This window comes from Solimonas sp. SE-A11 (genome assembly GCF_030345715.1).
In the GTDB taxonomy this organism is placed as follows: Bacteria; Pseudomonadota; Gammaproteobacteria; order Nevskiales; family Nevskiaceae; genus Solimonas_A.
Genome location: NZ_JAUASX010000011.1, coordinates 105,723 through 160,673 on the forward strand (window position 1 = coordinate 105,723; position 54,951 = coordinate 160,673).

General features: G+C 67.4%; 52 protein-coding genes and 1 pseudogene (2 of these 53 running past the window's edge). 28 read left to right on the forward strand and 25 right to left on the reverse strand.

Translation table 11 applies throughout. The features are described 5' to 3' along the window. Positions 1 to 149, forward strand: partial view of an excalibur calcium-binding domain-containing protein gene (locus QT386_RS13895; protein ID WP_289274378.1) — the final stretch only. It extends 172 nt beyond the left edge of the window; only the last 149 of its 321 coding nucleotides appear in the window; its start codon lies beyond the left edge, outside the window; it ends in the stop codon at positions 147 to 149. On the opposite strand, the gene QT386_RS13900 is transcribed toward QT386_RS13895, so the two are convergent. From QT386_RS13900 to QT386_RS13915, 4 genes are all read right to left on the reverse strand, one after another. Continuing rightward, entirely contained in the window at positions 146 to 1,375 is a 1,230-nt protein-coding gene (locus tag QT386_RS13900) for an MFS transporter (RefSeq protein ID WP_289274379.1), read from the reverse strand. The genes QT386_RS13895 and QT386_RS13900 overlap by 4 nt on opposite strands. Before the next feature lie 62 nt (positions 1,376 to 1,437). Next, entirely contained in the window at positions 1,438 to 1,665 is a 228-nt protein-coding gene (locus QT386_RS13905; RefSeq protein ID WP_289274380.1) for a hypothetical protein, read from the reverse strand. 57 nt (positions 1,666 to 1,722) lie between these two features. Then, complete coding sequence (locus QT386_RS23450) at positions 1,723 to 2,679, reverse strand: zinc-binding alcohol dehydrogenase family protein (protein ID WP_289274381.1); 957 nt, start codon at positions 2,677 to 2,679, stop codon at positions 1,723 to 1,725. A 53-nt stretch (positions 2,680 to 2,732) separates the two neighbouring features. Further along, on the reverse strand, positions 2,733 to 3,728 hold the full coding sequence (locus tag QT386_RS13915) for an alpha/beta hydrolase family protein (RefSeq protein ID WP_289274382.1): 996 nt from the start codon (positions 3,726 to 3,728) through the stop codon (positions 2,733 to 2,735). 179 nt (positions 3,729 to 3,907) lie between these two features. Between QT386_RS13915 and QT386_RS13920 the strand changes: the two genes are divergently transcribed. Continuing rightward, entirely contained in the window at positions 3,908 to 4,420 is a 513-nt protein-coding gene (locus QT386_RS13920) for a hypothetical protein (protein ID WP_289274383.1), read from the forward strand. 6 nt (positions 4,421 to 4,426) lie between these two features. Here QT386_RS13920 and QT386_RS13925 read toward each other — a convergent pair whose 3' ends face one another. After that, entirely contained in the window at positions 4,427 to 4,783 is a 357-nt protein-coding gene (locus QT386_RS13925) for a YciI family protein (RefSeq protein WP_289274384.1), read from the reverse strand. 134 nt (positions 4,784 to 4,917) lie between these two features. Between QT386_RS13925 and QT386_RS13930 the strand changes: the two genes are divergently transcribed. Beyond that, complete coding sequence (locus tag QT386_RS13930; RefSeq protein WP_289274385.1) at positions 4,918 to 6,363, forward strand: amidase; 1,446 nt, start codon at positions 4,918 to 4,920, stop codon at positions 6,361 to 6,363. Positions 6,364 to 6,377: 14 nt separating this feature from the next. Further along, positions 6,378 to 6,755, forward strand: a complete 378-nt coding sequence (locus QT386_RS13935; RefSeq protein ID WP_289274386.1) for a YajD family HNH nuclease — start codon at positions 6,378 to 6,380, stop codon at positions 6,753 to 6,755. 172 nt (positions 6,756 to 6,927) lie between these two features. Here the strand turns inward: QT386_RS13935 and rsgA are convergent, their stop codons facing one another. From rsgA to QT386_RS13950, 3 genes are read right to left on the reverse strand one after another with little or no spacing between them, the layout of a single operon-like run. After that, a complete protein-coding gene (gene rsgA, locus QT386_RS13940; RefSeq protein ID WP_289274387.1) occupies positions 6,928 to 7,920 on the reverse strand; it encodes a ribosome small subunit-dependent GTPase A in 993 nt (330 codons plus the stop codon). 55 nt (positions 7,921 to 7,975) lie between these two features. Continuing rightward, the gene (locus tag QT386_RS13945) at positions 7,976 to 10,087 is read right to left on the reverse strand and encodes a TonB-dependent receptor (RefSeq protein WP_289274388.1); all 2,112 of its coding nucleotides are present in this window, start codon (positions 10,085 to 10,087) and stop codon (positions 7,976 to 7,978) included. Positions 10,088 to 10,137: 50 nt separating this feature from the next. Then, entirely contained in the window at positions 10,138 to 10,506 is a 369-nt protein-coding gene (locus QT386_RS13950) for a hypothetical protein (RefSeq protein ID WP_289274389.1), read from the reverse strand. Positions 10,507 to 10,667: 161 nt separating this feature from the next. Here QT386_RS13950 and QT386_RS13955 point away from each other — a divergent pair, with 161 nt between their 5' ends. The 6 genes from QT386_RS13955 to QT386_RS13980 all read left to right on the forward strand — a co-directional run bounded on the left by QT386_RS13955 (position 10,668) and on the right by QT386_RS13980 (position 15,462). Then, entirely contained in the window at positions 10,668 to 11,834 is a 1,167-nt protein-coding gene (locus QT386_RS13955; protein WP_289274390.1) for a Rieske 2Fe-2S domain-containing protein, read from the forward strand. Between the two features lie 25 nt (positions 11,835 to 11,859). Further along, complete coding sequence (locus tag QT386_RS13960) at positions 11,860 to 12,243, forward strand: carboxymuconolactone decarboxylase family protein (RefSeq protein WP_289274391.1); 384 nt, start codon at positions 11,860 to 11,862, stop codon at positions 12,241 to 12,243. Further along, a complete protein-coding gene (locus tag QT386_RS13965; RefSeq protein ID WP_289274392.1) occupies positions 12,240 to 13,124 on the forward strand; it encodes a hypothetical protein in 885 nt (294 codons plus the stop codon). The genes QT386_RS13960 and QT386_RS13965 overlap by 4 nt, the downstream gene beginning before the upstream one ends. Before the next feature lie 111 nt (positions 13,125 to 13,235). Continuing rightward, positions 13,236 to 13,997, forward strand: coding sequence for a TetR/AcrR family transcriptional regulator (locus QT386_RS13970; RefSeq protein ID WP_289274393.1), 762 nt, complete (start codon positions 13,236 to 13,238; stop codon positions 13,995 to 13,997). Between the two features lie 19 nt (positions 13,998 to 14,016). Next, a complete protein-coding gene (locus tag QT386_RS13975) occupies positions 14,017 to 15,297 on the forward strand; it encodes a cytochrome P450 (protein ID WP_289274394.1) in 1,281 nt (426 codons plus the stop codon). Then, complete coding sequence (locus QT386_RS13980) at positions 15,298 to 15,462, forward strand: rubredoxin (protein WP_289274395.1); 165 nt, start codon at positions 15,298 to 15,300, stop codon at positions 15,460 to 15,462. Positions 15,463 to 15,825: 363 nt separating this feature from the next. Here the strand turns inward: QT386_RS13980 and yjgA are convergent, their stop codons facing one another. Then, positions 15,826 to 16,374 carry a ribosome biogenesis factor YjgA gene (gene yjgA / locus QT386_RS13985; RefSeq protein WP_289274396.1) on the reverse strand — a complete coding sequence of 183 codons (549 nt, stop codon included), beginning with the start codon at positions 16,372 to 16,374 and terminating at the stop codon, positions 15,826 to 15,828. Between the two features lie 103 nt (positions 16,375 to 16,477). Between yjgA and QT386_RS13990 the strand changes: the two genes are divergently transcribed. Both QT386_RS13990 and QT386_RS13995 read left to right on the forward strand, forming a co-directional pair. Beyond that, positions 16,478 to 17,659: a S9 family peptidase gene (locus tag QT386_RS13990; protein ID WP_289274397.1), complete on the forward strand. Its 1,182-nt coding sequence runs from the start codon at positions 16,478 to 16,480 to the stop codon at positions 17,657 to 17,659. A gap of 288 nt (positions 17,660 to 17,947) precedes the next feature. Then, positions 17,948 to 20,656: an Ig-like domain-containing protein gene (locus QT386_RS13995; protein WP_289274398.1), complete on the forward strand. Its 2,709-nt coding sequence runs from the start codon at positions 17,948 to 17,950 to the stop codon at positions 20,654 to 20,656. Between the two features lie 117 nt (positions 20,657 to 20,773). Here the strand turns inward: QT386_RS13995 and QT386_RS14000 are convergent, their stop codons facing one another. Beyond that, positions 20,774 to 21,583 (reverse strand): SDR family NAD(P)-dependent oxidoreductase, encoded by an 810-nt coding sequence (locus QT386_RS14000; RefSeq protein ID WP_289274399.1) that lies wholly within the window; start codon positions 21,581 to 21,583, stop codon positions 20,774 to 20,776. A gap of 147 nt (positions 21,584 to 21,730) precedes the next feature. Between QT386_RS14000 and QT386_RS14005 the strand changes: the two genes are divergently transcribed. The 3 genes and pseudogenes from QT386_RS14005 to QT386_RS14015 form a co-directional block, all read left to right on the forward strand. After that, positions 21,731 to 22,357 (forward strand): DUF4157 domain-containing protein, encoded by a 627-nt coding sequence (locus QT386_RS14005; protein ID WP_289274400.1) that lies wholly within the window; start codon positions 21,731 to 21,733, stop codon positions 22,355 to 22,357. Further along, a complete protein-coding gene (locus tag QT386_RS14010) occupies positions 22,354 to 23,163 on the forward strand; it encodes a secretin N-terminal domain-containing protein (RefSeq protein WP_289274401.1) in 810 nt (269 codons plus the stop codon). The genes QT386_RS14005 and QT386_RS14010 overlap by 4 nt, the downstream gene beginning before the upstream one ends. Before the next feature lie 63 nt (positions 23,164 to 23,226). Beyond that, positions 23,227 to 23,985, forward strand: a pseudogene (locus tag QT386_RS14015) (HmuY family protein); the annotation flags it as partial. Positions 23,986 to 24,124: 139 nt separating this feature from the next. Here QT386_RS14015 and QT386_RS14020 read toward each other — a convergent pair. The 3 genes from QT386_RS14020 to QT386_RS14030 form a co-directional block, all read right to left on the reverse strand. Continuing rightward, positions 24,125 to 24,952, reverse strand: coding sequence for an SDR family NAD(P)-dependent oxidoreductase (locus QT386_RS14020; RefSeq protein ID WP_289274402.1), 828 nt, complete (start codon positions 24,950 to 24,952; stop codon positions 24,125 to 24,127). A gap of 3 nt (positions 24,953 to 24,955) precedes the next feature. Continuing rightward, on the reverse strand, positions 24,956 to 25,948 hold the full coding sequence (locus tag QT386_RS14025; RefSeq protein WP_289274403.1) for a flavin reductase: 993 nt from the start codon (positions 25,946 to 25,948) through the stop codon (positions 24,956 to 24,958). 138 nt (positions 25,949 to 26,086) lie between these two features. Next, positions 26,087 to 26,422 carry a VOC family protein gene (locus QT386_RS14030; protein ID WP_289274404.1) on the reverse strand — a complete coding sequence of 112 codons (336 nt, stop codon included), beginning with the start codon at positions 26,420 to 26,422 and terminating at the stop codon, positions 26,087 to 26,089. Positions 26,423 to 26,560: 138 nt separating this feature from the next. Between QT386_RS14030 and QT386_RS14035 the strand changes: the two genes are divergently transcribed. The 3 genes from QT386_RS14035 (at position 26,561) to QT386_RS14045 (ending at position 30,181) form a co-directional block, all read left to right on the forward strand. Further along, on the forward strand, positions 26,561 to 27,121 hold the full coding sequence (locus QT386_RS14035) for a VOC family protein (RefSeq protein WP_289274405.1): 561 nt from the start codon (positions 26,561 to 26,563) through the stop codon (positions 27,119 to 27,121). A 94-nt stretch (positions 27,122 to 27,215) separates the two neighbouring features. Continuing rightward, entirely contained in the window at positions 27,216 to 28,799 is a 1,584-nt protein-coding gene (locus tag QT386_RS14040) for a DUF1302 domain-containing protein (RefSeq protein WP_289274406.1), read from the forward strand. A 17-nt stretch (positions 28,800 to 28,816) separates the two neighbouring features. Continuing rightward, positions 28,817 to 30,181, forward strand: a complete 1,365-nt coding sequence (locus QT386_RS14045; RefSeq protein WP_289274407.1) for a DUF1329 domain-containing protein — start codon at positions 28,817 to 28,819, stop codon at positions 30,179 to 30,181. A 64-nt stretch (positions 30,182 to 30,245) separates the two neighbouring features. Here QT386_RS14045 and QT386_RS14050 read toward each other — a convergent pair whose 3' ends face one another. Beyond that, a complete protein-coding gene (locus tag QT386_RS14050; protein WP_289274408.1) occupies positions 30,246 to 30,692 on the reverse strand; it encodes a YiiD C-terminal domain-containing protein in 447 nt (148 codons plus the stop codon). Between the two features lie 184 nt (positions 30,693 to 30,876). Here QT386_RS14050 and QT386_RS14055 point away from each other — a divergent pair, with 184 nt between their 5' ends. The 3 genes from QT386_RS14055 (at position 30,877) to QT386_RS14065 (ending at position 33,646) form a co-directional block, all read left to right on the forward strand. Then, a complete protein-coding gene (locus tag QT386_RS14055) occupies positions 30,877 to 31,359 on the forward strand; it encodes a nuclear transport factor 2 family protein (RefSeq protein ID WP_289274409.1) in 483 nt (160 codons plus the stop codon). Next, positions 31,359 to 32,357: an NAD-dependent epimerase/dehydratase family protein gene (locus QT386_RS14060; protein WP_289274410.1), complete on the forward strand. Its 999-nt coding sequence runs from the start codon at positions 31,359 to 31,361 to the stop codon at positions 32,355 to 32,357. The genes QT386_RS14055 and QT386_RS14060 overlap by 1 nt, the downstream gene beginning before the upstream one ends. A 188-nt stretch (positions 32,358 to 32,545) precedes the next feature. Further along, entirely contained in the window at positions 32,546 to 33,646 is a 1,101-nt protein-coding gene (locus QT386_RS14065) for a Rieske 2Fe-2S domain-containing protein (RefSeq protein WP_289274411.1), read from the forward strand. Between the two features lie 151 nt (positions 33,647 to 33,797). Here QT386_RS14065 and QT386_RS14070 read toward each other — a convergent pair whose 3' ends face one another. After that, complete coding sequence (locus QT386_RS14070) at positions 33,798 to 34,991, reverse strand: helix-turn-helix transcriptional regulator (RefSeq protein ID WP_289274412.1); 1,194 nt, start codon at positions 34,989 to 34,991, stop codon at positions 33,798 to 33,800. Positions 34,992 to 35,215: 224 nt separating this feature from the next. On the opposite strand from QT386_RS14070, the gene QT386_RS14075 reads away from it, so the two are divergent. Next, on the forward strand, positions 35,216 to 36,592 hold the full coding sequence (locus tag QT386_RS14075; RefSeq protein WP_289274413.1) for a DUF1329 domain-containing protein: 1,377 nt from the start codon (positions 35,216 to 35,218) through the stop codon (positions 36,590 to 36,592). A 112-nt stretch (positions 36,593 to 36,704) separates the two neighbouring features. Then, entirely contained in the window at positions 36,705 to 38,216 is a 1,512-nt protein-coding gene (locus tag QT386_RS14080; protein WP_289274414.1) for an aldehyde dehydrogenase family protein, read from the forward strand. Positions 38,217 to 38,395: 179 nt separating this feature from the next. Here QT386_RS14080 and QT386_RS14085 read toward each other — a convergent pair whose 3' ends face one another. From QT386_RS14085 to QT386_RS14095, 3 genes are read right to left on the reverse strand one after another with little or no spacing between them, the layout of a single operon-like run. Further along, positions 38,396 to 38,689, reverse strand: coding sequence for a hypothetical protein (locus tag QT386_RS14085; protein WP_289274415.1), 294 nt, complete (start codon positions 38,687 to 38,689; stop codon positions 38,396 to 38,398). A 52-nt stretch (positions 38,690 to 38,741) separates the two neighbouring features. Continuing rightward, entirely contained in the window at positions 38,742 to 39,710 is a 969-nt protein-coding gene (locus QT386_RS14090) for a response regulator (protein WP_289274416.1), read from the reverse strand. Between the two features lie 49 nt (positions 39,711 to 39,759). Beyond that, a complete protein-coding gene (locus QT386_RS14095) occupies positions 39,760 to 41,649 on the reverse strand; it encodes a DAHL domain-containing protein (RefSeq protein ID WP_289274417.1) in 1,890 nt (629 codons plus the stop codon). A 334-nt stretch (positions 41,650 to 41,983) separates the two neighbouring features. On the opposite strand from QT386_RS14095, the gene QT386_RS14100 reads away from it, so the two are divergent. The 4 genes from QT386_RS14100 (at position 41,984) to QT386_RS14115 (ending at position 44,619) form a co-directional block, all read left to right on the forward strand. After that, positions 41,984 to 42,433: a CBS domain-containing protein gene (locus QT386_RS14100; protein ID WP_289274418.1), complete on the forward strand. Its 450-nt coding sequence runs from the start codon at positions 41,984 to 41,986 to the stop codon at positions 42,431 to 42,433. A 113-nt stretch (positions 42,434 to 42,546) separates the two neighbouring features. Then, positions 42,547 to 43,047, forward strand: a complete 501-nt coding sequence (locus QT386_RS14105; RefSeq protein WP_289274419.1) for a nuclear transport factor 2 family protein — start codon at positions 42,547 to 42,549, stop codon at positions 43,045 to 43,047. Positions 43,048 to 43,216: 169 nt separating this feature from the next. Continuing rightward, a complete protein-coding gene (locus QT386_RS14110; RefSeq protein ID WP_289274420.1) occupies positions 43,217 to 44,017 on the forward strand; it encodes an alpha/beta fold hydrolase in 801 nt (266 codons plus the stop codon). After that, the gene (locus QT386_RS14115) at positions 44,014 to 44,619 is read left to right on the forward strand and encodes a TetR/AcrR family transcriptional regulator (RefSeq protein WP_289274421.1); all 606 of its coding nucleotides are present in this window, start codon (positions 44,014 to 44,016) and stop codon (positions 44,617 to 44,619) included. The genes QT386_RS14110 and QT386_RS14115 overlap by 4 nt, the downstream gene beginning before the upstream one ends. A gap of 127 nt (positions 44,620 to 44,746) precedes the next feature. Here the strand turns inward: QT386_RS14115 and QT386_RS14120 are convergent, their stop codons facing one another. Together QT386_RS14120 and QT386_RS14125 are read right to left on the reverse strand one after the other, a co-directional pair. Next, on the reverse strand, positions 44,747 to 45,505 hold the full coding sequence (locus tag QT386_RS14120) for a 2OG-Fe dioxygenase family protein (protein ID WP_289274422.1): 759 nt from the start codon (positions 45,503 to 45,505) through the stop codon (positions 44,747 to 44,749). Positions 45,506 to 45,542: 37 nt separating this feature from the next. After that, on the reverse strand, positions 45,543 to 46,022 hold the full coding sequence (locus QT386_RS14125; protein WP_289274423.1) for a hypothetical protein: 480 nt from the start codon (positions 46,020 to 46,022) through the stop codon (positions 45,543 to 45,545). Positions 46,023 to 46,145: 123 nt separating this feature from the next. Between QT386_RS14125 and QT386_RS14130 the strand changes: the two genes are divergently transcribed. Continuing rightward, positions 46,146 to 48,326, forward strand: a complete 2,181-nt coding sequence (locus tag QT386_RS14130; protein WP_289274424.1) for a hypothetical protein — start codon at positions 46,146 to 46,148, stop codon at positions 48,324 to 48,326. Between the two features lie 217 nt (positions 48,327 to 48,543). On the opposite strand, the gene hemH is transcribed toward QT386_RS14130, so the two are convergent. From hemH to nuoL, 5 genes are all read right to left on the reverse strand, one after another. Beyond that, positions 48,544 to 49,614, reverse strand: coding sequence for a ferrochelatase (gene hemH / locus QT386_RS14135; RefSeq protein WP_289274425.1), 1,071 nt, complete (start codon positions 49,612 to 49,614; stop codon positions 48,544 to 48,546). An 18-nt stretch (positions 49,615 to 49,632) separates the two neighbouring features. Then, entirely contained in the window at positions 49,633 to 51,003 is a 1,371-nt protein-coding gene (locus QT386_RS14140) for an amino acid permease (RefSeq protein ID WP_289274426.1), read from the reverse strand. A gap of 103 nt (positions 51,004 to 51,106) precedes the next feature. Beyond that, positions 51,107 to 52,546 (reverse strand): NADH-quinone oxidoreductase subunit NuoN, encoded by a 1,440-nt coding sequence (gene nuoN, locus QT386_RS14145; protein WP_289274427.1) that lies wholly within the window; start codon positions 52,544 to 52,546, stop codon positions 51,107 to 51,109. Beyond that, positions 52,543 to 54,087, reverse strand: a complete 1,545-nt coding sequence (gene nuoM, locus QT386_RS14150) for an NADH-quinone oxidoreductase subunit M (protein WP_289274428.1) — start codon at positions 54,085 to 54,087, stop codon at positions 52,543 to 52,545. Before nuoM ends, nuoN begins: the two co-directional genes overlap by 4 nt. A gap of 23 nt (positions 54,088 to 54,110) precedes the next feature. After that, positions 54,111 to 54,951: the end of an NADH-quinone oxidoreductase subunit L gene (nuoL, locus tag QT386_RS14155; protein ID WP_289274429.1), read on the reverse strand. 1,013 nt of this gene lie beyond the right edge of the window; only the last 841 of its 1,854 coding nucleotides appear in the window; its start codon lies off the right edge, out of view; the stop codon is at positions 54,111 to 54,113.

The following is a 54,951-nucleotide window of genomic DNA, read 5'->3' on the forward strand; positions in this document are numbered from 1 at the left end:
ATTGCCAAGCAAAATCCTACTGCAAGGAAATGAAATCCTGTGCAGAAGCAAAGCGTTACCTGAAGGAGTGCGGCCTGCGCAGGCTGGACAGCGACGGTGACGGTGTGCCCTGCGAAAGCCTCTGCAAGAAGCGGCGCGGGGGCCGCTAGGCGGCCACCGCCTGTTGCCGCGGCCGCTCCTCGCGGATCGGCAGGTTCGCCGCCGCAGCCAGCAGGGCGAAGGCCATGTCGGCGTACCACATCCAGTTGTAGTCGCCGAAGCGCGTGATGGTGACGCCGCCCAGCCAGGCGCCGAAGAAGCCGCCGATCTGGTGGGACAGCAGGGTCAGGCCGAACAGGGTGGCGAGGTAGCGCGTGCCGAACAGCTTGCCCACCAGCCCGGCCGTGGGCGGCACCGTGGCCAGCCAGGTGAAGCCCAGGGCGGCGGCGAAGACGTAGAAGGTCAGTGCCGTGCGCGGCGAGACCAGGTAGATCGCGATCATCAGCGCGCGGCTGGCGTAGATGGCGGCCAGCAGCCACTTCATGCGGTAGCGCTGGCCCAACGCGCCGGCCGTCAGGCTGCCGGCAATGTTGAACAAGCCGATCAGCGCCAGCGATACCGCCGAGACGCTGGCCGGCAGGCCGCAGAGTGCCACCTCGCCCGGCAGGTGGGTGACCAGGAAGGCGATGTGCAGGCCGCAGGTGAAGAAGCCCAGGTGCAGGCACCAGTAGCTGCGGTCGGCAAAGGCCGTGCGCACCGCCTGGCCCAGACCGGGGTCGGCCTCGGCCGGTACAGGGGGCGCGTCCGCAGGGGCGGGCGGCGCACGCAGATGGCGCGCCAGCGGCAGGGTCAGCAGGGCACTGGCGGCCAGCGTGAACATGGCGGCGGCCCAGCCGGCGAAGGCGATCACCGCCTGGGTGATCGGTGCGAACAGGAACTGGCCGAAGGAGCCGCCGGCATTGATGAAGCCCGCCGCGAAGGGCCGCCGCTCCGGCGGCAGCAGGCGCGAGGTGGCGCCGATCAGGATCGAGAAGCTGCCGGCGCCCGCACCGGCCGCCGACAGCAGGCCCAGCGTGAACAGCAGGCCCCACTGGCTGGGCAGGAAGGGCGCCAGCGCCAGGCCGCCGGCCAGCATCACGCCGCCGAGCCGCACCACGCCGACGGAACCGTGCCGGTCGGCATACATGCCGAACAGGGGCTGGGCCACGCCCCACATCAGCTGGCCCACCGCGAGCGCAAAGCTGATCGAGACGATCGACAGGCCGCTGCTGTCGTGGATCGGCATCACGAACAACCCCAGCGACTGCCGCACGCCCATGGTCAGCGTCAGGATCGTGGCGGCGACGATCATCAGCAGCCAGGCGGCGCGGCTTTCGCGGGCGGCGGTTTCGTTCATGGGGGCTATAGGTTAGGCGGGAAACGCTTGCCGGACGAAATCCGGCAGCGCTTGCGGTGGCTTCACTCCGCCGGCGGATCGCGCCACTCGCGCCCGGCCTCGGTGGCCGACCAGGCGGCCACGCCTTCGCGCTGGACCAGGCCGGCTTTCTCCAGCACCGCCATGGTTTCGGCGGTGCAGACCGGCTTGCCGTTGACCTCCACGCGGTTGCCGTAGGCGACGTAGGCCTTCCAGCCGCGGCTGAGCCAGATCATGACGGCGCGCTGGGGTTTGCTGAGCTTCTTGGCCATGGGGTCTCGGGTTGATTCAGGGTTTGGCCGGGGGCGGAATGCCGCCTGGCCGGACGGTCAGCAGGTGAACACGATGCGGTCGGCGGCTGCGCTGTTCCAGGCGCCCTCCACGTCGGCCAGCGGCACCGGCGTGGCGTCGATGCGCAAGCCCGCCGGCCCGGCTGCGCGCAGCAGCTTGCCGACGATCTGCACCAGGCCCTCGTTGGACACGCTGCCCAGGCCGCTGCCGCTCATCTCCAGGCCGGAGCTGCGCAGCACGCCGGCATTGATCGGCAGCGAGGCGCCTGCCATGGAGCCGATGTTGACGAAGCGCACGCGCCGCGCGGCTTCGCCGCTGCCGTGCCCGGCGTTGGCGTCGATGATCGCTGCCGCGGGCGGTCCCCAGAGATAGTCCAGTACCACGTCCACGCCCAGGCGGATCTGTTCGCGGAAGGCGGCGGTCAGTGATTCCTGCGTTTGCTCCAGGCAGACGAAGTCGGTGGCGCCCAGACTGCGCAGCTCCGCCTCGGTCTCCGGCTTGCGCGCGGTGGCGACGATGCGCGAGGCGCCCAGGTACTTGGCAATCTGGATCGCCAGCCGGCCCGAGGTGCCGGCGGCGCCATTGACCAGCACGGCCTCGCCGCGCTGGAAATGCGCGCGGGCTTCCAGTGCCGCCCAGGACGACATGCCGGGGTTGGCCATGGCGGCGGCGGTCACGTCGTCGATGTCGTCCGGCAGTGCCACGCACTGGCTGGCCTTGACCGCCACCTGTTGCGCCATCGCGCCGATCGGCGCGCGCGGAAAGGCGAAGTACACACGCTGGCCGTCCGGCAGCCGGCCCACGCCGTCGGCGCCCGGCACCAGCGGCAGGGTCTTGCCGGCGCTGTAGTGCTTGCCCGAGGCATGCGCGCGCACCAGCTGGCTCAGGGCGGCGGCGCGGGTGGAGACCAGCACCTCGCCGGCCTGCGGAACGGGCGCCGCGATGTCGCCATAGCGGGGTACGCGGTCGAAGGCATCGACGATGGCGGCTTTCACGGCGCGTCTCCAGGGGTGGGATGCACCATGGTAAGGCATCGTTCGCCGTCGCTTCAGCGGGCCGGCGCGATGACCTCCATCATCTGCGGCAGCGCCCATTCGAAGCCGTCGAGGAAGCAGGGCCAGTCGTGGTAGCCCGGGCCGTAGAACAGCGTGCGCGTATCCACGCCGGCGGCTTGCGTGGTCTGCGCCAGCGCCATGCTTTGCAGCAGCACCAGCGGCTCGATCACGTAGAACGGCGGCGAGGCCAGGCCGTTCGGGCCGCCCGGCAGGCCGTTGCCGCTGCTGATCAGGACACGCATGCCGGCCATGCCGGCGACGTTGGTGCCGGGGTCCTGCTCCTGCCAGCGGGCCCAGTTCGTCACCGGGTTACCCCAGATCGGGCCATTGGGCGTGCCGGCGATGGGATTGCCGAGGAAGCTGTAGAGCGCGCTGATGCGGTCCAGGTGCAGGAAGTCCACCGGCGAGGAGAAGGACGCCGCCGCCTTGAACATCCCCGGATACTTCGCCGAGTAGATCATGGAGCCGTAGCCGCCCATGGACGGGCCGGCGACCGCGCGATGCCCGTCGCCCAGCCCGCGCACACGCTGTTCGACGAAGGGCATCATCACGTCGAGATGATAGGTCTCCCATTGGAAGGAGCCGTCCTCCCAGTCGGAATACCAGCCGGCATGTCCGCCGCCGCCGTCGGGCATGACCCCGATCACCTCCAGGTCCCTGAGGTATTCCATGGCCTTGCCCAGGCGCGTCCAGGACGTGTAGTCGCCCGGCGCATCGTGCAGCAGGTAGAGCAGGGGATAGCGCTTGCCGGAGGTCGCGTAACCCTCGGGCAGGATCACGCGGACACGGTTGTCGGTGATGTTGACGCCCGCCGGCAGCGGCACCGCGAACTCGAAGCAGCGCGGCGCCGGGCAGGCGGTGTCGTCCACCGCATAGGCATCCCGCGGCAGGCCGCTCTCGTCCAAGGAAGTGCCGACGCCGTCACTGCTGCTGCAGGCCGCCAGCAACGCGGCAGCCACCAGGCCTGAGGCCCTGATTATGGTTTTCATGTGATCCCCTCTTGGCGGGGATCATAGGACCACGTGTGCTCCAGGAGACTGGTAAATTCAGACGCCCCCCATTGGTGGGGCCGGTAGAAATACCCGCATCCCCTTCCTGCTTCTCCAATTGAGCCGGATTTGGCTTGCTGCAGGGCACGCAGCCTCTAGAATTAGGAGATCGAAGGGAGATGACGGTGAAACCACTGGCAGTGATGTTGCTCGCGTTGGCGTTGGGGGCTTGCACCCACAATCCTGTTCCGAAGGACTACATCGGACCGCTGGCTGCCGTGCGCGATTCGGCAACGGTCCACGATTCGACGAAAGTGGATTTCTTCGTTGTGTCCCATGTGAATGGGCAGAAGATAGGCGACAGCATCGGAGCTACCGTCGAGAGCAATCATGGCCGGGGCATGGTCATGCGGCCAGCGGTGATTGGGCGTGCGGTGCCTGCTCAGGCCGCGGTTTTTACCATCAAGGGGCGCACCCACTATGCCGCTCCCATTCTTTCGATAGTCCAGGAGGTCTACGAGGTCAAAGGCGATATCGAATTCGCCCCAGTGGCTAGCCGGAACTATGAAGTCAAAGGGCAACTCACGCCTGAATATTCCGCTGTCTGGATCGAAGACAGCGAGACGCGCGAAGTCGTGGCCCAAAAGGTCGAGATCAAGGGCTCGGCGAAACTGGGGTTCTTCCAGAAGTAACCGAGACTAGCTTTCCGAGCAGACCCCGGTCTCGCGCAGCTCCACCGTGGCCCATTCCGCCGCCGGGCAGGCCTGGGCGATGGCCAGCGCCTCGTCGCGGCTGCATTCCAGCAGGAAGAAGCCGCCGATCATTTCCTTGGCCTCGGCGAAAGGGCCGTCGAACTGGCGGCGCTGGCCGTCGCGGGTCTCGATACGCAGCGCCTGCCGGTGCGTGGGCAGCAGGGATTCTGCGGCCTTCAGTACGCCTCGGGCCTGCAGCTCGCCGCCGAAGTTCTCCATCAACTGCTGGTGCAGCTGCTTCTGCTCCGCGCTGCGGCCCTGGCGCCAGCCGGGCTGTTCGATGATCAGCAGGACATGGGCCATGGCGGCCTCCGGAAATGAGATGGGCGATCTTAGCTCGTCCGGATGGCTTTGCCGTGGCCTGGGGATCAGCGACAGCGGACGAATGGCGGAGCCCCGGCTATAGTGCGGCCTCCCCTTCATCCGGCCGCTGACGCATGCCCGCCAAGACCCCGACGACCCTGCACGCCTTTCGTGACGACATCCTGGCCGATCACGATGCCGTGGCCCTGTCGCGCCTGATCCGCAGCGGCGAGCTGGGCGCCCGCGAGGTCGCCACCGCCGCCATCGCCCGTGCGCAGGCCGTGGGTGCGCTCAATGCGGTGGAGTACGAGGCCTACGAGCTGGCGCTGCGGCGTATTCCGCGTGCCGGCGCCTTCTGTGGTGTACCGACCTTCGTCAAGGACAATACCGACGTCAACGGCATGCCCACGCGCCACGGCTCGGATGCCGTGCCCTCGCGGCTCGCCGCCAAGGACGGGGCTTTTGCCGCGCAGTACCTGGCCCAGGGCTTCACCGTGCTGGGCAAGAGCCGCCTGCCGGAGTTCGGCTTCAATGCCACCACCGAGTTCATTCGCCAGGAGCCGACGCTGAACCCCTGGCAGACCGAATACTCCAGCGGCGCTTCCTCCGGTGGTGCGGCGGCCCTGGTGGCGGCAGGCGTGGTGCCCATTGCCCACGCCAATGACGGCGGCGGCTCCATCCGCATTCCTGCCGCCTGCTGTGGCCTGGTGGGCCTCAAGCCCACGCGTGGTCGCTTCATCGACGGTGAGCAGGCCCGCAGCCTGCCGGTGAACATCGTCTCCGAAGGCGTGGTGACGCGCAGCGTGCGCGACACCGCGCACTTCTTCGCCGGCATGGAAGGCACCTGGCGCAACCGCAAGCTCAAGCCCGTGGGCCTGGTGGAGGGGCCGGGCAAGCGTGGCCTGCGCATCGGCCTGGTGCTGGATTCCATCAACGGCCACGCCACCGACGCCGAGACGCGCGAGGCCGTCATGGCCACCGCCCGGCTGCTGGAAAGCCTGGGGCACCGCGTGGAGGAAATGCAGTTGCCGGTGAAGCCTTCCTTCGCCGACGACTTCAGCCTCTACTGGGGCATGCTGGCCTTCTTCGTCTCCCGCTTCGGCGAAAAGACGGTGGCGCCCGGCTTCGACGCCACCCAGATCGACAACCTCAGCCGGGGCCTGGCGGACATGTACCGGCGCGGCATCTACCGCACGCCGCTGATGCTGTACCGCCTGCGCAAGTCCCAGGAGCAATACGCCAAGGGCATCCGCGGCTACGACGCCGTGCTGTCGCCAGTGCTGGCGCACGTCACGCCCAAGCTTGGCCACCTGTCGCCGAAACAGGAGTTCGGGCCGTTGTTCGACCGCCTGCTGCGCTACGTGTCCTTCACCCCGCTGAACAACGCCTGCGGCAGCCCCGGCATCTCGCTGCCCATGGGCACCAGTGCGGAAGGCTTGCCGATCGGCGTGCAGCTATCGGCGGCGCATGGCGATGAGCGCACGCTGCTGGAGTTGGCCTACGCGCTGGAAGGGGCTCAGCCCTGGCGCCGCATCCAGGACGTGGCTGCCAAGCCCAAGCGCCGTGCCCGAGCCGTTTAGCAGGGGCTGCTCATATGGTCATCAAGAGAACCACGATCAACGACGCCAGGCTCGACCAGATCGTCGCCGACGCCCAGCGCAATGCCGCGCAGCGCGACGCCGGCTATCGCGAGCGCGCGTTGAAGATGTACCCCTGGGTTTGCGGCCGCTGCGCGCGCGAGTTCACGCGCACCAACCTGCGCGAGCTGACCGTGCACCACAGGAATCACAACCACGACTACAACCCCGAGGACGGCAGCAATTGGGAGCTGCTGTGCCTGTATTGCCACGACAACGAGCACTCGCGCTACACCGACAACGATGGGCGCAAGGCTACGGGTGAGAACACCCAGACAGTGGCGACCGGCAATCCGTTTGCGGACCTTAAGGCGATGCTGGGGAAGAAGTCCTAGCTGCACGCTGCATCCGGGCTACGACGCCCTGGGGATGCCCCAGGGAAGCCCTGAAAAAGTCCGTTCGCGCTGAGCCTGTCGAAGCGCGGGCGGACTTTTCCTGCGCCGGTCAACGAGTTACCGCTCGCCCTTCGACAGGCTCAGGGCGAGCGGTAACCTCTTCAGGGTTTCTCTAGGACTTGCGCCCGAACTTGCCGGGCTTCCTCTCCGGCTTCTTCGGCACCAGGCTGTCGCGCCAGGCCGCGATGCGCTGCGGCGGCAGATCGCGCTGCACCGCGCATCCCGGCTCGCGCTGATGCTTGCAGTCGCTGAAGCGGCATTGGGCCGCCAGTTGCCGTACATCGGCAAAATCATCTTCGGCCTTGGCCTGCTTCTCCGACAGCTTGAGCTCGCGCAGCCCCGGCGTGTCGATCAGGCAGGCGCCGCCAGGCAGCCGCCGCAGGAAGCGGGCCGTGGTGGTGTGCCGGCCCAGGTCGTCCTGGTGGTCCTGGGTGGCACCGGTGCGCTGCGCATCTACCCCGAGCAGGTTGTTCATCAGCGTGGACTTGCCGACGCCGGAGGAGCCGAACAATGCCAGCGTCTGCCCCGCGGCGAGCCAGGGAGCCAGCAGCTCCGGTACCTGCGGGCTGCGCGCGTCGAGTGCGATCACAGCGGTGTCGGGCGCGAGGCTGGCGATTTCTCGGCGCTGTGCGGTGGCGTCCGGCGCGCGATCGAGCTTGGTCAGTACCAGCACCGGAGTCACGTTGCTGGCCACGGCCATCAGGCGGTAGCGCAGCAGGCGCTCGGGGCTGTAGTCGCCGTCCATGCCCATCACCAGCAGCGCGGTATCGACATTGGCCACCAGCCGCTGGCGGCGGCCGTCCTGGCGCGTGCGCTGCAGCAGGCTGCGGCGGGGCACGAGTTGGGTCAGCCAGTTACCCTCGTCCTGGTAGCGCGCCCAGTCGCCCACCGCGATGCCGTCATCTGCCTTGGTCAGCGCCTGATGCAGCGCGGGATGGGTGCGAGCGCTGAACTCGCGCTCGCCATCGCTGACACGGTACTCGCTACGATGCTGCTCGACGATCCGCACCGGCCGGCCCGGCACCGGCGGCAACTGCTCCAGTGCCGTCGTCAGCGCGGCGTTCCAGCCCAGCCTTGCCAGTTCATCGCCGAGGGTGACGGTCATGGAGCATCGCGAGAGAGGTGAGGCCGGATTCTATCCCGCCCGAGGCACTCCGGCCCTAAGGCATGAAATTCATCTCCACGCCCGCGAACCAGCTGCGGTCCGGCGCAGGTTCGAAGAAACGGCTGTTGCCCTCGTTGACGATCACCGAGCCCGCGTAGGTCTTGTCCAACAAATTGTCCACGCGCACGAAGGCGCCTAAGCTGCCGCGGCCGTAAGGGCGCAGCCAGCCCAGGCGGGCGTTGAGCACGCGGTAGGATTCGGCCTCGTCGCTGTTGAGATCGTTGACCGGTACCGCGCCGGAATGGCGCAGATCCACGGCAGCCGACCAGCCGGGCAGGGCGCGGCGCCAGGCCAGTTCCACCCAGGCGTTGTGGCGCGCGATGCCCGGGACACGGTTGCCTTTGGTTACCGTCCGGGTGACGCCGCCGGAGACATAGCTGAAGGTCTCGGCGAACTCGGCGTCGATGTAGTCCGCGGCCAGCTGCAGCGACCAGTCGCCCAGGACCCGCAGCGTCAGGCCGGCCTCCGCGCCGCGTCGCTGTGTATCTGCATTCTGGAAACTGGCCCGGCCGCCGCTGTTGACGGCGGGCACGATGTCATCCTCCGCGCTCGTGTCGAACAGCGCCAGCGTGAACAGGCCGCCACGCGGCAGGGCGCGCTTCCAGCCTAGCTCGAAGGTCTGGCTGCGCGAGGCGCGCAGGTCCAGGTTGAGACCGCCGCTGCCATCCGGCTTGTAGGACAGCTCGGTGAAGGTCGGCGTCTCGAAGGCACGGCCCCAGCTGCCGTAGACGCTGCTGGCCGCGCTCCAGGCGTAGCGCAGGGCCAGCGCCGGCGTGGTGGCGCTGTAGCGCTTGTCGCCGCTGTCGTTGGGGTTGGCGCCGACGATGTAATGGTCCTCCGACTCGAACTCCACCTCGCTGCGGCGCAGCGCGCCCAGCACGGTCCAGCGCTCCGACAGCGCCCAGTCGGCCGACAGGAACTGGTCGAAGCTGTCGACCTGGTTGTCCTCGTCGCGCCGCAGAGCGCCCAGCACGCCGGTGGTGGCGCCGATGAAGTTCTCGTAGCCCTTGCGGTTCTCCTTCAGCGACTGCAGCTGCAGGCCGGCGCTGAGCGTGCCGCGCGACAGCTTCCAGTTATAGCGGCCGTCGCTGCCGTAGCCCACGCGCTCCAGGTCAATCACGCCGCCGGAATTCCGCGGCTGTGTCTGCTGGGTGTTGACCGGGATCGACTGGAACTGTCGCACCGCGCGTGAACTGCCGTAGGTCACAAGCTCCAGGCTGTCGCCATTGGCGAGCTGCTGTTCGTAGCGCAGGCCGCCGATGCGGTCGTTGAGGCTCTTGCGCGTGTTGAAGGTGTTGGCACCGGGGTCTACCTGGCGCGGGTTTGCCTCGTACTGCGCGCGGCTCAAGCCCAGCGGGTCCTGCGCGTCGGGCTGCGACAGGCTGTTGAACACCAGGCCCAGGCGCTTGGTCTCGTCGATCTGCCAGCTGGCCGTTGCCGCCACCTGGTCGCGGCGTGCGGCACTGTGCTCGCGATAGCCGTCGGTCATGAAGCGCAGTCCCTCGACGCGATAGCCGAGCTTGCCGTCCAGCGCCTGCCCGGCGGCGGAGGCCGAAGCGCGCCAGGTGTCGTCGCTGCCCATCACCACGCGGCTGCCGAAGGTCAGCGCCGCGGGCGGCGGAGCCGAGAACGCAGCGATCACGCCGCCGGAGGCATTGCCATAGGGATAGGCCAGCGGCCCGCGCAGCACCTCGATGTGATCCAGCGAGGTCACTGACAGGCTCGAGGGCTGGCCCTGGCCGTCCGGCGCCGTCAGCGGGATGCCGTCGAGCCGCAGCTGGATGCCGCGCACACCGAAGCTGGAGCGCGCGCCGAAGCCACGGCTCTGGATCTGCAGGTCCTGCGCGTAGTTCTGGCGGTTGCGCGCGGTCAGGCCCGGCACGCGCACCAGGCTTTCGGACAGCCCGATGCCGGCCTGGGTCCAGGCCAGGTCCTCGGTATCGACACGGCCGATGGCGGCCGGCGCCTCCAGCTCGGGGCGCGGCGAGGGCATGCCGACGACGACCACCGGCGGCAGGGGCGTCGGCGCCTCTTCGGCGAGGGCGGCGGACAGGGGCAGGGGCAGCAGGCCAAGGGCCAGCAGGGGGCGCAGGGAACGGTAGTGCATGCAGAATCCTAACCCGCGCCCCCGGGGCGGGTTCTACCCTGAAGGCAGTATCAGTGTGCTGGCGCCGCCGTGCCGCAGCGCTTCTCCGGCAGTGCGCAACGGATTTCGCCTGAGCAATACCAGCGCTCGCGGCGCTCCAGCATCAGCGGCTTGCCACCCTCCGAGGACACGACGGCCTGGTCCCGCGACGCATCGTGGCTGCAGCGGATTTCCGTGATCGTGGGGTCGCCGAGGTCGCGGCAGTAGCGCCCGGCTTCCGTGCCCAGCAGTTCGCGGGCATGCGCCTCGGACTGGAAGCTGATCAGGCCGCCGGAACGGCCCTGCTTGATGGTCTCGGTGCAGTTGCCGGGTGCCGAGGCAAAGGCCGGCAGGCCGGCCAGGCAGAGCAGCAATGGCAGGGCGCGCAGGGAGATAGGCATGGGGGACTCCGGTAGCTCGGTCAGCCTCATCTTAGCCCCGCCGCCGGTCATTTCTACCGCAGTCGGGGGATGAACCGGGCAGGCCGGCAGCGCCATGCTCCAAAAAACATTGTCCAAGAAATGTTTCTGGACGATAACCGGGTTCTGGAGAGGACAAGACAATGGAAACGGACAACAGGAAGGGCGGGGACCTGAACGCCAAGGCTGAGACCCTGCGGCGCAGTTCCGCCGCCACGGCGCAGCGCAACCTCATCACTATTCCGCGGCATGCGGACGGCTCGCCGCGCTACGCGCGCGGTTGGCACATGGTGGGCTGGAGCGACGAATTTCCCCAGGGCGAGCCGGTGCCGCGCGACTACTTCGGCATGCGCCTGGCGTTCTTCCGCGGCGAGGATGGCAAGATCCGCTGCCTGGACGCCTTCTGCCCCCACTTGGGCGCCGATCTGTCCGCCGGCAAGGTCTTCGGCAACGAGCTGCAGTGCCCGTTCCACAACTGGCAGTACCACGGCGACACGGGCAAGTGCGTGAAGATCCCGTACTGCGCCAGCATCCCGGCCAAGGCCAAGACCCGCGCCTTCAAGACGCTGGAGATCAACGACACCGTGCTGATCTGGTTCGACCCCGAGGGCGGCGAGCCGGACTACGACATCCTGCCGCTGGAGGATTTCAACGCCAAGGGCTGGACCAAGGGCTGGCGCCGCTTCCAGATCACCATCAAGACGCATCCGCGCGAGGTGATCGAGAACACCGTGGACAAGGGCCACCTGCTGCCGATCCACGGCTACGACGTGGACACCTGGCTGCCGGTCTGGGACGGCCACATGACCGGCGAGCTGATGTGGGGCAAGCACACGCGCTTGGCGGCCGACGCGCAGGACGACAAGCTCTACGTGCGCTCGCTGACCTTCGGCCCGGCCTACCAGTACACCTGGCAGACGCAGGACTCCAAGATGTTCGACTCCGCGATCCTCACCGCCTGGTGCCCGATCGACGAGAGCACCATCGAGTACTGGTTCGGCGTGATCGTGAAGGCCAATGCCGACAACTTCCCGCCGGAACATCTGGAGGCCGCGGCACAGGGCTACTGCGAGGCCTCGTACCAGGCCTTCATGGAAGACGTCTACATCTGGGAGCGCAAGCTCTACCGCCCTGAGCCCACGCTCTGCGCGTCCGACGGGCCCATCGCCAAGCTGCGCCGCTGGTACTCGCAGTTCTACACCGACCGCGCACAGGTCGATACCCGCCTGTTCCACAACAGCAACAAGAAGTGGACCGTGCATGACCTGCGCGACAACATGCAGGCCGTGCTCGCCGAGCAGGAAACCTGAGCGAGCCGGGCCGGAGGAGAGAACCATGAGTCGTTACGACCGCAAGAAAGGCGTGGAGCTGTTCAACGAGGTCTATTGCGGCAAGGTGCCGCTGCCGGCCGGGGAGGGCGAGAGTCCCTTCATCGACTACATGCTGGAGACGCTGTTCGGCACGCTGTGGGCGGACGAGACCCTGTCGATCCGTGACCGGCGCCTGTTGCTGATCGGCGCCATCGCCGCGCAGGGCGAGGCCGGCACGCTGGCCATCCAGCTGCGCTCCGCCCTGCTGCGTGGCGAGCTGACGCATGCCCAGCTCGACGCCGTGGCGGTCTTCCTGACGCAGTATGTCGGCTACCCCAAGGGCTCGCAGCTGTTCCAGATCTGCAACAGCGTCAAGGCCGAAGCGCCCGCATCGCAGGGGGGCGCATGAACACCGCCACCGCATCCTCCACGGCCTCCTCGGGCCGCATCCCCGGCTACTGGTTCTCGCGCAATCCCGACAAGGCCTGGGGCGAGAAATTCTTCCTGCTGTTCCTGCCGGTGTTCATCGTCTTCAACACCGTGGTCCAGCAGATGGGCTGGCTGGATACCGGCAATTTCTGGAACATCGTCCAGAATTTCCTGATGTGGGTGCCGTACTGCCTGCTGCTGCCCTGGTGGCTGCGCCGCAACAGCGGCGTGCCGGCGGTGGAAAGCTACTGGCTCAAGTACAACGTGTACATGTCCACCTACGTGTTCTGGGCCACCTACTTCCATACCGAGTACTTCTTCCAGATCCTGGGGCTGCGCTATAACTTCCCCGAGGTGACGCTGTATTTCGACTCCTTCCTGCTGGGGCCGGACGAAGCCACCGCGCGCGAGACCTTCCAGAAGATCCCGCCGAGCATGTACCTGAACGCCATCGCGTTCTTCGTGGTGTACCACACCGCCTCGGTCGTGATCATGCGCCGCGTGCGCACGCTCACCCCCAACGTCAGCCCGCTGCTGCGCAAGCTGCTGTGGGCGCTGACGGTGGCGGTCACGGCCTTCTTCTTCGCCTGGGCCGAGACCTTCTTCTACGTCAACGAGGGCATCAAGCAGCACGTCTGGTACGTGGACATGGCGCGCATGCTCAGCATCGGCTCGGTCTGCTACATGCTGTATTTCCTGGTCAGCTTTCCCAACATCTACCGCATGGACGAGGACGACTTCGCTGGCGCCCAGGGTGAGCGCTGGAGCGCCTCGCGCGCCTTCATGGAGGCCTCGGCGGTCAGCATGATCGTGCTGTTCCTGCTAGACCTGTTCGCCTGGGTCTACGGGCCAATCATCTAAGGCCATGAATTGAGTGAATAAAAGGGCCGGGAAAGCCCGACCCTGTTGTTTTCGGTCAATTTCGAGAATATATTCGCAAAATAATTCTCGTATTGGGGTCAGGGCCGGCACATGAGCGGCGGCGCGGCGATCAAGGCAGGCAGGGGGCAGGCGGCACCGCGTGTAGGCCGGCCGCCCAGCGTCACCGTGCCGCAGATCGTCGCCGTGGCCCTGGAACTGGGCCTGGACAACCTCTCGCTCAAGCAGGTGGCCGACCAGCTCGGCATCGGCCTGGCCACGCTGTACCGCCATGTCGGCACGCGCGACGAACTGCTGCGCCTGGCCAGCTTCGAGCTGATGCTGCGCCGCCAGGCGCCGGCGGCGGCGTCCGCACACTGGTCCGAGGTGGCGCTGCAGTACGCCGAGACGCTGCTGCAGTCCTTCCTGGCGGAGCCGCAGCTCATCACCGAGCTGCAGCGCGGCCGCCTGGGCCCGCATGCCGAGGTGGACCTGCTGGAGCAGTTCCTCGGCGTGATCACGCGGCATGGCTTCAGCATCGACGAGGGCGTGAGCCTGTTTCATGCCTTGGGTACCGTGGTGGTCGGCACTGCCACCGGCATGACCGGCAACCGTGCCGCCGAGGCGGCGGGCGAGCCCTGGAAGATCGAGACGCGCCGCGTGCTCGGTGCGCGCGACGACGACGAACTGCCTTTGGTGCGCCGCGCCTATCCGCAGTTCGTCGATCCCGGCATCGCGCAGTGGCGCTTCACCGTCCGCAGCCTGCTGGCCGGCGTCGCCGCCGCGCGCGGCGAGACCCTGCCGGCAGACCTTCTTGCGACACCAGCGGCCGACAGAGCCGTGCCCATCCAGCGCAAGGGCAGCGGCAAGCCCTGAACCACCGAGGAGATTTCACATGAGCGCCAGCACCACGCCAGCACGCATCGAGATCGACGGCAAGATCTTCAACCCGTACTCCCGCGACTTCATCCGCTCGCCCTGGGCCACCTGGGACAAGCTGGTGAAGGAGTTCCCGGTCGCCTGGCACAAGGACCTGAGCATGTGGGTCGTCAGCAGCCACGAGGCGCTGATGGACATGCTCAAGGACAACCGCTTCTCCACCAACTACAAGCACTGGGAGTTCGCGCCGCCGCCCAAGCCGGTGGAGCAGCAGAACCACTTCGAGCGTGCCATCGATGCCGGCCTGTTCGCGGTGGACCCCTTGCAGCACCTGCGCCTGCGCAAGCTGACCATGCCGGCCTTCTCCAAGCCCGTGATGGCCAAGATCGACGCCAAGATCCGTGATCTCATCACGCAGTGCTTCGACGAGATTGGCACGCCCGACCAGTTCGACGCCTTCAGCATGATCGCGGAGAAGCTGCCGGTGCGCTCCATCTCACGCATGGTCGGCGTGCCCACCAACATGGAGACCTTCTTCCACGACTTCGCCGTGAGCGTGGTCAAGTCCACCCGCATCAACCTGCCGCTCAAGGAGCGCGAGAAGGCGATGCAGGACACCCTGCCGGGCTTCCAGTACTTCCTGGACCTGATCAAGGAGCGCCGCGCGCTGCCGCATCCGGGCGACGACTTCGTCGGCCAGCTGGTGGCGGCCTCCGACAACGGCGATACGCTCAACGACTACCAGATCGTCTCGGTGATCCAGGCCGTGATCGTGGCCGGCTCCGACACCGCCACCGACCTGCACACCTACGCCATCCAGGGCCTGCTCTCCAATCCGGACCAGTACCAGCTGCTGCGGCAGAAGCCGGAGCTGATGGAGAACGCCATCATCGAGCTGCTGCGCTACGGCGCCTTCGGCAAGACCCCGCAGTTCCGTTTCGTGGCCGAGGACCTGGAGTGGCGTGGGCAGCAGTTCAAGAAGGGCCAGTCGGTGCTGATCAACCTCACTGCCGCCTGGATGGACGACGCCAAGTGGCAGGAGCCGCGCAAGCTCGACATCCAGCGCCGCCTCGACGGCAACCTGGTGTTCGGCGCCGGCGCCCACTTCTGCATCGGCACCTACCTGGTGCGGGTGCAGGGCGGCCTGATGATCCAGGAACTGATGAAGCGCTTCCCCAACGCCGAGCTGGTCAACGGCAATGGAGACGTGGAATACGACTACAACCACCACAACGCGCGGCGCATCAACCGCCTGCTGGTGAAGACCAACGTCGAAGCGGCCAGGAAGGCTGCCTAGATGGAAAAGTGGATTTGTGTGATTTGCGGCTACATCTATGACCCGGCCGTCGGCATGCCCGATGCCGGCATCGCCGCCGGTACTTCCTTCGAGGACCTGCCGGACGACTGGATGTGCCCGGAATGCGGTTCGCCGAAGTCCGCCTTCGAGGTCTACGTCGGGTGAGGTTTCGCGCTTTGGCGATGACTAAATGTCATCGCCTGCGAGGCCGAACGCCCGGCCATGGATGGCCGGGCCGGGGTGCAATCGGGTAGCCCCTGCCTCGCCATGGATGGCGCCCCTGAAGTTAGGGGATAACAGTCAGCCCTTGGGGACGGCGCCTGCGGGTCGCCGTCCCTTCTTTTTTTGTGGGCCTGGATGTCTTTCACGTGGGAGCGACGCGAGTCGCGATGCTCGAATCGGCGATGCTCGCGGCCAACGTCGCGCCAACAAGCGCATCACGAACGTAGGAGCGGCCGTTGGCCGCGAACAAGGCCTGCTGCAGGAAGCTGCACTCGCAACTCGCCTCGCTCCATCAGAGAAGACGCCTCAGGCGTCCTTCTTCTGCAACACCTCACGGATCGCCTGGAACAGCTCGCGGTAATACGGCCCCTTGCTGCCGCCGCGGCCGTGTTCCTCGTCGTCCGCCAGCTCGTGACGGGCGCGCTCCACCAGCCTGCGGAAAGCCGGCGTATCGCTGACCGGGTGGATTTCGACCCAGGCCGCCAGGCCCTTCTCGTCGGCCAGCAGGCGCTGGCGCCAGCGTTCCAGCTCCTGCAGCGCCTGCACCGCACGCGTCTGGCCCTGCTTGTAGTCGGCCAGGGCCTGCTCGAAGGCCGCCGGGTCCTCGTCGCGCAGCAGCTTGCCGATGAACTGCATGTGGCGTCGGCGCGCCTCGCCGTTCTTCAGCCGCTTAAGTTCCGCAAAGGCCTCCCGCAGGCGATCGCTCATCTCCAGCGCGTCGAGGCGGTCCTGGGGCAGCTCGTTCAGTGCCGTGCCCATGTCCTGCAGGCTCAGCATGTCGCGCTTGACCTGCGACTTGCTGGGGCCGGCGAAGAACTCGTCGGGGTTGAAATCAGGGTCTTTACGGCGGCGCATGGTCAAGAATCCCGGGGTAATGGGGCATTTTAGCCGGGTGCGCGCCGCTGCCGCTTGTGGAAGGCTATGTCCAGAACGACAAAACGATATCCAGGGAGCATCCATGAAGCGGCATACCGCACTTCTGTTGGCCAGCCTGCTGCTGGCCGCCTGCGGCGCCAGCGAGTCACCGGGCGGCAGCGCGCCCAAGGCCTGGCCGGCCCATGGGCCGGGCGAAGACCCGCCCCCGGCGCCGGCCCCCATCGAGGCGGTCATCACCCAGCTCGACCGCCTGCCGGCCCTGCTGCCCGCCGCCGTGGTCACGACCCTGTTCGACCCCGTCGCCACTGGCGCGACCCTGCGCGATCTCACCGACCCGGCCCTGGTGGCCTTCACCGTGCGCGCCACGCTGGCGCAACTGCAGGACGGCTCCCGCCTGGACCAGGTCTATCACTGGTATGGCCACCCGGACTACAACCACGCCGTGGCGCTGGTGCCCGTGCGCTTCCAGAACCGTCATGGCACCACCCTGTACGGCGAGATCGTGCTGCCCAGGCGCGCCCAGGTGCCGCCCTCGGACGGTCCTTTCCCGGTGATCCTGGCGCTGGAAGGGCTCAACACCAACCTGGCGATGTACCGCTGGTGGCACCAGTTGTACGCCGACGCCGGCTACCTGGTCTTCGCCTTCGACTTCAGCGGCCAGGGCCATTCCGAGGATGAAGGGGAGGGCGACCCCGGCGACAACGTGCAGGACGCCCAGGACGCGCTGGACTACCTGTTGAAGGACTCCCCGGTGGCGGGCGTGCTGGACCGCAGCCGGATCGGCGTGGTCGGTCACAGCATGGGGGCCATCGCCACCCTGGCCCTGCAGGCCGTGGAGCCGCGCATCCGGGCGGCGGTGGCGGCGGCGCCCATCAGCGAGGCCTCCGCGCCCTTCGACGCCAACCCGGTGCCGGTGATGATCCAGACCGGCGACCACGACGGCCCGGTGGCGCCCATTCCCTTCCTCAATCCGGCGGTGGTGCGGCCGGTCTACGAGAAACTGCAGGGTGACCGGGCATTCATCGTTGCCGAGGCCTCGTCCCACGCCCAGCACACCAACTATGCGCTGCTGCCTACCGCCACCTGGGGGCTGGACCTGGCCGGGCGCTACTCCCTGGCCTGGATGGACTGGCACCTGCGGCGCGATCCGGCCGCGCTGGAGATCTTGCGCAGCCCCGATCCGCACCTGTCCTGGCTATGGGACAGCGAGGTCCGGATCGGACCTGATTCGGTCGTCATGCGCGGCGATGGGCCCCTACCGTAGCCACAATCGCGGCGAGGCACGGAATTACTACCGTGCAATTCGCGCAAACCCTTGAGAGACCGTTGATATTCCTCCTCCCGCTGTACTACTCTTCCAGCAGTATTCCAGCGCCATTTCCAGTCTCCCGATTTCGGTGGGCCGGGTCGTTCGCAGGGCTGGAATCCACCAAGAGCGAGGCCTCCCAGGAGGCCCGTCTATCAACGGGGCAAGTCGGCGGGCAAGGGATGCGGTGACATCCCCAGCACTGCCGACCAGCGGCAACCGCCGCGCAACAGGATTTGGGGAGTCATGATGGACAAGCGTGCCGCGACCGGTTTCGGCCTTCGGGCTCTCATCATCAGCATGCTGCTGGCGCTGGTCACGGCCTGCGGCGGCGGTGGCGGGGGCGGAGGCACCCCGGGCACCACAGTGACGTCGATCACGGTGGACTCCGCCACGAGCGGCGTGCTGCCCAAGGGTGCCACGCGCGAGCTGCGGGTGACGGCCCGCCTGGCCGATGGCAGCAACCAGCTGGCCACCACGGGCATCACCTGGGAGTCCCTGACCCCGGCGCTGGCCTCGGTCAACAGCAGCGGCGTGATCACCGCGCTGTCCGCCACCGGCACGGCCCGCATCCGCGCCAACATCAGCGCAGCCTCGGTGTCCGGTGAATATTCCGTGACCCTCGGCGCGGCGGTCCCGGCCAGCCTCACGGTGACCTCGGCCGTTGGCGGCAGCCTGCCCAAGGGCGCCACCCGCCAGCTCACCGCCACGCTGCTCTTCACCGACGGCGTGACCACGCAGGATGTCACCACCCAGGCGACTTGGACTTCTGGCAAGCCCGCCGCCGCCACGGTTGGCGACACCGCGCCGAACCAGGGCCTGGTCACCGCCGTCAGCGACACCGCCGACTCCGCAACGATCACCGCCAGGTTCACGCCGGCCGGCATGACCGAGAAGTCCGCCAGCCTGACGGTCGCGGTTGCCCCCGCCGGCCTGCTGCGCGTGGACATCGATCCTGCCGCTCCTTCGCTCGGCAAGGGTTCTACCCTGCAGCTCAAGGCCCTGGCCGTGCAGTCCACCGGCGGCACGCCGTCGGATGTCGCCGGCAGCGCCAACACCACCTGGCAGAGCAGCAACCCGGCGATCGCCCGCGTCTCGTCCACCGGCCTGCTGACGGCCGTTGAGCCGGGCACGGCGGATATCACCGTCCGCCACACCCCGACGGGCGCGTCCAGCCCGACCGTACGGACCGTCACGGCCACCGTCACCAACGCCACGCTGAGCTCGATCGAGATCGAGGCGCCGGTCTCCGCCCTGGCCAAGGGTGGCTTCACGACCCAGTTCACCGCCACCGGCGTGTACACCGACGGCACCAACAGGGACCTCACCAACCAGGTCCTGTGGGCTTCCTCGAACACGGGCTTTGCCACCATCAGCAATGCCGCCGGCACCCGTGGCCAGCTCAAGACGGTCGCCGCAGGCGATACCAACATCAAGGCCTCGCTGTCCGGCGTGAGCAGCGCGGATTCGCCGTTCACCGTCAACAATGCCAACCTGGCTTCGATCGCCGTCGAGCCGGCTACTGAAAGCCTGGCGCTGGGGCAGTCCAAGCAGTACAAGGCCATCGGCACCTTCACCAGTCCCGCCTCGACGGCTGAAATCACCGGCGTCGTCACCTGGAATTCCACGGTCCCGGCCGTGGCCACGGTCAGCAATGCCGCCGCCAGCAAGGGCGTGGTGGTGTCGCAGAGCGCGGGTACGTCCTTGATCACCGCGGCCTACACCTCGGACGCCGGCACGACGACTTCCCCGGCTGCCAACCTCACCGTGACCACCGCGGCCATCGACAGCATCGTGGTCACGCCGGATGACGAAGCCGTGCCCAAGGGCTTTACCCGCCAGCTCACCGCCACCGCCACGCTCACCGACGGCTCCATCGCCGACGTGACCGCCGCGGTGACCTGGTCGTCGGAGAACTCCAACGTCGCCACCGTCAGCAATGCCGCCGACACGCGCGGCGTCGCCCGCGGCGGCTCGCTGGGCAACACCAAGATCACCGCCACCGCCCCCAACGGCGTCTCCGGCAACACCACGCTGGATGTCATCGACGCCACGCTGCAGTCGATCTCCGTTGATCCGGCCAGCAGCACCATCCCCCTGGGCAAGACGCAGCAGTTCACCGCGCGCGGCCAGTTCACGGATGCCTTCCAGATGGACGTGACCACCCAGGTCACCTGGAGCTCGGCGGATACGAACGTCGCCTCGGTGAGCAACTCGCCGGCCACGGCGGGCCTGGCCACCTCCAAGGCTCAAGGCGGTCCGATCACGATCAAGGCCCTGCGCGGCGGCACCGATATCTCCGACACCGCCCAGCTGACCGTGAATGCAGCCACCGCAGTGAAGCTGCAGGTGTTCAGCGACGCCACGTCCTGCCCGGCCGCGGTGACCGAGGATGACGCCGCAGACGTCACCATTTCCCTGCCGCGTTCCTACACCGCAGGCGCTCGCGCCTGTGCCGAGTACACCGACGGCCAGGTTCGCGACGTGACCGAACTGGTGAGCTGGAGCACGGGGTCGTCGGCCGCTGCCACGGTCAGCAACGACGCGGCGACCCGCGGCATCATCACGCCGGTGTCGACGGTGCCCACCAGCACGGTGGTCATCGCCAAGCTGGGCGCGCTCGAGGACTCCAATCCGGTGCGCGTGAACAACGCTACGCTGACCGCCCTGGCGGTGACGCCGACGGGGGCTTCGCTGTACAACAACAGCGCGCCGCTGCAGTTCGTCGCCACCGGTACTTTCACCGAGGGCACCACCACCAGCACGCTGGTGGTCACCCGCCACGTGACCTGGGCGTCCGACTCCGACACGGTGACGATCAGCAACGCCACCGGTTCGCAGGGTCGCGCCACCCCGGGCCGCTCGCCGCTGGTGGAGCGCACGGTGGAGATCAGTGCCACCCGCGGCTCCATCAAGGGGACGCAGAACCTGACGCGCAGCGCCAACGCGCCCTGAGCGTCGGATAGCAGAACGAAAAACGGCCGCGCAAGCGGCCGTTTCTCGTTGAGGTGCTGATTGCGCGTGTGCGTTCGCCGGGCCCAGCCCTGGATCGATTCGCGGTGGCTTGCTGCCTCAGCCCCGGTCGCTCTCCAGCTTGCGCTTGAGCTGCTTGTCCATCTGCCGGAACAGCGGCTGGCTGAGCTTGGTCACCATCCCCGGCAGCGCCGCCATGGCCAGGCCGCCCAGCGTGCCCAGCGGGCTGCTGACGCGGGCAGGGCGCTTGGCCGCCGCCTCCACGATCCAGCCGGCCGCCTTCACCGTGTCCATCATCGGCATGTGCTTGTAGATTGCGGTCTTCGATGACATCGGCGTGCGCACCATCGGGAAGTACACCACCGTGCAGGTCACACCCTTGTGCGCCAGTTCCGCGTTCAGCGAGCGCGAGAACGACTCCAGCGCGCTCTTGCTGGCCAGGTACGCCGAGAACAGCGGGATCGGCACCTGCGACGACATGGTGGAGATGTTCACCACGTGCCCGGCTCCCTGGTCCAGGAAGCGCGGCAGCAGCCGCAGGGTCAGCCGCAGCGCGCCGAAGTAATTGATCTGCATCGTGCGCTCGTAGTCGTGCACGCGGTCCAGCGCCTCGCGGATCGGCCGGCGGATCGACCGGGCCGCGTTGTTCACCAGCACGTCGATGCGCGGATTGTCCGCCAGCAGCAGGTCGGCGCAGCGGTCGAGATCGGCGGGGTCCGACAGGTCGCAGGCGTAGTGGCGTGCCCAGCCGCCGTCGGCTTCGATCGCCCGCTGCACGCGCTGCAGCTCCTCGGCGCGGCGTGCCACCAGGCAGACACGGGCGCCGGCTCGTGCCAACTGATGGGCTGCTTGCTCGCCGATGCCGCCGGAGGATCCGGTCAGAACGATGGTCTTGCCCTGAAGATCCATGATCTCCTCCTTGTGGTGTTTTCCCGAGTATCGGCCAAGCCGCCAGGCGCGGCATTGACCGCGCGAACATTCAGGTGCGGGACAGCGGCCGGGCGCTGTAGTACCTCTGCCCCAGAACCCCGGGGTCTCGCAACGGTCTACGGGAACATGATTGCAAACAGACGCCTCTCCCTCCCCGCAGGCCTGCTCGCCGGCATGCTGGCCGCGACTCCCATGGCCCAGGCCGAGTCCTGGACTTTCGAACTCGATCCCGAGGCCCTGGGGCAGATGCGGCAGCAGGCGGAGATCTATGCAGCGCCGCTGCTGCGCGACGCCATCCTGAGGTCGCGGCAGGAGGCCCTGTCGGCGGGCACGCAGCCCTTGCCGGCGGCCATGCGCGAGCGCCTGCGCGGCTACTTCCGTGATGAGTTGCTGGATCGCGTGCGCTGGCGGGCCGGCGGCGGCAGCGAGGTATCGCTGCAGCTCAACGTCATCCAGTACGGCGACCGCGCCGCGATCACGCTGAACGAGGTAGTGGTGTTCGCGCGCGAGGCCGATGCCCTGGCCAACGCCGAGCTGTGGGCGCACGAACTCTGGCACGTGGACCAGTTCGCCCGCTGGGGCGTGGACGGCTTCGCGCAGCGCTACGTGCACGACTACCGCGTGGTGGAGGCGGAGGCGGAACAGGCCGCCACCGCCTATGTGAACTGGGCGGCGCGTCGACCGGATCACAGTCCTGCCGCGGCTCCCTCGGGCAAGATGGCCGCACCGGTTCCTCCCAAGGAGCAACGATGACGCTGCGTACCCTGCTGTTGCTGTCCGCCCTGCTGCCGGCCACGGCCTTTGCGCAATTGGCCACCGACGTGATCGAGCCGCGTCATCGCGCGGCGCTGGAACTGGTGCCGCTGGTGGAGTCGGTGGCGGGTCCCGGCAGTGCCAGCGTCTACGACAACAAGCTGATCGTGCGTGCCACGCCGGCACAGATGGCCGAGTTGCGCACGCTGCTGGACCAGTTCGACCGCGCCGCGCGGCAGATGATGATCTCGGTGCGCCAGGGCGGCCTTGCGGACCAGAGCGGCCGGAACATCGGTGTTTCCGGCACCTATCGCCGCGGTGACGGCAGCATCGTGGTGCCAGGTATGGACGGGCGCGTGCCGCGCGACGTCGAACTGCAGGTCGGCGATCGCGAGCGGCGCGAGGACAGCGGCATCAGCCAGCAGGTCCGCGCGGAGGAGGGGCGCGAGGCCCGCATCAGCCTGGGCGGTGCCATGCCTTATCAGGTGCGCGAGCGCTTGCCCAACGGCGTCGTCGTGCAGCGCAGTGAATACGTCGACAGCAGCACCGGTTTCACCGTGCTGCCGCGCCTGGTGGGTGACCGCGTGAGGCTGGAGATCCAGGCGCAGCAGCAGACCCCGCAGCGCGACGGTAGCATCAGCTCGCGCAACTCCAGCAACGTCGTCATCGTGCCCTTGGGCGAATGGGTGGAGATCGGCGGCACCATGGAACAGTCCCGGGACGCCTCCAAGGGCCTGCTCAGCCAGGGCGAGATCAGCCGCAGCAGCCAGAGCAGCACCCAGGTCCGGGTAGACCTGCTGGACTGAAGCGGAACGCCCTTGCCGGGTGGCATCTGAACCCTGATTCTCGTTGACGAGAACGATTCTCAGGTGACGCCCACCGATCCCGCCGCCAGCGACGCCTGGGACATCGCCATCAAGGCGCAGGACATCAAGCTCAACGGCGGCGTATCGGGTACCCCGCCGGGCGGCGACCCGGTGAGCGTCTATGGCGAGAAGGTGACTGAAGGCACGGCCTGGCCCTTCGATACCGTGACGCAGGCGCCGCCGCGCAACGCCGTGAACTACGTCGCGGACGATTCCGGTTTCCTGGGCAGCCCCAGGCTGGCGATGGGCTCGACACCCGCCGCCGACAGGGCGCTCGTCGATCATGGCTGGTATCGCCTCTCCGGCGGAGCGCCCACCGCCCGCGCCAAGGTCGGCTATGTCATCAGCACGGTGGAGTGCCGCTACTACAAGCTGCGCATGACCGGATACGGTGACCGCCGCCCGACCTTCGACATCCAGCGCATCACCTCCGCCGGCAGTTGCTCCGGCGGCGGTGCCGCACCGGTCGCGCCCCTGGGCCGTGCCACGTTCGCGGCCGGCAGCGGCGGCAGCACCATCGCCAAGATCGATGCCAGCGACGAGGCGGCCTGGGTCCACATCCAGTTCTCCGGCAAGCAGCAGGTGGTGCCCACGGAGCCCACCAACGACGCCACCGGCTGGGACATTGCCCTGCGCCGCTCCGACATCAAGGTCAACGGCGGCAGCTCCGGTACCGGCATCGTCGAGATCCACGGCATCCTGCGCGACGATTGGGCCACCCGCAGCAGCGTGCCACTGGCGGCGGACTTCCACACCGATACCGCGAGTGCGCTGGCCTTCACCACCTATCCGCTGGCGGAGACGCCGGCGCGGCCGGCCTGCGGCGGCATCAATGGCGACCACGGCTGGTACTACAGTTCTGACTGGGTGACGTTCAAGGATTTATCGTGGCCGCCGGATCTCAAAACGACGGTAGCACCGGGTTGCGCCGCGCCAGCACATCCGCCGCCTTCTGGCGGAACAGCTCGTCGAAGGCCTCGGGCTGCGGGATCAGCCAGAACTGGCGCTGGCTCAGGCCGTCGAACACGCGCTGCGCGAAAGCTTCCGGGGTCAGGCCGTTCTGCTGCATCATGCCGCGCATCAGCTCCACGAACTGCCGCACCGCCGGCTCCTGCTGCGCCTGCGGGCCAAAGGGATCGTCGAAGATACCGCTGATCACCGGGCCCGGTGCCAGCAGCGAGACGCCCACCGGGCTGCCCAGCATCTCCAGTTCGCCGCGCAGTGCCTCGGTCAGTGCCACCACCGCGAACTTGGTGGCGGAATAGGGTGACATCAGCGGGCTCGCCAGGAAGCCGCCGACCGAGGCGGTGTTGACGATCTGCGCCGGCCGACCCTGTTCGAGCAGGCGCGGCACGAAGGCGCGCAACGCATGCTGGATGCCATGCACGTTGACCTCGAAACTGCGGCGCCAGCGTGCCGGCTCCACCTGCCATGAGAAACCGGTGGCCATGATGCCGGCGTTGTTGAACAGCAGGTCCACGCCGCCGTAGGCCTGCCAGGCGCGCCGCGCCAGGGCCTCCACCGACTCCGGATCGCTGACATCGGTCGGCACCGCCAGGATCTCGCCCTTGAGTCCGGTAGCGAACTCCCGCAGGCGTTCGGCCTGCACGTCGGCCGCCACCACGCGCATGCCCTCGGCCAGGGCCTGGCGCACCAGGCCGCTGCCGATGCCGCTGGCGGCTCCGGTGATGACGGCGACGCCGCCCTGGAATTTCAGTGTTGCGCTCATGCTTCAGGCTCCTGCTGCGGTGGCGTGGAGGGAGGACGGGCTCCAGAGGTCGGGCAGCCCGGGATCGGTGCTCAGCACCAGTTGCTTCAGCAGGTTCTTCAGCGCCACGGCATCCCATTCGCCGAGGCCGTCCAGCACCGTGGACTCGATGTCCTTGGCGCCGGCGATCAGCTGCAGGGTGCGCCGTCGTCCCTCGTCGCTGAGGAACCACAGCAGGTCGCGCGGGCTGTCCTCGCCGCGCAGCAGGCCGCGCTGGCGCAGGCCCGCCAGCACCGGGAAACCGCAGTTGCAGCCGGCATGCGACAGTCCGGCCTCGATCTCGGCCTGCGTGCGCCCGTCGCGCACCGCCAGGGTGCTGAGGATGAAATATTCGTCGTCGCTGAGTCCGTCCGCCCGCACCTGCTCGCGGATGCGGAAGTACACCTGGAAATAGGCACGGCCCAGCAGGTAGGGCAGGTGATCCTCGCTCCAGCCGGCGTCGAGCGTCGCCGCGGGCGCCGGCGTGGTCACCTTGCGCGTGGCCACGGCGTACTTGCCGGCCTGGAACACCAGCGGCGGCAAGCCACTGCGGTCGAAGGCCACGACCTCGCCGACGAAGATCAGGTGATCGCCGCCCTCGTAGACGAAGGACGTGCGGCACTGCAGGCGTGCGCTGCAGTCCGGCAGCAGCGGCGCACCGCCGGCCGCCTCGCCGAGGTTCACGCCGCTGAACTTGTCGGCGCCGCTCTTGGCGAAGCGGTTCGACAGTTCCTCCTGTCCGGCTGACAGGATATGCACGGCGAAGTGTCCGGCCTGCTGGAAGGCCTGCAGGCTGCGCGAACTCTTCGCCAGGCTCCACAGCACCATCGGCGGGTCCAGTGATACCGAGTTGAAGCTGTTGGCGGTGACGCCCACGGGCAGGCCGTCGGCACCGCGTGCGGTGATGATGGTGACGCCGGTGGTGAAGGTGCCCAGCGTGGCGCGGAACTCGCGCGGGTCGAAAGCGGGAATAGGCATGCTTAGTCTCCGGATCGCATGGTTTCGTTCGTGCTGAGCCTGTCGAAGCATTAACGGAACGGGAGCCGAGGGGTTGGGGCGGGTCACCCTTCGATCCTTCGACAGGCTCAGGACTTCAGGGCGAATGGAGGGGAATGTTTAGCGCTTGGCGCTGACGATCAGCGGATGCCCGCCCGGCGCCTGCAGTACGGTGCGTCGCTCATGCGGTCCGTTCTCGACGGGCCTCAGCAGGGTGGCTCCCTGTTCGAGTAGCCTCGCCAGCGCCGCATCGAGATCGTCCACGCGCAGCGCCAACGCCGGCCGATCCACGATGCGCTCCTCTCCGGCCGCCAGCCCCAGAGTCAAGCCACCGGCATCCAGCGCGGCATAACGTTCGCCGTCGCGGAACTTCAAGGGCAGGCCCAGCGTGTCGCGGAAGAAGTCGATAGCCGGGTCCAGGCGATCCACCGGGTAGAGCAGCGTGTGGGCTTTCATGTCGCACCTCGTGTTGCAGATGAGGTCCAGACTAGGCCCGGCCGGATCGCGACACTTCGTCCGGGTTGATGTAGTGGCGGGGACTAGAACCGAGAAGACTCCTGCGACAGACTGAAACCCGGCAAGGAGAGGATCGTGATGAGCAAGCAAGCCATGGCACCCGGCAGTTTCGGCCCGGTGCGGCAACTGGGTTACGTGGTGGAAGACCTGGATCGTGCGGTCTCGGCCTGGAGCACGCAACTCGGTGTCGGGCCCTGGCTGTTCATCCGCAACATTCCCTTGCAGTGCGTCTATCACGGGGCTCCCAGCCAGCCGCTGATCGACATCGCCCTGTCGTACCGGGACGAGGTGCAGATCGAGCTGATCCATCAGCGCAATGACGCGGCATCGCCCTATCGCACGGCGCTCGATGTCGGCCGCAGTGGCCTGCATCACACGGCCTTCCTCTGCGAGCACGTGGAGGAGCAGCTGGCTCGCGCCGCGACCTGCGGCCTCCAGGTGGTCTGCGACATCCAGATGCCCTCGGGGCGCTACGTCTATCTGCAGTCTCCCGAGCTCGGCGACCAGGTCTACGTCGAGTTGCTGGAGGCCAATGCGCAGATGCTCGGCATGTTCGCCCAGGGCATCGAGGCGGCCAGGAGCTGGGATGGCCAGCAGGTCCCCACGGTGATCGACTTCGCGGCGATGCAGCAGGGATGAGGTCGAGTCCTAGTCCGTTTTGATGTAACCAAAGCGTGGAAGGCGGGGCCTCCTGACGGGGGTAGGGTGCGTCATCCGTCAAGGAGGAGAAAACATGAGAAGCAAGGGTAAGGACCGTCGGCTCGTTGTCCGCCGCGGGGTCATGGGTGCCGCGCTGATCGGCGTGGCGGGAGTGCAGGGGACGGCCTTCGCCGGGGCGCTGGATCTCGGCGGTGGCCTGGATGCGAAGTACAACCTGACGCTGGGCTATGCCGCGGCCATGCGTACGCAAAGCCCCGACAGTGCCCTGATCGGGCCGGCCGCGCTGAACGGCGACGATGGTGACCGCAACTTCGATTCGGGCAGCCTGATCAACAACCGCGCCAGCCTGCTCGCGGAGTTCTACCTGTCGCGCGGCGGCTACGGCGCCGTGCTGCGCGGCGACGCGTTCTACGACGACGTCTACCATCGCCGCAACGACAACGATTCGCCCGGCACCGTCAACAAGGCCGGTGACAACGACGAGTTCACCGACGACGCCCGCAAGTACAGCGGTGGCCGTGCCCGCGTACTGGACGCCTACGTCTATGGCGACTGGTCGCTGTCCGACAGCGTGCAGCTGAACCTGCGCGCTGGCCGCCAGGTGGTGGCCTGGGGTGAAAGCCTGTTCCTCTCCGGCATCGCCGGGGCCCAGGGCCCCGCCGACGCCACCAAGGCCAACGTGCCGGGTGCCGAGATCAAGAACATCCTGCTGCCAGTGGCGCAGGTCTCCGGCCAGCTCGACATCGGCACGCGCACCAGCCTGATGGCCTACTACCACCTGGAGTACAAGCCTACCGAGCTCGATCCGGTCGGCAGCTACTTCTCGATCTCCGACGTCACTGGCCCGGGCCGCGAAACGCTGCTGTTCGCCCCGGGCGTGGGTATCCCCTACGCCGGGGACAAGGAGCCCAGCGACAACGGCCAGTACGGCCTCGGCGTGAAGGTCCAGGTCAGCGGTGCCACCAACGTCGGCCTGTATCGCCTGCGCTACCACGACACCAACCCGGCGGTGCTGCTGAACCTGGCCGACGTGGGCGGCGGCGTGATCGCACCGGTGTCGTACAACGTCGGCTACTTCGATGGCATCGACATGACGGCGCTCAGCTTCTCCACGCGCCTGGGTCCCGCCAACGTCGCCGGTGAGGTGAGCTACCGCGAGGGCGTGAACATGCTGGTCAACACCGCGCTCGGCCCCGCCTCCAGCCGTGGCGACCTGAGCCAGGTGCTGCTGTCGTCGCTGTACACCGTGCCGCCCAACTTCCTGTCGCAGGAGATCGGCCTGGTGGGCGAGGCCGGCTACATCCATGTCGAGGACGTGGAGGGCGCGCTGGGCAGCACTGCGCTGACCAACGACAAGATGGCCTGGGGCTACTCGGCGATCGCCACCCTGAACTACCGCAACGTCGTCCAGGGCTGGGACCTGGCGGTGCCGATCACCTGGGCCCACCTGGCCAAGGGCAACCCGGCGATGGCCGGTTCCTTCGGCAGCCTCTACGGCCAGGGTGACCGCCGGCTCAGCGTGGCCGGCAACTTCACCTACCTGCAGAACCTGCAGGTCGGGGTCAGCTACAACGCCTACCTGGGCTCGGCCACGCTGGCCGAACGCCCCTACGCGGACCGCGACTACGTCGCGATCAACGTCAAGTACAGCTATTGATTGCGAGGAGATCCGAAATGAAACACGTCATGGCCCGAATCCTGGCGGCCGGCCTGCTCGCGGCAGTGCTGCCCGCCGCATACGCCAAGGGCACCCCCGAGGAGATCGCCGCGCTCGGCGGCAAGCTAACCTGCGTCGGCGCCGAGCGCGCCGGCAACGCCGACGGCTCCGTTGCCGCCTGGACCGGCAAGTGGAGCGACAGCTATCCCGGCTACAACGGCCCCGGCAAGTACAGCCCCGGCCCCTATGCCGACGAGAAGCCCCTGTTCACCATCACCGCGCAGAACGCCGCGCAGTACGAGGCGAAGCTCACGGCAGGTCAGAGGGAACTGCTCAAGCGCTACCCGCAGTCCTACCGCATCCCCGTGTATCCCAGTCACCGCGACTTCGCCTACTCGGCCAAGGTCTGTGAGGCGCTGAAGAAGAACGCCACCAGCGGCGAGGTGGTGAACGACGGCCTGGGCGTACAGGCGGTGAGCGGCGCGCCGGCCATCCCGTTCCCCAAGAGCGGCATCGAGGCGCACTGGAGCATGGTGACGCCGCACCGCGCCTGGACCGAGCTGGTGATCTCGGACTCCGCGGTGGTCTATCCCAACGGCAACAAGTCCTGGGGCCGTGTGGACTACAAGATCCTGTCGCTGAGCAACGATCCCAAGCAGACCCGCAGTTCGCAGGACCAGATCGACTCCTTCTTCAAGGTGCGCACCCTGCTGCCGGAGCGCCAGAACGGAGAGCTGTTCATCGGCTGGAATCCCAACGACTACCACAACGACGACCGCCAGACCTGGTTCTACAGCCCGGGCACGCGGCGCGTGCGCCAGGCCCCGGAGTTCGGTTTCGACACGCCGCAGGGCGCGGGCGGCTTCCGCACCGTGGATGACGATCGCCTGTTCAACGGCTCGCCGGCGCGCTACGACTGGAAGCTGGTGGGCAAGAAGGAGATCTACGTCCCCTACAACGCCTATCGCCAGAACGATCCCTCGGTGAGCTACGACAGCCTGCTGACCCCCAATACCCTGAACCCCGACTACCAGCGCTACGAGTTGCATCGCGTCTGGGTGCTGGAGGCCACGGTGAAGTCCGGCTACCGCCACGCCTATGGCCGCCGTACCTTCTACATCGACGAAGACAGCTGGCACGCGCTGTGGGTGGACAACTACGACGGCCGTGGCAACCTTTGGCGCGCCAGCATGGTGAACTACTTCTGGGCACCGGAGATCGGCGGCTTCCAGGCCGGCGTCGCGGTCTACCACGACCTCACCGCAGGCGCCTATTTCGCCGATCGCCTGGTCAACCAGTCGAAGCAGTGGTGGGTGCTGAACCAGGGTGGCCTGACGCCGGAGATGTTCTCGGAGTCGGCGGCCAAGCGCTCGGGCCACTGAGCGCCGCAGGGCAGAACGAGAGAAGGGGCGGCCAAGGCCGCCCCTTCTCTCGTTTGTGCCCTGTTCAGAGGCGCTGCAGCGAGCGGATCTGGTAGATGCCGTGGCTGATCGCCACCACGGTGCCGTCGGCGGTCTTGATCTCGCCGTCCAGCGTGAACTCGGCCTTGCCCTTGGCGTCGGCCTCGGCGCTGATCGCGGCGATCTGCTCCTCGCTCAGCGTGATCTCGATGGTCACGTCGCCCTTGGCGGGCTTGAGGAAGCGCAGGTTCATCTCCTTGACGATCGGCGCATAGCGCGTCATGTCGAAGGACGACAGGAACAGCGCGCCGCCCGGGATCTCGGCCACGGTGAACAGCGCGCCGGCGTACATGGTGCCGATATGGTTGCCGTTGCCGGCGAACGGCACCAGGCACTTGACGTAGCCGCGGCGCAGTTCCACGACCTTCAGGCCGCAGTTGGCGACAAACTTGATGCCGGTTTCCAGGGCCTTCTTGGCGACTTCCAGGTCCATTGAGGGATTTCCTGAGGATAAAGGGATGGCCAAGGATATCGGATCGGCCACCACGGCGGATCGTTCGGCATCCCGGTTAAGGCCGTACCTGCAGGCGCGTTCGTCCTAACGGGTGAAGCCCGGCTGGCCCGGCCGTTCCGATACTGCGATCCGAAGAATTCCAACCATCCAAGAGGAGAACCCCATGACCTTGCCGCTGGAAGACCTGGAGCTGATCAAGCGCCTGAAGTACGCCTACTGCCGCTGCATCGACACGGCCAACCTCGCCGAGCTCAAGACGCTCTTCACCGAGGATGCCAGCGTGCGCTACGAGGGCGGCACCTACCTGTTCGAAGCCCAGGGCCGCGACAAGATCCTGGAGGCCATCGGCTACGCCTTCCACGCCGAGGCCATCGCCTTGCACCACGTCAACCACCCGGAGATCGACTTCCAGTCGCCCACCGAAGCCACCGGCGTCTGGTACCTGAAGGACTGGTTCTGCGACCTGAAGAACAAGATCTACACCGACGGCTCCTCGCTGTACCGCGACAACTACGTCAAGGTGGATGGCAAGTGGCTGATCAAGCGCGCCACCTACTCGCGCATCTTCGAGATCGTCACGCCGTTCACCGAGCCGCCCAACATCACCGCCCATTACCTGGCCAAGCACGGCGTGAAGCACGCCTGATGAGGACGGCCGTCACCGGGGGAGGGGGGCGGCTGGGCTGCGCCCTGGTGCGAGCCTTGCTCGCGGCCGGGCACAGCGTGCGTGTCCTGGAGCCCCCGGGGCGCGGCATGCCGCGTTCGCTGCAGGGCCTGGAGGTGGAAATGGTCCACGGCTCGGTGCTGTCGGCCGAGGACGTGGCGCGGCTGCTGGAGGCGGTGGACTGCGTGTTCCACCTCGCCGCCAAGGTCAGCATCGAGCCTGACCGCGACGGCAGCATGCAGCGCGTCAACGTCGAGGGCACGCGTATCGTGGCCGAGGCCTGCACGGCACGCGGCATCCGGCTGGTGCACTGCTCCTCCCACTCGGCGCTGGAGCACCGACCGCTGGCGCTGCCGCTGGACGAGACCCGGGTGCTGAACATGAAGGGCCGCTCGGACTACTCCCGCACCAAGGCCGAGGCCGAGACCCTGGTCCAGCGCCTGGTGCAGGAGCGCGGGCTCGACGCCGTGGTCTGCATGCCCGGCAACATGATCGGTCCCGAGGACTACGAGCCCTCCATCTTCGGCCGCGCCCTGCTGGACCTGTACCACCGCCGCATTCCGGTGATGATGGAAGTGGTCAGCGACTACGTCGACGCGCGCGACGTGGCCGCCGGCTTCGTCGCCGCGGCTACCCGTGGCCGTCGCGGCGAGCGCTACCTGCTGACCGGCGAGGTGCTGGACATGCGCCGCTTCCTGGCCGTCTGGGAGGAGGTCAGCGGCGTGCCGATGCCGCGCACGGTGCTGCCGCTGTGGGTCGGCTGGGCCTCGCTGCCCCTGGCCCTGGCGGCCGCGCGCCTCAGCGGCCAGCCGCCCAAGTTCAATGCCGGCGTGCTGCGCCAGGCCGTCCTGAACCGCGTGGTGCTCAACGACAAGGCCAGGAGTGAACTGGGCTTTTCTCCCCGGCCACCGCGGGAATCCTTGCGCGATGCAATGGTGTTCCTGAAGGCCGAGGGCTGGCTGGAGGCCCCGTCCGCCTGAGCGGCTGGCCTGGGCGGCGGTGGCCGGCCAGGCGCCACAAATCAGGGGTTTGCGTGGTCCGCAGGGTACCGAGCGGAGCCACCAGCCAGGGCCGGCGCAGACCACACAAGTGATTCACTCAAACGGATGATGCGCCCCCCCGGTCCCCCGGGGAAACTGCGCTCCATTAGCCCCCAGGAGCAAACCCCATGGCTGCCGTTATCAAGACGCCGATGCACAAGATCGAGGCTGAAGCCCCGCCCGACCGGTATGCGCGCGGCTGGCACTGCCTGGGCCTGGCCGACCAGTACAAGGACGGCAAGCCGCACGGCATCAACATCTTCGGCACACGCCTGGTGATCTTCAAGGGCGAGAGCGGCAAGCTCAGCATCATTGACGCATGGTGCCCGCACATGGGTGCCGACCTGGCGCTGGGCTGCGTCAAGGGTGAATCGGTAGTCTGCAAGTTCCACGGCTGGGCCTGGGGCGGCGACGGCGTCTGCAACGAGATCCCCTACGCCAAGCGCATCCCGCCCAAGGCGCGCGTGAAGAGCTGGCCCACCTGCGAAGAGAACAAGATGCTCTTCGTCTGGAACGATCCCGAGGGCAACGGCCCGACGCCGGACGTCGCGATCCCGCGTATCGATCCGGTGTTCAATCCGGCCGAGTGGTCCGACTGGTCGCTGGTGGAGTGGACGATCAAGGTCAACTGCCGCGAGCTGGTCGACAACATCGCCGACATGGCCCACTTCGTGTCCGTGCACGGGTCGGACAACGTCGTCTACTTTGCCAACCTGTTCGAAGACCACAAGGCCACCCAGGTCATGGTCGGCCTCAACAGCAAGCTCGGCGGCTCCGAGGAATACCTGACGACCATCGCCAGCTACTACGGCCCGGCCTACCAGATCACCCACATGTTCGGCTCCATGGGCGGCTACCCGGTGGAATCGATCCTGCTGAACTCGCACACCCCGATCGACCAGAACAGCTTCCAGCTGCGCTTCGGCGTGCTGGTGAAGAAGTTCCCGGGCATGACCCAGGAAGCCTGCGATGCCATGGTCAAGCAGTACGTTGACCTGACCAACAAGGCCTTCGGCGAAGACGTGGAGATCTGGCACAACAAGATCCGCATCGACAACCCGCTGCTCTGTGACGGCGACGGCCCGGTCTACCAGAACCGCCAGTGGTACGAGCAGTTCTACATGGATGCCGCCACCGTGCCGGCCGAGCTGCGCAAGAAGCGCGTGGTGGAGATCGACAAGGGCCTGGAGAAGAAGCCGGAGATGAAGCACGCGTTCGATAACGTGTGAGTCGGTCTGCTGCAACAAAAAAGCCCCGCTCATGCGGGGCTTTTTTGTTCCGAAGGTTCAGTCCCTTCGTGCTGAGCCTGTCGAAGCGCGGGCGGACCGCGAGCCGCAGCGGGCGGCCGTTCACCCTTCGACAGGCTCAGGGCGATCGGCTTCACCCCAACGAGAACACACTCCTCAACAACAACCTGACCAGCATCGTCTGCCGCGTCACCCCCGTCTTGCAGAAGATCGAGCGCAGGTGCGTGCGTGCCGTGTTGCGGCGGATATTCATCATCTCGGCCGCCTCGTCCAGCGTGTAGCCCTCGGTCAGCAGCAGGGCCATGCGCGATTCCACCCGCGTCAGGCCCAGCAGGCGCCGCACCAGGTCCAGCGAGGGAGGGGCATTGTTGCAGTCCGGGTCGCGCAGGAAGATCACCGCGGCCGGACGCTTGCGCGTATCGCACCAGTCCCCCGCCGGCACCGCCTTGACCACCAGCGACAGGCGCGCGCGGCCGGAGGGCCGCGACACCGGCATGGCTTCCACCATGCCCGTGCCGGGATTGCCGCTGCCGTGGCCCAGCGCGCGCTGGACCAGGCGCTGCAGCTCACGCTTGTCGTCCGGGTTGTCGGCCTGCAGGCCGTTGGGCCCGCGCCAGATGCCGTCGCGCTCGGCCAGGATGCGCCGCGCCTCGTCGTTCATCTCCAGAATCTCGCCGCCCTGGGCCAGCGAGATCACGCCCAGCAGCATGCGGTTGACCGTGCCGGCCAGCATCTGCCGTTCGCACTCCAGGGAGTCCAGCCGTGACTGGATCTGGATCGAGCGCTTCAGGTGCGGCAGGATGAAGCGGAACAGGGCCTTGTCCTGCTCGCCGAAGGGCAGGGAGTCATGGCGCCGGGTGGCGCGCAGGCGGCACTCGATGCCGTCGGCGGTATAGACGTCGGCCCCCAGCACGTAGCGCACGTCCTGTGGCCGCAGATACTCCAGGTACATGGGGCCTTCCAGCCACTGCTTGCCGATCAGCTCCTCCGGCGTCATCACCTCGCCCTCCTTCAGGCTGACGAAGGGGTCCACCGCGAAGAACTGCTTCTCGTAGGACACGCGGGCATCGTGATCCTCGCCGACATTGATCATCACGCCGGAATTCTCCGCCGTGGGCGGGCGCAGGATCAGGGATATATGGGCCGCCTGCAGCCGCTGCTGCAGCATCTTCAGGGCCTGCTGCCAGGGCGGTTGTTCGAGGGCGCCTTCGTAGAAGGCTCCCAGCAGGTCGCCGATCTGGCGAGGTTCCGCGTCAACGGCCTCCGATGCGAGCGGGCGCCGCGGCGGCGGCAGCTTGGCACGGACACGGGATTGGGTGGCTAGCATGGCTTCCTCCTCCTGCTGCGGCTACATGGCCGCAGTCTTGTGTCAAAAAACATTTCAACTGCAATGTAACATGCCGCAAGGGGATTGCGAAGTGCAGCATCACCGGGCAAAAAATGTACTGTTTTTGGGTGAGGCGGCCGGTTTGAGCCCTCACCGACACTGGGACACCGTCAGACCCGAAAAAGGGCGCGGGGTAGGGCAACCATCAGTCGGAGGAGACAGTGATGCGTTCCAGGATTTGCACGGCATTTCTCAGTGCGGCGGTCGTATTGGCCCTCGCTCCCGCAACCGCCACGGCCAAGCTCACGCCCGCGGAAGCGGCCAAGCTCGACGGCCCTGAGCTGAACTGCATGGGGGGCACAAAGGCCGCGAACAAGGACGGCAGCATCCCCCAGTGGGGCGGTCAGTGGGTCGGCAAGTGGCCGGGCATGAAGGGCGAGCATGGCTACGAGCCGGGCCCCTATGCGGCGGAGAAGCCGCTGTTCACGATCACGGCACAGAACTACAGCAAGTACGCCGCCAAGCTCACCGCGGGGCAGAAGGAGCTGTTCAAGAAGTACCCCCAGAACTACAGCATGATCGTCTACCCGACGCATCGTGACTTCGGCAATCCGCAGTGGGCCTGCGACGTCACCAAGAAGAACGCGCTGGAGTCGGAACTGGTCAATGGCGGCAAGGGTGTCACCGGCACCGGCGGCGGCCCGACCTTCCCGATCCCCAAGAGCGGCCTCGAGGCGATCTGGTCGGTGAAGACCGCCTACCGCGCCTGGACCGAGAAGGGTGTCCTCGACATCGCCAACGTCTATGGCAACGGCACCATCGGCTGGGGTCGCAACAAGTTCTTCACCATGAACCTGATGAACGACCCCAAGACGCGCCGCTCCCTGACCGAGCGCATCAACAGCTATTTCTATACCGCCTACCTGCTGCCGGAGCGCGACAAGGGCCTGGTGGCCGTGGGCTTCCAGCCCAACGACTACAGCAAGGACGCGACCCAGGCCTGGCAGTACCTGCCCGGCACGCGTCGCGTGCGTCAGGCCCCGGAGGTCGGCTACGACTACCCGGTGCCGCCGGCCGGCCTGCACACCACCGACGAGGACTACGGCTTCAACGGCTCGCCCGAGCGCTACAACTGGAAGCTGCTGGGCAAGCAGGAGATCTACCTGCCGTTCCACAACTTCAGGATCAACGACCCCGCCCTCAAGTACAAGGAACTGATCACGCCCAATACCATCAACCCGAAGTACGTGCGCTATGAACTGCGCCGGGTATGGGTGCTGGAGGCCAACCTGATCGAGGGCCTGCGCCACCAGTACAAGACGCGCCGCATCTACGTCGACGAGGACAGTTGGCAGGTGCTGTGGGCCGACCACTACGACGGCCGCGACCAGCTCTGGCGCATCGCCGTGATCCTGTACTTCTACTCACAGGAATCCTCGGCCCACCACCGTGGCGTGCAGCTGTTCCACGACCTGACGGCCGGCGTCTACGAGGCCACCAACCTGCTCAACGAGCGCAAGCCTGAGGACTGGTGGCGCGTCAACACGCCGATGACGCCGGGCATGTTCACCCCCGAGGCCGCCGCAAGAGCCGGCCACTGAGTAGCCTCTAAGCCATCCGGACGACCACAATGACCGCGAAAGCGGTCATTGTGCGTTTTCCGGGGGCTTTTCCCTTGGCATCCCGCACCCATTTTCGAATCGAGACACCGCCATGAGTTCTGTCGTCGACATCCGCGCCGGCCAGGCCGCCCACGTCCGCCCGCTGTTCGACCGTCTCGCCGCCCAGGCGCCGGACTACAACCTGACCACCGCCGCCCAGCGCATCGAGAAGATCAAGCGCCTGATGGCCACGGTGCTCAAGTACCGCCAGGAAATCTACGAAACCGGTCGCCTCGAGCGCGGCCTGACGCCGCCGGACATGGACGGCGAGCTGGTCATGCTCAAGTTCGAGGCCGAGTTCATCGAGCGCAACCTCGCCAACTGGATGAAGCCCAAGCTGGCCGAGGGTCCGTCGCTGATGACCCTGGGCAAGAAGGCCTACATGCACTACGAAGCCAAGGGCATGGCCCTGGTGCTGCCGAGCTGGAACGCCCCCTACGTGATCGGCCTGCTACCGACCCTGGGCGCCATCGGCGCCGGCAACGCCGTCATCCTCAAGCCCTCCGAGCTGGCTCCGCATTCTTCCGCCCTGATCGCCAAGATCGTCAAGGAGGCCTTCCCGGACGGCGACGTCACCGTCATCGAGGGCGGCGTGGAAGTCTCGCAGGCCCTGCTGGCCTGCCCGTTCAACCACATCTTCTACATCGGCAACAACACCGTCGGCCGCATCGTCATGAAGGCCGCCGCCGACCATTTCGCCTCGGTCACGCTGGAGATGGGCGGCAAGAACCCGTCGATCATCGACCCCAGCGCCGACGTCGAGGACGCCGCCCTGAAGACCTCCTGGGGCCGCATGTGCAACGCCGGCCAGGCCTGCATCGCGCCGGACTACATCCTGGCCCATGAGTCCGTCATCGAGCGCTTCACCGCTGCGCTGGTGAAGGAAATCACCGCCATGTACAACCCCAAGGGCGAAGGCTTCGAAAAGAACCCGGAGTTCCCGCGCATCATCAACGCCCGCCACTTCGAGCGCATCAAGGCCCTGGTTGAAGACGCCAAGGCCAAGGGCGCGAAGATTGTCATGGGCGGTGAGTACCGCGCCGAGGATCGCTACATTGCCCCCACCGTGGTGATGAACGTGACCGAGGACATGAAGATCATGCAGGAAGAGATCTTCGGCCCCGTGATCGTGGTCAAGCCCTGGAAGAACCGCGACGAGGTGATCAAGGAGATTCGTGGCCGCGACAAGCCGCTGGCACTCTACGTCTTCGCCAAGGACCAGGCCGCCTGGGAGTTCTTCCGCAACAACACCACCTCGGGCAGCACGGTGCTGAACCACAACGTGGTCCAGTCCGGCACCAACCCCTACATCTCCTTCGGCGGCGTCAACAGCAGCGGCATCGGCCGCATGGTCGGCCAGGCCACCTTCCTGGAATGCTCCAACCAGCGCGCCGTGATGGAAGAAGGCCCGGCCCTGATGGACCCGCGCGACTTCTTCCCGCCGCTCACGGACAAGTACAAGAAGCAGCTCACCCAGATGATCGAAGGCAAGCCGCTCTCCCCGGCCATGGTCAAGCTGATCAGCGGTGTGGTGAACGTGGCAGGCAAGTTCAAGCGCGGCTAAAAGCAGCTCCCGCAAAAAGCCCCGCCTGTCGCGGGGCTTTTTTCTTTTGATTGAAGTATTAACCCAACCGTTCGCACTGAGCTTGTCGAAGCGTGAAGGCTTCCGAAAACTCATCCATGCTCCGGCCCCAACGCACTTCGATCGATGAAGATGGGCCGGCTTGAATCATGAGCAGTTGCCTACACAGCTTGCCCATGTGCTCGCATATCGGCCAAGAGGACGACCAGGCTGAAACCACCATACTTCTCGGCCCTCCGGTCTTCCTCCGGAATAAGTGCGGTGTGAAGTTCTTCGTAATTTTCAGGAATGCACGAGACGCCCGGAGCGCCTTCAGCTTGGTCGATATCGACAACGATGATCGTGCCAGCCGGGATGGTAACTTTATGGCCGCCGGTGAAGGGCGCATGCCAGTGCGTGAGTGCGCTAGCCGGTATCGGCGAGGTCAGCAGGAAGCGTGCCCCTTTCTTAAGCATTCGCACCTCCATGCGGGACCCCGCGATCCCCAGTGAGGCCGGGCGCGAGCGCTCAGCTACCCAGGCGCCGCACCCAGCTCCGCAGCGACTTCACCCGGTCCAGCAGCCCCGTGCCACCGGCCGCGACCGGGGGCGGGACGGCTGGCGCTTCCACCTCGTAGCGCTGCTGCAGTACCGGGCTGGCGGCCAGGCGCTGGTGCTGGCGCACGGCGGAGTTCACCGCGATCTTGCACTGGCTGTCGTGGATCGGCTTGGTGATGAAGCGGTAGATCTGGCCCTGATTGATCAGCTCGATGGCGCTGCCGGCGTCGGCGCGGTCGGTGAGGATCACCGAGACCAGCTCGGGGTGGTGCTGCTTGAGCGTGCCGATCAGGCTCACCACCGGGTGATCCTGCACGCGGGTGTCGGAGATCACCACGCCGATCTGGTTCTTTTCCAGCTGCTCCACGGCCTCGTTCATCGAGGTAGCGCCGTAGACCTTGAAGGTCGGGCCCAGGATGGTCTGGATCTGCGGCGGCACGCGCGGGTCGTCGTCCATCACCAGCACGCCGGCGGCGTCGGCGCCGGGCTGCACGGATGCACTGTCGGCGTTCTCGGTGCTGGCTGGTGCGGCGGCGGCCGCGGCGGCCATGCTGGCCTTGGCGGCGGCCACGGCACGGGCGACCGTGGTGCTCAGGTCATCGTTCATCCACGGCTTGTTGACGAAGCGGAAGATCTCGCCTTCGTTGATCGAGCCGATGATGGCGTTGAGGTCGGAGTATCCGGTCAGCAGGATGCGCATCGCGTTGGGGTTCAGGTCCCGCGCAGCGCGCAGCATCTCGATGCCGGTCATGCCGGGCATGCGCTGGTCGCTGACGATCACGTCCACCGGCTGGGTCTTGAGCAGGTCCAGCGCCGCCTGGCCGCTTTCCGCGAAGAACACCTCGTAGCGGCTGCGGAACAGCATCCGCATCGTGGTCAGGACGCGGGGCTCGTCGTCGACGAACAGCACGCGGGCTTTGGCGGGGGCTACATCATCCATGTGAAACTGACTCCTCGACTACGAACTGGCCAGGTATCCCTGGCTCGACTCATGCTGCGGCGAGTTCCGGTGCCGCGCTGCCGGCAGTGTCGCCGCTGTGGCGCTTCTGCTTCAATGGCAAACGGACTACAAATTCACTGCCCTTGCCGACCGTGGAGCGCACGTCGATGCGGCCGCCGTGCTCCTCGATGATGCGGAACACGATCGACAGGCCCAGGCCCGTGCCCTTGCCCACCGCCTTGGTGGTGAAGAAGGGCTCGAAGATACGGGCACGCACTTCCTCGGTCATGCCGCAGCCCGTGTCCAGGATGCGCACGACCACACCGTCGGTCTCGGCCGTGGTGTGGATGTAGATCTTGCCCTCGCCCTCGATCGCCTGGGCCGCGTTGGTGAACAGGTTCAGGAACACCTGGTTCAGCTGCGAGGGCGAGCATTCCACCTGCGGCAGTTCGCCGAACTGGCGCACCACCTCGATACGGGTCTTCAGCAGGTTATTGGCGATCTTCAGCGCCGAGTCGATGCCCGAGTTGATGTCGAACAGGTCGGTGCGCGAGCGGTCCACGCGCGAGAAGTCCTTCAGCGAGGACACCAGGTCGGCGATCTGCACCAGGCCGAAATCGGTGTCCTTGAGCAGGTTGCCCAGGTCTTCCATGGTCTCGGCGGGGTTCAGCGTGGCGCGCAGGCCCTCGGCCTCTCCCAGGGCGCCGGCCACTTCCTCGTCGGACGCGTTCTGCGAGGTCATCAGCGTCAGCGCCTTGTCCTGCGCCGTGATCAGGCCGCGCAGGTCGTCCAGCGAGTTGCGCACGATCTCGGTGTTGCTGCGGGCATAGCCCAGGGGCGTGTTGATCTCGTGGGCGACGCCGGCCACCATCGTACCCAGCGAAGCCATCTTCTCGGATTGCACCAGCTGCGCCTGCGAGGCGCGCAGGTCCTGCAGCGCGGTGCTGAGGTCCTTGGTACGGGCGGTCACCTGTTCTTCCAGGTGCTCGTTGGCATGCGACAGGTCGGCGTTGGCGCGGTCGATCTCGCGGAAGGAGCGGGCCAGCCTGAAACCGAGGAAGGCCAGCACCAGCAGCAGTGCCGCGGCGTAGGCGGCCAGGTAGGTCCGGTACTGGTTGGCGACGGCGACCTGGCTTTCGTGCCAGGCCATGTAGGCCTGTTCCAGGGCCTGCAGCTGCGCACCGGTGGGGCGGTCGAGGAAGTCGCGCAGCTTGGCCACCAGCTCGGTCTTGTCGGCGATCACTTCCTCGCTGCGGTCACGCAGGCCCTTCACGGCCTTGGTGAACGGCGGGTCTTCCGGTTCGAACTGTGGCTCGCCCTCGGCCACCGGGGCCGGCGGCGGGGTCGGCGGGGCCATGGCCTGCAGTTGCTCCAGCAGCGCGCGGATGTTGCCGGCAGCGGCGGCCGGCGGCGTCGGCGTTACGCCGAAGTTCACGATCTCGGTCTTGACCTGCATCGTCAGGTTGCGGACCTCCTCGCGCTGAGCGTCGGTTGCCGCCGTGGTCACGGCATCGGCGTAGGTCGGCACGGCGTCCATGCTGTTGATCAGGCGCTGCGTCAGCAGGGTGTTGCGCGCCTCGGAGTCGAAGGCCAGCTCGAATTTGCTCTCGATGGTGTCGAGGAAGGCGTCCAGGGCCTTGTCGATCTCGGGCGTCAGGCCACGCAGGGCGCCCACGTCCTTGTCCAGCGCGTTCAGCGCGGTGTCGAGCTGGCCGGTAGTGCCGGAGCGGTCGGTGACGGAGTCGGCCAGCGAGGACACGCGCGAGCCGGTGAACTGGCGGTTGAGCAGCACGTCGAGGTTGCCGACCACCTGGATGCGTTCCAGGCGCGAGCGGTGCAGATCGGCATCCACGCTTTGCGTCATGCGCAGCAGGAACACCAGCACACCAATGGCTGCCACGGCGAGCAGCGCAAAGAACACCTGCCTGAGCTTCTTCATCCCGTCTCCCCCACAACAGACTGGGTGCCGCGGGTCTCCGCTCTCCGGACAGGATGCCGGTTTGTAGCGGGACTGCGGCTTTGTGCTGCAGGGGCGGGACCACGGCGGCCCCGTACCCGGCAGGAACTTTGGCGAAGACGGTACGGGCTGCCAAGGTAAGGGTGCTTCCCCTGTTCGGACTAGAGTCCGCTTGCTCAGGGGAACTCTCCTTCCGCACAGGGGTTCCTATCTGCAGGGAGCTTTCCGCCGCCAGCTTGGCGGCGAAGCCGTTTCTGGACGGCATCCCGTGCCTGGGGGCAGGGACGTGCCGACCGCCAACCGGAGCGACAGAACCATGAAAGTCAGCGAATGCATGAGCCAGGACGTTTGCGTGGCCATGCCCGACATGAGCCTGCGGGACACCGCCACCCTGATGGCCGATATCGACGCCGGCGCGCTGCCCGTGCGCCAGGGTGACCGCCTGGTGGGCATGATCACCGACCGCGACATTGCAATTCGCGGCATCGCCGCAGGGCTGGGGCCGGAGGCCCGCGTCAGCCAGGTGATGAGCAGCGAGGTGAAATACTGCTACGAGGACGAGGACGCCGAGCATGTGGTGCGCAACATGGGCGACATCCAGGTGCGCCGCCTGCCGGTGCTCAACCGGGACAAGCGCCTGGTCGGCATCGTCGCCCTGGCCGACCTGGCTTGCGCCGCCTCCGACCGCAGGAACCTCGGCGCGGCGCTCAGCGACATCTCCCGCGAGAGCGGCCTGCATTCGCAGACCTTGCCGCGCATGCATTGAGCCGGGCCCCATCGCGCCAGCACCCGGCGCGATGGGGCTTCAGCCGAACGGAGGATTCGCCCGGGCCGGGACTGCGTTGAACTGCCCGGCATCCACCGCCCCAAGGAGCAGTCATGGACACCCAGGCCCTCGAACGCCGCCTGCAGAAGCTGGAAGACGCCGAAGCGATTCGCACGCTCAAGGCGCGCTACCTGTTCGCCTGCGATCGCAAGGACACCGTCGCCATGCGCGGCTGCTTCGTCGACGGCAAGCTGCACATCGACTACGGCGTGGTCGGCACTTTCGACAATGCCGACACCCTGGTGCAGTTGTTCAAGGATGTCGGCTGCCATCCGCACATGGTGGAGATGCACCACGGCGCCAACCCGCAGATCGAGGTGCTGGACGCCACCCGTGCCCGCGGTACCTGGAGCCTGCACTACTTCCTGGTCAACACGCAGGCCAAGAGCCTGACCCAGCTTGCCGGCTACTACGAGGACGAGTACCGCAAGGAAGGCGGCGGCTGGAAGATCAGCAGCACCAGGTTCATCGCCACTTCCACCCTGGCCCTGGACTACACCGACGGCGCCCTCAAGGCCCTGTTCGCCGGATCGCCGCCGCCCCTGGCGGGCTGAGATCCAGGCAAGACGGCTGTTGTGGGAGCGACGCGAGTCGCGGAAGCCGGTAGCCATGGTTGGCCGCCGCATCGCGACTCGCGTCTCTCCGGCCTGGTGAATCTTCGAGCTTGTCGTTCCACCATATTGATGATAGTAATATCACTAACATCATGACCGGGGCCCACACATGAAGCAGATCCAGACCCGGGCGGGAGCCCTGGCCTATGCCGAGCAGGGCAGCGGCAGCCCCCTGGTGCTGCTGCACTCGGCCGGGCACGACCACCACGATTTCGACGCGATCCTGCCGGAGCTCGCGGCCCGGCACCGGGTCATCGCGCTGGACTGGCCCGGCTTCGGCGAGTCGCCGGCACCGCAACCCGCCGCCTCGCTCAGCGCGACGCTGCTGGCGCAGGTCCTGGAGGACGCGGTGGCGGCCCTGGGCCTGGAGCGCGCCATCTTCCTCGGCAACAGCGTCGGCGGCATGGCGGCGGCCCGGCTGGCGGCCCGCCAGCCGCAGCGCGTGCGCGGGCTGGTGCTGGTGTCCTCGGGCGGCTTCACGCCGATGAACGCGGTGACCCGAGGCTTCTGCCGGGTGCAGGGGCGCGAGTGGGTGCGGCGGCACACCGGCCGCTGGTTCGCGCGCGCCTACCTGCGCCGCCGCAACGGCCATACCGAGGCGATCCTGCAGCGCTTCGACCGCGACCACGCGCGCCCTCAGACCCTGGCGGCCCATGCCGCGCTGTGGCGCAGCTTCGCGCAGGACGCCAGCAGTGTCATGGTCGAGGCACGCGGCATCCACTGCCCGACGCTGCTGGCCTGGGGGCGGCACGACCCGGTCTCGCGCCCCAGCGTGGAGGGGCGTCAGGCCCGCGCCGCCATTGCCGGGGCACGCTACGTCGAGTTCGACACCGGCCACATGCCCTTCGCCGAGGATCCGCCGGCCTTCCTGGCCGAGTTGCTGCCCTTTCTCGAGGAGCTGCCGGCATGAGCCCGGCCGATCCGGTGCAGCGCCCACCCCGGCCGCGGCGCGGCGCGCCGGAGGACACGCGCCGGCGCCTGGTGGCGGCGGCGGCCGAGGAGTTCAACCGGCTGGGCTACGAAGGCACGGACTCCAACCGCCTGTCGCGTGCGGCGGGCTATGCGCCCGGCACCTTCTACAAGCACTTCCGCGACAAGCGTGAAATCTTCCTGGCGGCCTACGCCGAGTGGGTGGACCGTGAATGGCAGGAGGTGAGCGCGGCACTGGAGTTGCCGGGCGACGCTTCGCAGCGCGCGGCACGCATCGTCGAGCTGACGCTGGCGCATCACCGGCGCTGGAGCGGCCTGCGGGCCAGCCTGCGCATGCTCACCGCCGCCGACCCGGTGGTGCGCGAGTTCTACCGCGGGCAGCGCCGCCGCCAGTTCGAACTGCTGGCGCGGCTGCGCGCCGCCGCGGGTGATCCGCCGCGCTCGCGCGAGCAGGACGCACTGCTGCTGTTCACGCTGGAGCGCTGCGCCGACGCGATGGCGGAAGACGAGGCCGAAGCGCTCGGGTTGGACGCGGCAGCGATACGCGCCTTGCTGGTAGCCCAGGTGACCGCCGCCCTGTAGGAGCCGGCGTGCCGGCGACCTCTGGCCGGGCTGTCGCCGGCAAGCCAGGGCGCAGCCTGGAGCTTGTGCCCCGGCTTGCCGGCGGCAAAACGGGCTACGATCCCTGATGAACTCGTGGGGGCGACCCTCAGGCCTCGCGCCGGAAGGTCAGCACCAGCACGTCACGGTGGGCCGGCTGCGCCGGGTCCAGCGGCTGCACGGCGGTCACGCCGTGGTAGACGCGGTTGTCGTCGATCAGCGTGGCGTCGCAGGGCGCCGTCAGCGTGAAGCTGCCCAGGGCGCTGCCGTCGGGGCGGTGGATGGTGGTGACGCCGCTGGCGATGTTGTGCCGGCGCACCAGCAGCACCAGCACCCAGTCGACGCCGTCGCGGTGCACGCCCTCGGGCGTCGGCTGGCCGGCCTCGTCGTTGCGTGCCTCGATGCGGAACTGGTGGGCCTCGATATGCCAGCGCGCCACTTGCGGCGAGAGCCGGCCGAACAGGTCGCGGCAGAAGCCCAGCAGGGTGTCGAGGCAGGCGCCTCCGGTCTCCGGCAGGATCGGCTCGAACCAGCGGGCGATGCCGCCGTTGAGGCGGTTGTAGTCCAGGCTCTGGTAGTGCGGCTGGTGCGGCTGGCGCTGGATGGGGCCCGTCGCCGCTGCGGCATACACCGCGTGCCGTCGCCGCCGGTAGCGGCCGCCATCGGCCATGTGGGAATCCAGCGCCAGGTCGCTCCAGCTGGCGGCGAAGCGGTCCCAGTCGGCGAGGCCGCCGGCGGCTTCCAGCAGCCCGCGCATCGTTGCGCCCTGCACGAAGACATGGCCTTCGCGGGCAAGCGGGGTCTCCAGGGCCGGCAGGCCGGGGAGAGGGGACAGCAGTGACGCAGGGTGGTCCATCGGGGCGGGCATTGTAGACCCTCTGCCGCCCCTCGGAGACCGCCCCGTGTTATTGCGGGCGCACTTCCAGCGCCGCCAGTTCCAGGTGGCGGTGGTGCAACTCCAGTTCGAAGCGGCCGCTGTGCTGTGCGCGGAAGCGCAGGCTGCCGGTCTGCCCGGCACGCAGCGGCAGGGACAGGTCGTAGCCGTGCAGGTGCAGCTCGTCGTTGCTGTCGCTGGTCACGCGCAGTTCCACCTCGTCGCCGGCCTTCAGCACCACCACGGCGGGGCCCGATTCACGCCGGCCCTGGCGCACCACCCATTCCGCGGTCATGGCCGGCTCGGCGGGCAGGGGCTCGGAGCCTGGCGGCACCGGGCCGGGTTCGCCGGGCAGGGCGCCAGGTGGCGGCGTGATCGCGGGGTCCTGCGCCACCGCGGCCACCGACGGCGCCGTGGCGTCGGGCGCGCCGGAGTCCGGACGCAGCAGCAGGAACAGGCCGGCCAGGATGGCGGCGCCGAGGGCGATGAAGACGAGGGCTGAGCGGTTCATGGCGCGCAGCATAGCGGGCATGGCCGCCGACCGGCACGGGCCATATTTACTAACGCCCGTAGCCCCCAAGGCACTCCGCTTTGGTTAGCTTCGCGCGTTGATAAAAACTAAAGGGAGAGGGACATGCTGAAGCGCATTCTCGGAGGCGTGGCGCTGGTCGCCATGCTGGGTATGTCGGGCTGCGGTTCAAGCAAGCCGGTGGACGCCGGGGCCGCCGCACCGCGCGGCGCGCCGGTGACGCGCTACGACATGGCCAACGCCTGCTACAGCCTGCAGGCCGTCGAAAGCGGGCGCCATGCCCTGCGCGACGGTGACGGCCGCTATGCCGCCAGCGCGGACGCCTCCAAGGCCACGCCCTTCTTCATGAAGCCCACCGCCCTGGGCAAGTACCTGCTGTTCTCCGACAACGAGTCGATGATGGCCGTAGCCGGCACCACGGTCGGCAGCGCGACCCGGCCGGGCGAGTCGGCGGACTGGACCATCGACACCGATGCGGCCGGCGACTTCACCCTGTACTCCTCCAGCGCCGAGCGCTTCCTGTCGGTGGACGCCGCCAGCGGTGCGCTCACGCTGGCCTCGGCCCCGGCGAAGTTCGACTTCGTCCCGGCGCGCGGCTGCAAGCCCTTCCCGGAGATCCGCACGGACGCCAGCGGCACCGCCTTTAAGGGCCAGGGCGTGGACCAGCCGGTGCTGGGCTTCGCCGAGGTGCATGCGCACGTCAGCGCCACCCACTTCCTCGGCGGCGGGCACTACGGCCGTCCCTTCCACCGCTTCGGCGTCACCGAGGCCCTGGGCAACTGCGCCACGCAGCACGGCCCCAATGGCGCGCTGGACCTGGTCGGCAACCTGATGGGCGGCGCCGGCAGCCCGCTGGCCACGCACGACACGCAGGGATGGCCCAGCTTCATCGACTGGCCGGCGCGCGACTCGCTGATGCACGAGGCGATGTACTACAAGTGGATCGAGCGCGCCTGGCTCGCCGGCATGCGCATCATGGTCAACGACCTGGTCGAGAACGAGGTGCTGTGCCGCCTGCAGTCGCTGGTCAACACCGCCAACGTACTGAACCTGGATATCGGCGACCTGGTGCAGGAAGTCAGCGAGATTCCCTCGCCGCAGTACTGCAACGAGATGGAAAGCGCGGTGAAGCAGGTGCAGTTCATGCGCGACCTGGAGGGCTACATCGACGCCCAGGAAGGCGGCCCCGGCAAGGGCTGGTTCCGCATCGTGACTTCGCCGCAGGAAGCCCGCCACGTGATCAACGAGGGCAAGCTGGCGGTGGTGCTCGGCATCGAGATCTCGCACCTGTTCAACTGCAAGGTGCTGCAGCCGGGTGGGCTGTTCGAGGTCGCCAGCTGCGACAACGAGGAGATCGACACCCAGCTCAACCGCCTGACCGACCTGGGCGTGCGCCAGATGTTCCCGCTGCACGAGTTCGACAACGGCCTCGGCGGCAACGGCATCTTCGACGGCCTGATCCTGAACTTCGGCAACTTCCTGGACACCGGCAGCTTCTGGGCGACCTACGACTGCCCCGAGGACGACTACTTCTACGGTGCCGGCGCGCACATGACCACCTCGCTGCCTGCGCCGCTGGACCCGCTGACCGGCCTGCTGCACAACCTGACGCAGGGCCTGCTGCCGCTGTACCCGTCCAAGCCGCAGTGCAATGCGCGCTCGATGACCGAGCTGGGCCACTATGCCTTCGAGCGCATGATGGACAAGAAGGTCATCATCGAGGTGGACCATCTCGAGCTGAAGATGAAGAGCGAGCTGCTGGACATGGCCGACCAGCGTTCGCCGGTCTACCCGCTGGTCTCCACTCACGGCGGCCACGGCGGCATCAGCATGACCCAGGCGCACCGCCTGCTGCAGGGCGGCGGCCTGCTGTATCCCTCCAAGGGCAACGGCCGGCAGTTCACCGAGCAGCTCAACAAGCTGCGCCCGCTGAAGGACGACCGCTACCTGTTCGCGATGGGCTACGGCGCCGACACCAACGGCCTGGCCGCGCAGTCGGGCCCGCGCGGGGCGGACGCCGAGCCGGTGCGCTATCCCTTCACGCTGTTCCGCGGCCCGGGCTGGGGTCCGCAGTTCGCGCGCGTGCAGCCGATCGTGTTCGACCAGTCCCAGGTGCCCGAAGGCAACCGCGTCTTCGACATCAATGCCGAGGGCCTGGCGCAGTACGGCATGATCGCCGACTGGGTGGAGGAGGTGCGCCTGGAGGGCGGCCAGCAGGCGGTCACGGACCTGTACAACTCCGCCGAAGCCTACCTGCAGACCTGGGAGCGCACGGTCAATCGCTAGGGAACCTCTGAAGAAGTCCGCTCGTGATGAAGTCCTGAGCCTGTCGAAGTATCGAAGCATGGGCGGACTTCCCGCCAGGTCCGTCAATGAGTTGCCGCCCACCTTCGACAAGCTCAGGGCGAACGGCAACGAATCACAGACTTCCCAGGCGGCTCCCGACGCAAAACGAGAAAGGCCGGCATTCGCCGGCCTTTCTCGTTGGCGCTCCGCAGTGCCTTCAGTCCTTGCGTCCGATCCGGTCGGCGCGTTCCACGCGCGCCTGCAGTTCCAGCTCGCCCTCCGGCGGATAGTCCCAGCCCTGCAGTTCCCGCTGCACCAGCGCCTTCAGTGCTTCGATGTGGGCTGGCTCGTCGTTGAGGGCGGGGATGTAGCGCAGCGCTTCGCCACCGGCCTTGCGGAAGCTCTCGCCGTAGCGCAGCGCGATCTCCTCCAGGGTCTCCAGGCAGTCGGCGGAGAAGCCGGGGCAGATCACGTCGAGCTTGCGCAGGCCTTTCTTGGCCAGTTGCTGCACGTGCGGCTCGGTGTAGGGCTGCAGCCAGGGCGTGCGGCCCAGGCGGCTCTGGAAGCTCACCGACCACTGGCCCTCCGCCAGGCCCAGGCGCTCCGCCAGCAGGCGGGCGGTCTTATGGCAGTGGCAGAAGTAGGGATCGCCGGCCTTGAAGTAGCTCAGCGGGATCGAGTGGAAGGACATCAGCAGGTGCTCGCCGCGGCCCTGTGCCTGCCAGTGGGTCTCGACGCTCTGCGCCAGCGCGCCGATATAGCCGGCATCGTCGTGGTACTGGTTGACGGTGCGCAGCTCCGGCAGCCAGCGCCAGGCGCGCAGCAGCTCGAACAGCTTGTCCAGCACCGTGGCCGTGGTGGTGGCCGAGTACTGCGGATACAGCGGCAGCACCACGATGCGGCGCACGTCCTGGCGGCCCAGTGCGTTGAGCGCATCGGCGATCGACGGATTGCCGTAGCGCATCGCCAGGGCCACCGGCACCTCGGGCCCCAGGGCGGCCTGCAGCGCCGCCTGCTGGCGCTTGGAGAAGGCCATCAGGGGCGAGCCCTGCGGGGTCCAGACCGACTCGTAGGCGTGCTTCAGCTTCAGCGGCCGCAGCGGCAGGATGAACAGGTGCAGCACCGGCAGCCAGAACAGGCGGCTGAACTCCACCACGCGACGGTCGCTGAGGAACTCGCGCAGGTAGCGGCGGATCGCGGGTGCCGTCGGCGCGTCGGGCGTGCCGAGGTTGACCAGCAGGACACCGCGCCGCGGCGTGCGGCTATGGATATGTTCCGGCAGGCTCATCGGTAGTGACCGGCGTCCTCAGGAGGCTCGGGCCAGGTGGCTGTGGCTGCGCGAGTACAGGAAGTAGATCGCGATGCCCACCAGCAGCCAGCTGCCGAAGCGCAGCCAGGTCACCAGCGGCAGGCTCAGCATCAGGTAAACGCAGAAGATGATGCCCAGCGCCGGGATCACCGGGCCGAAGGGAATCTTGAACGGACGCGGCAGGTTCGGCAGGCGCTTGCGCAGCACGATCACGCCGGCGCAGACCAGGGCGAAGGCGCCCAGCGTGCCGATGTTGACCAGCTCCGCCAGCTCGTTGATCGGCGTGAAGCCGGCGGTCAGCGCGATGCCGACGCCACTGATCATGATGATGCGCACCGGCGTCTGGGTCCTGGTGTTCACGGCGGAGAACACCGGCGGCAGCAGGCCGTCGCGCGACATCGCCAGGAACACGCGGGTCAGGCCGAAGTACAGCACCAGCATCACGGTGGTGAGGCCGGCGATGGCGCCGGCGGTGACCAGCTTCAGGCCCCAGCCGATGCCGTGGGCGCGCAGGGCGTCGGCCATCGGCGAGGCGGTGTTGAGGCTGGCGTAGGGCACGATGCCGGTCAGCAGGGCCGAGACGATGATGTACAGCACCGTGCAGACGGCGAGGCTACCGAGGATGCCGATGGGGATGTCGCGCTGCGGGTTGCGTGCTTCCTCGGCGGCGGTGGAGACCGCGTCGAAGCCGATGTAAGCGAAGAAGATCACGGCCGCGCCGGCCATCACCCCATTCCAGCCGAAGGGCATGAACGGGGTCCAGTTGGCGGTGTCGACCTTGCCAGCCGCCACTACGATGAACACCAGCAGCGTGAACAGCTTCAGGAACACGATGCCCGAATTGAAGCGCGCGCTTTCCTTGACGCCCACGGCCAGCAGTACCGACAGCACCAGCACGATCAGCACCGCCGGCAGGTTCACCAGGCCGCCATCGGCCGGGGCCTTCATCAGGGTCTCGGGCAGGTTGATGCCGACGATCTCCATGCCGCGGCCGAAGTAGCGCGACCAGCCTACCGCGACGGTGGCGGTGGCCAGGGCGTACTCCAGCACCAGGTCCCAGCCGATGATCCAGGCGATGAACTCGCCCAGCGAGGCATAGGCATAGCCGTAGGCGCTGCCGCAGCCGCCGTAGCTGGAGGCCAGTTCGGAGTAGGACAGGGCGGCGAAGGCGCAGGCCAGGCCCGAGACCACGAAGGACAGGATGATCGCCGGGCCGCTGGTGGTGGCGGCGGTGATGCCGGTCAGCACGAAGATGCCGGTGCCGATGATGCAGCCGATGCCCAGCAGCAGCAGGTCGGTGGCGCTGAGGCAGCGCTTCAGCTCGGTGTCGGCGGTGGGAACGATGTGCTTGGTTCTGAACAGACTCATGGAGTTTCCCAACGCAAGTTCCGGGCCGGCGGCCCGCTGAAGATCAGGGGCCTGCCGGCTCGGTAATGGCCTTGTGGCAGGAGATACGCATGAACGGACGGTACTACGGACGCGCCAGCAGGAACAACGGCTCCGGGTAGACGCCCATCGCCAGCATCAGCAGCATCGCCAGCAGCAGCATCACGCCGCCGGCCGACTGGGCCCAGCTCATGGACTCGCTGACGCGCTCGTAGCCAGGCATCGGCACGAACAGGGCACTGATGACGCGCAGGTAGTAGTAGATGCCGATGGCGCTGCCCAGCACGATGCCGCTGACCAGCAGCCAGAGCTCGGACTCGACACCCACGGCGATGGCCACGAACTTGCCGATGAAGCCGGCCGTCAGCGGGATGCCGGCCAGGGACAGCATCATGGCGGTGAAGATCGACACTACGTAGGGACGCTGCCAGAACAGGCCCTGGTACTCGGAAAGCTTCTCGCGGTCGCGCTCGCCGGCCGGGCTGGAGACCAGCGCGATCACGCCGAACACGCCCAGCGAGGTGATCAGGTAGGTCGCCATGTAGACGCCGGCGGCCTCCAGCGAGCGGTCGCCCGGCGCCACCAGCACGATCAGCAGGAAGCCGAAGTGGGCGATGGACGAGTAGGCCAGCAGGCGCTTGAGGTTGTCTTGGCGCAGGGCCAGCAGGCTGCCGACGATCATCGAGGCCAGGGCCAGGATAGTCAGGGCCTTGACCACCAGCGGCGAGGGGGCGGCACCGGCGGCGTGGAACAGGCGCAGGGCGGCAGCCAGCACGCCGGCCTTGACCACGGTGGCCAGGTAGGCCGTCACCGGGGCCGGAGCGGCCTCGTAGACGTCCGGGGTCCACTGGTGGAAGGGCACGATCGACAGCTTGAAGGCCAGGCCGGCCAGGAGCATCGCCGCGCCCGCCAGCACCAGTGGCTGGCCGACGTTGGCGTTGACCAGGATCGTGGCCAGCGACTTCAGGTCCAGCGCGCCGGTGTCGGCGTAGATCAGGGCCAGGCCGAACAGCAGGGTGGCGGAGGCGCCGGCCGACAGCACCAGGTACTTGGCACCGCCCTCGACCGCGCGGCGGTCGGTGGTGGCGTAGGCCACGCCCGCCACCATCGGCAGGCTCAGCAGTTCCAGGCCGAGCAGCAGCGTGGCGGCATGGTTGGCGCAGGCCAGGGTCAGGCCACCGAGCGCGCCGAGCAGGATCAGCAGGTAGATCTCTTCGCGGTCGCCTTTGTTGTAGCCCTCGAAGTAAGCGTGGCACAGCGTCATCACGCCCAGGGTGGCCACCAGCACCAGCGCCATGTAGAAGCTCGCCAGCCCGTCCATCACCATCAGCGGGGTGACCTGCACCGGGCCGGCGTCGGCCAGCCAGGTCGGCAGCAGCGACAGCAGGGTCAGGTTGAGGCCGACCACCGACAGGAAGGCGGTGATGCGATGGTGGCGGCGGACCGAGATCGCCAGCATCACTACCACGATGGTGGCGGTGAGGACGAGGAAGGGCAGCAGCGCGATGATTTGTTGGGAGGTCATGGCGTGGTCGCTCCGCTGGCGGCGGCGCCGGAGTAGATGTGGTGCACCGCCTGCACGGGCGCGTGCGCGGCGTCGATCACCGGCTGCGGGTAGAGGCCCAGGCCGAGCATCAGCAGCATCAGCACCAGCATCATCGCCAGCTCACGGTGGTTCAGGTCTTCCAGCTTGCCTTCCTCGCGCGGCGCGCCGTGGAAAGCCCGCTGCACGACGATCAGCGAGTACACCGCCGCCAGGATCAGGCCCGACGAGGCCAGGATGGCGATCAGCGGCGCCACCGTGAACGTGCCCATCAGGATCAGGATCTCGCCGACGAAGTTGCCCAGACCCGGCAGGCCCAGCGAGGCGGCCGAGAAGAACAGCATGATCGGCGGCAGGTAGGGGAATCGGGCCCATAGGCCGCCCATCTGGCGCAGGTCGCGGGTATGCAGGCGCTCGTACAGCTCGCCGCAGAGGATGAACAGGGCACCCGCCGACAGGCCGTGGGCGATCATCTGCACCACCACGCCCTGCAGGGCCTGCTCGGTGCCGGCGTAGATGCCGATGATGACGAAGCCCATGTGCGAGACGCTGGTGTAGGCGATCAGGCGCTTGATGTCGGTCTGCGAGAAGGCCACCACCGCGCCGTAGACCACGGTGAACACGCCCAGCCACATGGCGATGGGGGCGAACTCGCGCGAGGCCTCGGGGAAGAACGGGATGCCGAAACGCAGCAGGCCGTAGGCCGCGGTCTTCAGCAGGATGCCCGCCAGGTCCACCGAGCCGGCCGTGGGCGCCTGCGAGTGTGCGTCCGGCAGCCAGGTATGCAGCGGTACCAGCGGCGTCTTCACGGCGAAGGCGATGAAGAAGCCGAGCATCAGCAGCCAGGCGATCTCCTTGCTCATCGGCGTATTGAGCAGATCGTGGTAGTCGAAGCTGATCACGCCGGTCGCCTTGTGGTGCAGGAACACCATGGCCAGGATCGCCAGCAGCATCAGGAAGCCGGAGGCCTGGGTGAAGATGAAGAACTTCACGGCCGCGTAGACCCGACCCTTGCCGCCGGGGATGTTGTGCCCCCAGAGCGCGATCAGGAAGAACATCGGCACCAGCATCATTTCCCAGAAGAAGAAGAACAGGAACATGTCCAGCGCCAGGAACACGCCGACCACGCCGCCCAGGTTCCACAGCAGGTTCAGGTGGAAAAAGCCGACGTATTTGTCGATCTCACGCCAGGAGCAGATGACGGCCATCAGGCCCAGCAGGTTGGTCAGCACCACCAGCAGCAGGGACAGGCCGTCCATGCCCAGGTGCAGGCTGATGCCCAGGCTGGGAATCCAGGCGGCGCGGAACTCGACGCTCCACTGCGGCGCGGCGCCGGCCACGGCCTGGAAGCCGGTGCCGGTGATGGAGAAGTCGCCGGTGGCCCAGAGCCACAGCGAGATCACCAGCGAGGTCAGCATGGTGAAGAAAGCGATCCAGCGAGGGACGCCGAGCGACCAGCGCTCGGACTGCCAGCTCAACAGGCCGCCGATGAAGGGGATGAGAATCAGCCAGACCAGAACCATTGTGATCGTTCCCTATGTCCGGATCAGTGGAAGGCCACGAGGGCGATCAACAGGCAGGTGCCGGCACCGGCCACCGCCGCATACCAGCGCAGGCCGCCGGTCTGGGTGCGCACCAGGGCCGTGTTCAGGCCGCGCAGGGTCGCCGGGATCACGTTGATGATCGAGTCGACGACGTCGTTCTTGTTGACCTCGGCAGCCCAGACGAAGGGCTTCACGAACAGGCGGTCGTAGAGCCAGTCGAAGCCCCAGGCGCTCTTCCACAGCTTGCCGATCGGGGCCAGCCCGCCGGAGGCCAGGCTTGCCGGGATCTGCGGGCGCTTGAGGAACAGGAACCAGGACACGAGGATGCCGACCAGGGTCACCACCAGCGGCAGGTGCACGATGATCCAGGGTTCGTTCGGATCGTGGTGGATCGCGGCCTGCGGCAGCACGCTGTCCAGCGGCAGGTGGATGAAGCCACCGATGATCGACAGCACCAGCAGCACGGCCAGCGGGATGTGGTGGTCCACGCTGTGTGCGCCGTGCGGTTCATGGTGATGGGCGTCGAAACGCTCCGGGCCGAAGAACACGATGAAGATCAGGCGGAAGCTGTAGACCGCGGTCAGGAAGGCGCCGAACAGGCCGGCCAGCCAGAGACCGTGGTTGCCGGTCAGGTAGGCCTGGTGAAGGATCTCGTCCTTCGAGTAGTAGCCGGCGAAGGGCCACATGGCCACCAGCGCCAGGGTGCCGATCATCATGCACCAGAACACGAAGGGGATGCGCTTGCGCAGGCCGCCCATCTTGAAGATGTCCTGCTCGTGGTGCATCGCCAGGATCACCGAGCCCGCCGAGAGGAACAGCAGCGCCTTGAAGAAGGCGTGCGTC

What these genes read in the sequence shown, in the direction of transcription:
- QT386_RS13900 (WP_289274379.1), bottom strand. Translation starts at nt 1,375, where the DNA reads ATGAACGAAACCGCCGCCCGCGAAAGCCGCGCCGCCTGGCTGCTGATG.
- QT386_RS13905 (WP_289274380.1), bottom strand. Translation starts at nt 1,665, where the DNA reads ATGGCCAAGAAGCTCAGCAAACCCCAGCGCGCCGTCATGATCTGGCTC.
- QT386_RS13915 (WP_289274382.1), bottom strand. Translation starts at nt 3,728, where the DNA reads ATGAAAACCATAATCAGGGCCTCAGGCCTGGTGGCTGCCGCGTTGCTG.
- QT386_RS13920 (WP_289274383.1), top strand. Translation starts at nt 3,908, where the DNA reads ATGACGGTGAAACCACTGGCAGTGATGTTGCTCGCGTTGGCGTTGGGG.
- QT386_RS13925 (WP_289274384.1), bottom strand. Translation starts at nt 4,783, where the DNA reads ATGGCCCATGTCCTGCTGATCATCGAACAGCCCGGCTGGCGCCAGGGC.
- QT386_RS13930 (WP_289274385.1), top strand. Translation starts at nt 4,918, where the DNA reads ATGCCCGCCAAGACCCCGACGACCCTGCACGCCTTTCGTGACGACATC.
- QT386_RS13935 (WP_289274386.1), top strand. Translation starts at nt 6,378, where the DNA reads ATGGTCATCAAGAGAACCACGATCAACGACGCCAGGCTCGACCAGATC.
- rsgA (WP_289274387.1), bottom strand. Translation starts at nt 7,920, where the DNA reads ATGACCGTCACCCTCGGCGATGAACTGGCAAGGCTGGGCTGGAACGCC.
- QT386_RS13945 (WP_289274388.1), bottom strand. Translation starts at nt 10,087, where the DNA reads ATGCACTACCGTTCCCTGCGCCCCCTGCTGGCCCTTGGCCTGCTGCCC.
- QT386_RS13950 (WP_289274389.1), bottom strand. Translation starts at nt 10,506, where the DNA reads ATGCCTATCTCCCTGCGCGCCCTGCCATTGCTGCTCTGCCTGGCCGGC.
- QT386_RS13955 (WP_289274390.1), top strand. Translation starts at nt 10,668, where the DNA reads ATGGAAACGGACAACAGGAAGGGCGGGGACCTGAACGCCAAGGCTGAG.
- QT386_RS13960 (WP_289274391.1), top strand. Translation starts at nt 11,860, where the DNA reads ATGAGTCGTTACGACCGCAAGAAAGGCGTGGAGCTGTTCAACGAGGTC.
- QT386_RS13965 (WP_289274392.1), top strand. Translation starts at nt 12,240, where the DNA reads ATGAACACCGCCACCGCATCCTCCACGGCCTCCTCGGGCCGCATCCCC.
- QT386_RS13970 (WP_289274393.1), top strand. Translation starts at nt 13,236, where the DNA reads ATGAGCGGCGGCGCGGCGATCAAGGCAGGCAGGGGGCAGGCGGCACCG.
- QT386_RS13975 (WP_289274394.1), top strand. Translation starts at nt 14,017, where the DNA reads ATGAGCGCCAGCACCACGCCAGCACGCATCGAGATCGACGGCAAGATC.
- QT386_RS13980 (WP_289274395.1), top strand. Translation starts at nt 15,298, where the DNA reads ATGGAAAAGTGGATTTGTGTGATTTGCGGCTACATCTATGACCCGGCC.
- yjgA (WP_289274396.1), bottom strand. Translation starts at nt 16,374, where the DNA reads ATGCGCCGCCGTAAAGACCCTGATTTCAACCCCGACGAGTTCTTCGCC.
- QT386_RS13990 (WP_289274397.1), top strand. Translation starts at nt 16,478, where the DNA reads ATGAAGCGGCATACCGCACTTCTGTTGGCCAGCCTGCTGCTGGCCGCC.
- QT386_RS13995 (WP_289274398.1), top strand. Translation starts at nt 17,948, where the DNA reads ATGATGGACAAGCGTGCCGCGACCGGTTTCGGCCTTCGGGCTCTCATC.
- QT386_RS14000 (WP_289274399.1), bottom strand. Translation starts at nt 21,583, where the DNA reads ATGGATCTTCAGGGCAAGACCATCGTTCTGACCGGATCCTCCGGCGGC.
- QT386_RS14005 (WP_289274400.1), top strand. Translation starts at nt 21,731, where the DNA reads ATGATTGCAAACAGACGCCTCTCCCTCCCCGCAGGCCTGCTCGCCGGC.
- QT386_RS14010 (WP_289274401.1), top strand. Translation starts at nt 22,354, where the DNA reads ATGACGCTGCGTACCCTGCTGTTGCTGTCCGCCCTGCTGCCGGCCACG.
- QT386_RS14020 (WP_289274402.1), bottom strand. Translation starts at nt 24,952, where the DNA reads ATGAGCGCAACACTGAAATTCCAGGGCGGCGTCGCCGTCATCACCGGA.
- QT386_RS14025 (WP_289274403.1), bottom strand. Translation starts at nt 25,948, where the DNA reads ATGCCTATTCCCGCTTTCGACCCGCGCGAGTTCCGCGCCACGCTGGGC.
- QT386_RS14030 (WP_289274404.1), bottom strand. Translation starts at nt 26,422, where the DNA reads ATGAAAGCCCACACGCTGCTCTACCCGGTGGATCGCCTGGACCCGGCT.
- QT386_RS14035 (WP_289274405.1), top strand. Translation starts at nt 26,561, where the DNA reads ATGAGCAAGCAAGCCATGGCACCCGGCAGTTTCGGCCCGGTGCGGCAA.
- QT386_RS14040 (WP_289274406.1), top strand. Translation starts at nt 27,216, where the DNA reads ATGAGAAGCAAGGGTAAGGACCGTCGGCTCGTTGTCCGCCGCGGGGTC.
- QT386_RS14045 (WP_289274407.1), top strand. Translation starts at nt 28,817, where the DNA reads ATGAAACACGTCATGGCCCGAATCCTGGCGGCCGGCCTGCTCGCGGCA.
- QT386_RS14050 (WP_289274408.1), bottom strand. Translation starts at nt 30,692, where the DNA reads ATGGACCTGGAAGTCGCCAAGAAGGCCCTGGAAACCGGCATCAAGTTT.
- QT386_RS14055 (WP_289274409.1), top strand. Translation starts at nt 30,877, where the DNA reads ATGACCTTGCCGCTGGAAGACCTGGAGCTGATCAAGCGCCTGAAGTAC.
- QT386_RS14060 (WP_289274410.1), top strand. Translation starts at nt 31,359, where the DNA reads ATGAGGACGGCCGTCACCGGGGGAGGGGGGCGGCTGGGCTGCGCCCTG.
- QT386_RS14065 (WP_289274411.1), top strand. Translation starts at nt 32,546, where the DNA reads ATGGCTGCCGTTATCAAGACGCCGATGCACAAGATCGAGGCTGAAGCC.
- QT386_RS14070 (WP_289274412.1), bottom strand. Translation starts at nt 34,991, where the DNA reads ATGCTAGCCACCCAATCCCGTGTCCGTGCCAAGCTGCCGCCGCCGCGG.
- QT386_RS14075 (WP_289274413.1), top strand. Translation starts at nt 35,216, where the DNA reads ATGCGTTCCAGGATTTGCACGGCATTTCTCAGTGCGGCGGTCGTATTG.
- QT386_RS14080 (WP_289274414.1), top strand. Translation starts at nt 36,705, where the DNA reads ATGAGTTCTGTCGTCGACATCCGCGCCGGCCAGGCCGCCCACGTCCGC.
- QT386_RS14085 (WP_289274415.1), bottom strand. Translation starts at nt 38,689, where the DNA reads ATGCTTAAGAAAGGGGCACGCTTCCTGCTGACCTCGCCGATACCGGCT.
- QT386_RS14090 (WP_289274416.1), bottom strand. Translation starts at nt 39,710, where the DNA reads ATGGATGATGTAGCCCCCGCCAAAGCCCGCGTGCTGTTCGTCGACGAC.
- QT386_RS14095 (WP_289274417.1), bottom strand. Translation starts at nt 41,649, where the DNA reads ATGAAGAAGCTCAGGCAGGTGTTCTTTGCGCTGCTCGCCGTGGCAGCC.
- QT386_RS14100 (WP_289274418.1), top strand. Translation starts at nt 41,984, where the DNA reads ATGAAAGTCAGCGAATGCATGAGCCAGGACGTTTGCGTGGCCATGCCC.
- QT386_RS14105 (WP_289274419.1), top strand. Translation starts at nt 42,547, where the DNA reads ATGGACACCCAGGCCCTCGAACGCCGCCTGCAGAAGCTGGAAGACGCC.
- QT386_RS14110 (WP_289274420.1), top strand. Translation starts at nt 43,217, where the DNA reads ATGAAGCAGATCCAGACCCGGGCGGGAGCCCTGGCCTATGCCGAGCAG.
- QT386_RS14115 (WP_289274421.1), top strand. Translation starts at nt 44,014, where the DNA reads ATGAGCCCGGCCGATCCGGTGCAGCGCCCACCCCGGCCGCGGCGCGGC.
- QT386_RS14120 (WP_289274422.1), bottom strand. Translation starts at nt 45,505, where the DNA reads ATGCCCGCCCCGATGGACCACCCTGCGTCACTGCTGTCCCCTCTCCCC.
- QT386_RS14125 (WP_289274423.1), bottom strand. Translation starts at nt 46,022, where the DNA reads ATGAACCGCTCAGCCCTCGTCTTCATCGCCCTCGGCGCCGCCATCCTG.
- QT386_RS14130 (WP_289274424.1), top strand. Translation starts at nt 46,146, where the DNA reads ATGCTGAAGCGCATTCTCGGAGGCGTGGCGCTGGTCGCCATGCTGGGT.
- hemH (WP_289274425.1), bottom strand. Translation starts at nt 49,614, where the DNA reads ATGAGCCTGCCGGAACATATCCATAGCCGCACGCCGCGGCGCGGTGTC.
- QT386_RS14140 (WP_289274426.1), bottom strand. Translation starts at nt 51,003, where the DNA reads ATGAGTCTGTTCAGAACCAAGCACATCGTTCCCACCGCCGACACCGAG.
- nuoN (WP_289274427.1), bottom strand. Translation starts at nt 52,546, where the DNA reads ATGACCTCCCAACAAATCATCGCGCTGCTGCCCTTCCTCGTCCTCACC.
- nuoM (WP_289274428.1), bottom strand. Translation starts at nt 54,087, where the DNA reads ATGGTTCTGGTCTGGCTGATTCTCATCCCCTTCATCGGCGGCCTGTTG.